45 protein-coding genes and 3 pseudogenes (1 of these 48 only partly in view) are annotated in these 57,113 nt (G+C 72.6%); 24 read left to right on the top strand and 24 right to left on the bottom strand.

The annotated features are described in order from the left end of the window. Nucleotides 1-50 precede the first annotated feature (50 nt). On the top strand, nucleotides 51-1,445 hold the full coding sequence (locus ACLVWQ_RS16655) for a PLP-dependent aminotransferase family protein (protein ID WP_414109519.1): 1,395 nt from the start codon (nucleotides 51-53) through the stop codon (nucleotides 1,443-1,445). On the opposite strand, the gene ACLVWQ_RS16660 is transcribed toward ACLVWQ_RS16655, so the two are convergent. Together ACLVWQ_RS16660 and ACLVWQ_RS16665 are read right to left on the bottom strand one after the other, a co-directional pair. Continuing rightward, entirely contained in the window at nucleotides 1,360-2,265 is a 906-nt protein-coding gene (locus ACLVWQ_RS16660; RefSeq protein ID WP_414109520.1) for a hypothetical protein, read from the bottom strand. The two genes, ACLVWQ_RS16655 and ACLVWQ_RS16660, sit on opposite strands and share 86 nt — an antisense overlap. Before the next feature lie 136 nt (nucleotides 2,266-2,401). Beyond that, on the bottom strand, nucleotides 2,402-2,800 hold the full coding sequence (locus ACLVWQ_RS16665) for a hypothetical protein (protein ID WP_414109521.1): 399 nt from the start codon (nucleotides 2,798-2,800) through the stop codon (nucleotides 2,402-2,404). A gap of 348 nt (nucleotides 2,801-3,148) precedes the next feature. On the opposite strand from ACLVWQ_RS16665, the gene ACLVWQ_RS16670 reads away from it, so the two are divergent. After that, entirely contained in the window at nucleotides 3,149-4,300 is a 1,152-nt protein-coding gene (locus ACLVWQ_RS16670) for a PP2C family protein-serine/threonine phosphatase (protein ID WP_414109522.1), read from the top strand. A 101-nt stretch (nucleotides 4,301-4,401) separates the two neighbouring features. Next, nucleotides 4,402-5,628 (top strand): hypothetical protein, encoded by a 1,227-nt coding sequence (locus tag ACLVWQ_RS16675; RefSeq protein WP_414109691.1) that lies wholly within the window; start codon nucleotides 4,402-4,404, stop codon nucleotides 5,626-5,628. Nucleotides 5,629-5,654: 26 nt separating this feature from the next. On the opposite strand, the gene ACLVWQ_RS16680 is transcribed toward ACLVWQ_RS16675, so the two are convergent. After that, a complete protein-coding gene (locus ACLVWQ_RS16680) occupies nucleotides 5,655-6,929 on the bottom strand; it encodes an amidohydrolase (protein ID WP_414109523.1) in 1,275 nt (424 codons plus the stop codon). 122 nt (nucleotides 6,930-7,051) lie between these two features. On the opposite strand from ACLVWQ_RS16680, the gene ACLVWQ_RS16685 reads away from it, so the two are divergent. Further along, nucleotides 7,052-7,912 (top strand): mechanosensitive ion channel family protein, encoded by an 861-nt coding sequence (locus tag ACLVWQ_RS16685; RefSeq protein ID WP_414109524.1) that lies wholly within the window; start codon nucleotides 7,052-7,054, stop codon nucleotides 7,910-7,912. Between the two features lie 99 nt (nucleotides 7,913-8,011). Here the strand turns inward: ACLVWQ_RS16685 and ACLVWQ_RS16690 are convergent, their stop codons facing one another. Then, nucleotides 8,012-8,329 carry a DUF6401 family natural product biosynthesis protein gene (locus ACLVWQ_RS16690; RefSeq protein WP_414109525.1) on the bottom strand — a complete coding sequence of 106 codons (318 nt, stop codon included), beginning with the start codon at nucleotides 8,327-8,329 and terminating at the stop codon, nucleotides 8,012-8,014. 57 nt (nucleotides 8,330-8,386) lie between these two features. Then, entirely contained in the window at nucleotides 8,387-9,730 is a 1,344-nt protein-coding gene (locus ACLVWQ_RS16695; RefSeq protein WP_414109526.1) for a helix-turn-helix domain-containing protein, read from the bottom strand. 737 nt (nucleotides 9,731-10,467) lie between these two features. On the opposite strand from ACLVWQ_RS16695, the gene ACLVWQ_RS16700 reads away from it, so the two are divergent. Beyond that, nucleotides 10,468-12,576 (top strand): TerD family protein, encoded by a 2,109-nt coding sequence (locus tag ACLVWQ_RS16700; protein ID WP_414109692.1) that lies wholly within the window; start codon nucleotides 10,468-10,470, stop codon nucleotides 12,574-12,576. A gap of 31 nt (nucleotides 12,577-12,607) precedes the next feature. Here ACLVWQ_RS16700 and ACLVWQ_RS16705 read toward each other — a convergent pair whose 3' ends face one another. The 3 genes from ACLVWQ_RS16705 to ACLVWQ_RS16715 all read right to left on the bottom strand — a co-directional run bounded on the left by ACLVWQ_RS16705 (nucleotide 12,608) and on the right by ACLVWQ_RS16715 (nucleotide 17,483). Beyond that, on the bottom strand, nucleotides 12,608-14,464 hold the full coding sequence (locus tag ACLVWQ_RS16705; RefSeq protein ID WP_414109527.1) for a SpoIIE family protein phosphatase: 1,857 nt from the start codon (nucleotides 14,462-14,464) through the stop codon (nucleotides 12,608-12,610). Between the two features lie 74 nt (nucleotides 14,465-14,538). Next, entirely contained in the window at nucleotides 14,539-16,329 is a 1,791-nt protein-coding gene (locus ACLVWQ_RS16710; RefSeq protein ID WP_414109528.1) for a transglycosylase domain-containing protein, read from the bottom strand. Beyond that, entirely contained in the window at nucleotides 16,326-17,483 is a 1,158-nt protein-coding gene (locus ACLVWQ_RS16715; RefSeq protein WP_414109529.1) for a sigma factor-like helix-turn-helix DNA-binding protein, read from the bottom strand. The genes ACLVWQ_RS16710 and ACLVWQ_RS16715 overlap by 4 nt, the downstream gene beginning before the upstream one ends. 174 nt (nucleotides 17,484-17,657) lie before the next feature. On the opposite strand from ACLVWQ_RS16715, the gene ACLVWQ_RS16720 reads away from it, so the two are divergent. Further along, the gene (locus ACLVWQ_RS16720) at nucleotides 17,658-18,167 is read left to right on the top strand and encodes a SigE family RNA polymerase sigma factor (RefSeq protein WP_414109530.1); all 510 of its coding nucleotides are present in this window, start codon (nucleotides 17,658-17,660) and stop codon (nucleotides 18,165-18,167) included. Continuing rightward, nucleotides 18,157-18,987, top strand: coding sequence for a L,D-transpeptidase (locus ACLVWQ_RS16725; protein WP_414109531.1), 831 nt, complete (start codon nucleotides 18,157-18,159; stop codon nucleotides 18,985-18,987). The genes ACLVWQ_RS16720 and ACLVWQ_RS16725 overlap by 11 nt, the downstream gene beginning before the upstream one ends. Before the next feature lie 211 nt (nucleotides 18,988-19,198). On the opposite strand, the gene ACLVWQ_RS16730 is transcribed toward ACLVWQ_RS16725, so the two are convergent. Both ACLVWQ_RS16730 and ACLVWQ_RS16735 read right to left on the bottom strand, forming a co-directional pair. Further along, nucleotides 19,199-19,621, bottom strand: coding sequence for a luciferase family protein (locus tag ACLVWQ_RS16730; RefSeq protein WP_414109533.1), 423 nt, complete (start codon nucleotides 19,619-19,621; stop codon nucleotides 19,199-19,201). Between the two features lie 124 nt (nucleotides 19,622-19,745). After that, nucleotides 19,746-20,642 (bottom strand): alpha/beta fold hydrolase, encoded by an 897-nt coding sequence (locus tag ACLVWQ_RS16735; RefSeq protein ID WP_414109534.1) that lies wholly within the window; start codon nucleotides 20,640-20,642, stop codon nucleotides 19,746-19,748. A 121-nt stretch (nucleotides 20,643-20,763) separates the two neighbouring features. Here ACLVWQ_RS16735 and ACLVWQ_RS16740 point away from each other — a divergent pair, with 121 nt between their 5' ends. Beyond that, complete coding sequence (locus ACLVWQ_RS16740; protein WP_414109693.1) at nucleotides 20,764-23,076, top strand: BTAD domain-containing putative transcriptional regulator; 2,313 nt, start codon at nucleotides 20,764-20,766, stop codon at nucleotides 23,074-23,076. A gap of 1 nt (nucleotide 23,077) precedes the next feature. On the opposite strand, the gene ACLVWQ_RS16745 is transcribed toward ACLVWQ_RS16740, so the two are convergent. Further along, entirely contained in the window at nucleotides 23,078-24,034 is a 957-nt protein-coding gene (locus tag ACLVWQ_RS16745; protein ID WP_414109536.1) for a hypothetical protein, read from the bottom strand. Between the two features lie 148 nt (nucleotides 24,035-24,182). On the opposite strand from ACLVWQ_RS16745, the gene ACLVWQ_RS16750 reads away from it, so the two are divergent. From ACLVWQ_RS16750 to ACLVWQ_RS16760, 3 genes are all read left to right on the top strand, one after another. Beyond that, nucleotides 24,183-26,039 carry a glycoside hydrolase family 15 protein gene (locus ACLVWQ_RS16750; RefSeq protein WP_414109537.1) on the top strand — a complete coding sequence of 619 codons (1,857 nt, stop codon included), beginning with the start codon at nucleotides 24,183-24,185 and terminating at the stop codon, nucleotides 26,037-26,039. 41 nt (nucleotides 26,040-26,080) lie between these two features. After that, nucleotides 26,081-27,076 carry an FkbM family methyltransferase gene (locus ACLVWQ_RS16755; protein WP_414109539.1) on the top strand — a complete coding sequence of 332 codons (996 nt, stop codon included), beginning with the start codon at nucleotides 26,081-26,083 and terminating at the stop codon, nucleotides 27,074-27,076. A gap of 214 nt (nucleotides 27,077-27,290) precedes the next feature. Beyond that, entirely contained in the window at nucleotides 27,291-28,796 is a 1,506-nt protein-coding gene (locus tag ACLVWQ_RS16760) for a serine/threonine-protein kinase (protein ID WP_414109694.1), read from the top strand. Between the two features lie 52 nt (nucleotides 28,797-28,848). On the opposite strand, the gene ACLVWQ_RS16765 is transcribed toward ACLVWQ_RS16760, so the two are convergent. Further along, a complete protein-coding gene (locus tag ACLVWQ_RS16765) occupies nucleotides 28,849-29,901 on the bottom strand; it encodes a PucR family transcriptional regulator (protein ID WP_414109695.1) in 1,053 nt (350 codons plus the stop codon). 518 nt (nucleotides 29,902-30,419) lie between these two features. Between ACLVWQ_RS16765 and ACLVWQ_RS16770 the strand changes: the two genes are divergently transcribed. The 5 genes and pseudogenes from ACLVWQ_RS16770 to ACLVWQ_RS16790 all read left to right on the top strand — a co-directional run. After that, nucleotides 30,420-30,935: a hypothetical protein gene (locus ACLVWQ_RS16770; protein ID WP_414109541.1), complete on the top strand. Its 516-nt coding sequence runs from the start codon at nucleotides 30,420-30,422 to the stop codon at nucleotides 30,933-30,935. 36 nt (nucleotides 30,936-30,971) lie between these two features. After that, the gene (locus tag ACLVWQ_RS16775) at nucleotides 30,972-32,411 is read left to right on the top strand and encodes a flotillin family protein (protein WP_414109542.1); all 1,440 of its coding nucleotides are present in this window, start codon (nucleotides 30,972-30,974) and stop codon (nucleotides 32,409-32,411) included. 206 nt (nucleotides 32,412-32,617) lie between these two features. Beyond that, nucleotides 32,618-33,103: a cation:proton antiporter regulatory subunit gene (locus tag ACLVWQ_RS16780; RefSeq protein ID WP_414109543.1), complete on the top strand. Its 486-nt coding sequence runs from the start codon at nucleotides 32,618-32,620 to the stop codon at nucleotides 33,101-33,103. Between the two features lie 3 nt (nucleotides 33,104-33,106). Then, on the top strand, nucleotides 33,107-34,363 hold the full coding sequence (locus ACLVWQ_RS16785; protein ID WP_414109544.1) for a cation:proton antiporter: 1,257 nt from the start codon (nucleotides 33,107-33,109) through the stop codon (nucleotides 34,361-34,363). Nucleotides 34,364-34,789: 426 nt separating this feature from the next. Then, nucleotides 34,790-35,189: pseudogene (locus tag ACLVWQ_RS16790) on the top strand (aldo/keto reductase); the annotation flags it as partial. Here ACLVWQ_RS16790 and ACLVWQ_RS16795 read toward each other — a convergent pair. The 3 genes from ACLVWQ_RS16795 to ACLVWQ_RS16805 form a co-directional block, all read right to left on the bottom strand. Then, a complete protein-coding gene (locus ACLVWQ_RS16795; protein WP_414109545.1) occupies nucleotides 35,177-36,034 on the bottom strand; it encodes a hypothetical protein in 858 nt (285 codons plus the stop codon). The pseudogene ACLVWQ_RS16790 and the gene ACLVWQ_RS16795 sit on opposite strands and share 13 nt — an antisense overlap. 258 nt (nucleotides 36,035-36,292) lie before the next feature. After that, complete coding sequence (locus ACLVWQ_RS16800; protein WP_414109546.1) at nucleotides 36,293-36,490, bottom strand: twin-arginine translocase TatA/TatE family subunit; 198 nt, start codon at nucleotides 36,488-36,490, stop codon at nucleotides 36,293-36,295. A 59-nt stretch (nucleotides 36,491-36,549) separates the two neighbouring features. Further along, the gene (locus ACLVWQ_RS16805; RefSeq protein ID WP_414109547.1) at nucleotides 36,550-37,125 is read right to left on the bottom strand and encodes a TerD family protein; all 576 of its coding nucleotides are present in this window, start codon (nucleotides 37,123-37,125) and stop codon (nucleotides 36,550-36,552) included. Nucleotides 37,126-37,204: 79 nt separating this feature from the next. On the opposite strand from ACLVWQ_RS16805, the gene ACLVWQ_RS16810 reads away from it, so the two are divergent. Beyond that, nucleotides 37,205-37,594, top strand: coding sequence for a BlaI/MecI/CopY family transcriptional regulator (locus ACLVWQ_RS16810; protein WP_414109548.1), 390 nt, complete (start codon nucleotides 37,205-37,207; stop codon nucleotides 37,592-37,594). 5 nt (nucleotides 37,595-37,599) lie between these two features. Continuing rightward, entirely contained in the window at nucleotides 37,600-38,604 is a 1,005-nt protein-coding gene (locus tag ACLVWQ_RS16815; protein ID WP_414109550.1) for a M48 family metalloprotease, read from the top strand. A gap of 28 nt (nucleotides 38,605-38,632) precedes the next feature. Here the strand turns inward: ACLVWQ_RS16815 and ACLVWQ_RS16820 are convergent. Then, nucleotides 38,633-39,478, bottom strand: a pseudogene (locus tag ACLVWQ_RS16820) (sporulation protein); the annotation flags it as partial. A gap of 315 nt (nucleotides 39,479-39,793) precedes the next feature. Here ACLVWQ_RS16820 and ACLVWQ_RS16825 point away from each other — a divergent pair. Both ACLVWQ_RS16825 and ACLVWQ_RS16830 read left to right on the top strand, forming a co-directional pair. Continuing rightward, a complete protein-coding gene (locus ACLVWQ_RS16825) occupies nucleotides 39,794-41,191 on the top strand; it encodes a hemolysin family protein (protein WP_414109551.1) in 1,398 nt (465 codons plus the stop codon). After that, on the top strand, nucleotides 41,188-42,219 hold the full coding sequence (locus ACLVWQ_RS16830) for a hemolysin family protein (protein ID WP_414109552.1): 1,032 nt from the start codon (nucleotides 41,188-41,190) through the stop codon (nucleotides 42,217-42,219). Before ACLVWQ_RS16825 ends, ACLVWQ_RS16830 begins: the two co-directional genes overlap by 4 nt. An 82-nt stretch (nucleotides 42,220-42,301) precedes the next feature. Here the strand turns inward: ACLVWQ_RS16830 and ACLVWQ_RS16835 are convergent, their stop codons facing one another. The 6 genes and pseudogenes from ACLVWQ_RS16835 to ACLVWQ_RS16860 form a co-directional block, all read right to left on the bottom strand. After that, on the bottom strand, nucleotides 42,302-42,889 hold the full coding sequence (locus ACLVWQ_RS16835) for a GNAT family N-acetyltransferase (RefSeq protein WP_414109553.1): 588 nt from the start codon (nucleotides 42,887-42,889) through the stop codon (nucleotides 42,302-42,304). A 745-nt stretch (nucleotides 42,890-43,634) separates the two neighbouring features. Further along, complete coding sequence (locus tag ACLVWQ_RS16840; protein WP_414109554.1) at nucleotides 43,635-44,519, bottom strand: hypothetical protein; 885 nt, start codon at nucleotides 44,517-44,519, stop codon at nucleotides 43,635-43,637. 179 nt (nucleotides 44,520-44,698) lie between these two features. Then, nucleotides 44,699-45,091, bottom strand: a complete 393-nt coding sequence (locus ACLVWQ_RS16845; RefSeq protein ID WP_414109555.1) for a MerR family transcriptional regulator — start codon at nucleotides 45,089-45,091, stop codon at nucleotides 44,699-44,701. A gap of 610 nt (nucleotides 45,092-45,701) precedes the next feature. After that, nucleotides 45,702-46,004, bottom strand: a pseudogene (locus ACLVWQ_RS16850) (SCO5918 family protein); the annotation flags it as partial. A 223-nt stretch (nucleotides 46,005-46,227) separates the two neighbouring features. Further along, the gene (locus tag ACLVWQ_RS16855) at nucleotides 46,228-47,796 is read right to left on the bottom strand and encodes a DEAD/DEAH box helicase (protein ID WP_414109556.1); all 1,569 of its coding nucleotides are present in this window, start codon (nucleotides 47,794-47,796) and stop codon (nucleotides 46,228-46,230) included. A 382-nt stretch (nucleotides 47,797-48,178) separates the two neighbouring features. Then, nucleotides 48,179-48,382 carry a cold-shock protein gene (locus ACLVWQ_RS16860; RefSeq protein WP_107017975.1) on the bottom strand — a complete coding sequence of 68 codons (204 nt, stop codon included), beginning with the start codon at nucleotides 48,380-48,382 and terminating at the stop codon, nucleotides 48,179-48,181. Between the two features lie 871 nt (nucleotides 48,383-49,253). On the opposite strand from ACLVWQ_RS16860, the gene ACLVWQ_RS16865 reads away from it, so the two are divergent. Beyond that, nucleotides 49,254-49,862: a hypothetical protein gene (locus tag ACLVWQ_RS16865; protein WP_414109558.1), complete on the top strand. Its 609-nt coding sequence runs from the start codon at nucleotides 49,254-49,256 to the stop codon at nucleotides 49,860-49,862. Nucleotides 49,863-50,111: 249 nt separating this feature from the next. On the opposite strand, the gene ACLVWQ_RS16870 is transcribed toward ACLVWQ_RS16865, so the two are convergent. Continuing rightward, nucleotides 50,112-51,437 (bottom strand): lipase family protein, encoded by a 1,326-nt coding sequence (locus ACLVWQ_RS16870; protein ID WP_414109560.1) that lies wholly within the window; start codon nucleotides 51,435-51,437, stop codon nucleotides 50,112-50,114. 461 nt (nucleotides 51,438-51,898) lie between these two features. Between ACLVWQ_RS16870 and ACLVWQ_RS16875 the strand changes: the two genes are divergently transcribed. The 3 genes from ACLVWQ_RS16875 (at nucleotide 51,899) to ACLVWQ_RS16885 (ending at nucleotide 56,375) form a co-directional block, all read left to right on the top strand. Beyond that, nucleotides 51,899-54,178, top strand: a complete 2,280-nt coding sequence (locus ACLVWQ_RS16875; RefSeq protein WP_414109561.1) for an MMPL family transporter — start codon at nucleotides 51,899-51,901, stop codon at nucleotides 54,176-54,178. 119 nt (nucleotides 54,179-54,297) lie between these two features. Then, nucleotides 54,298-55,698: a sensor histidine kinase gene (locus tag ACLVWQ_RS16880; RefSeq protein WP_414109562.1), complete on the top strand. Its 1,401-nt coding sequence runs from the start codon at nucleotides 54,298-54,300 to the stop codon at nucleotides 55,696-55,698. Continuing rightward, the gene (locus ACLVWQ_RS16885) at nucleotides 55,695-56,375 is read left to right on the top strand and encodes a response regulator transcription factor (RefSeq protein ID WP_414109564.1); all 681 of its coding nucleotides are present in this window, start codon (nucleotides 55,695-55,697) and stop codon (nucleotides 56,373-56,375) included. The genes ACLVWQ_RS16880 and ACLVWQ_RS16885 overlap by 4 nt, the downstream gene beginning before the upstream one ends. Nucleotides 56,376-56,462: 87 nt before the next feature. Here the strand turns inward: ACLVWQ_RS16885 and ACLVWQ_RS16890 are convergent, their stop codons facing one another. Further along, nucleotides 56,463-57,113, bottom strand: the 3' portion of a protein-coding gene (locus ACLVWQ_RS16890) for a DUF4394 domain-containing protein (RefSeq protein WP_414109566.1). 180 nt of this gene lie beyond the right edge of the window; the window shows 651 of its 831 coding nt (coding positions 181-831); its start codon lies beyond the right edge, outside the window; the stop codon is at nucleotides 56,463-56,465.

The following is a 57,113-nucleotide window of genomic DNA, read 5'->3' on the forward strand; positions in this document are numbered from 1 at the left end:
GATCTTTGCTCTCGGTGCAATGTGGACCGGGGCGGGAAGGGGTGCGACGGGTGGGACGGGTGGACGCGGAGGACTATCGGCGGATCGCCGACCGGCTGGCCGAGGAGATCTACTCGGGGCGGCTGAAGGCCGGCGAACGGCTCCCTCCGCAACGGGTGTTCGCCCGGCGGCGGCACATCGCCGGGTCCACGGCCGGGCGCGTGTACGGGGAACTGGTCCGGCGCGGGCTCGTCGTCGGCGAGGTCGGACGAGGCACCTTCGTACGGGCCGCGCCGGTCCCGTCGGGCCGGGCCCTCGCCGAGGCCACGCACGACACGCACGGCACGCACGACAGGTCCGGCACTCCTGTCGCGGGCTCCCGCGCAGCCGTCAACCTGGAGCTCAACTACCCCACCGTGGCAGGGCAGTCGGAGCTGCTCGCGCTCGGACTCGCGCCGCTGCTGCGGCCCGACGTGCTGGGCGAGGTCACCGGGACCGTCCCGGCCACCGGCACCGCCGCCGCCCGCGAGGCCGTCGCCGGGCTGCTGGCCGGTTCGGGCTGGCGGCCGGACCCCGGGCAGCTCCTCTTCGCGGGGAACGCGCGCCAGGCCATCGCGGGCGTCCTCGCCTCGCTCGTACGGCCCGGCGGGCGGGTCGGCGTGGAGGAACTGACGTACCCGCTGGTCAAGGAGATCGCCGCGCGGATCGGTGTGCCGCTCGTGCCGCTCGCCATGGACGAGCAGGGGCTGCGCCCCGACGCCGTCGCCGCCGCCCACCGCGCCACCCCGCTCCGCGCCCTGTACGTCCAGCCGACGCTGCACAACCCCACCTCGGTGACGGCCGGAGACGCGCGCAAGCGTGAACTGGCCGCCGTGGTGCGGGACCTGGACCTGCCCGTGGTGGAGGACCGCATCTGGTCCTTCCTCCACGAACTCCACGAGGGAGGCGTGCCGTTCGCCGCCTACGCACCGGAGCGGGTCCACGTCGTCGACGGCCTGTCGAAGCGCGTCGCGCCCGGTCTGACCGTCGGCTTCGTCGTCGTGCCCGAGGGGCGGGCGGAGCCGGTGGCCGCGGCGCTGCGGTCGGGCGGGTGGACGGCGGGGCGGTTCGCGCTGGAGGCGGGCACCCGGTGGATCCAGGACGGGACCGTGGAGCGGCTCGTCGGACAGAAGCGGGCGGACGCGGCCCGCCGGCAGCGCGTCGTCGCGGAACTGCTCGACACGTTCGCGGTACGGGCCGATCCGTACGCGTACTACGCCTGGTGGGAGCTGCCCCCGCCCTGGCGCGCCGACACCTTCACGGCGGCCGCCGCCGCGCGCGGTATCGCGGTCACCCCGGGGCCGGCCTTCGCCGTGGGACCGCGGGGCGCGCCGGACGCGGTCAGGCTCGGGCTCGCGTCGGTTCCGGTACCGGTGCTGGGGCAGGCGCTGCGGACCCTGCGCGACGTCGTACGCGATGGTCCGTGACCCAGGTCGCCGCGGCCACCGTGAGCCCGAGGGCGAGGATGCACCAGGTGGCCGTGCGCAGCGTCGAGGTGAGGGCGTCGTAGACCGCGCCGGCCGCCGCGCGGGAGACGTGCGCGGGGAGCCCCGAGAGGGTCAGGGCGCGTCCGGCGACCGTGGCGAGGGCCAGGAGGGCGGCGCCCAGGGCCATGCCGAGCGCGGTGGCGGTGACGGCACGGCGGCGGCGTACGGCCAGCAGGATGCCGCCGACGGCCAGGGCGAGGGCCGCCAGGGGCAGCCAGAAGCCCGCGATCTCCAGTGCGTGGAAGCCCGTGCGCAGGGTGCTCAGCTCCTCGGGCCGCAGGACCGTGACCTCGGTGTGCTCGACGGGGATCCGGGCGGACATCGGCATGCGGTCGTCGGACAGCTGGGCCTTGAGCCGGGCGGTGACCGGCGCGAGATCGAGGGTGACGGCGCCCTCGCTGTCGCTGCGCAGGGCCCGCAGGACGGCGTCGTGGGCGGCCCGGTTCGCGGTGTTCCAGGCCATCCGGAAGGCCTCCGTACCGGTGAAGGACCGCACCGCCCGGTGGACGTACGCGCGGACCTCGCCCTCCAGCGGCCCGACCTCGATCTCGCTCATGACCCCGTCGGTGACCGTGTCCGCGATCGCGTCCTGCACGTCGGGTCCGGCGGCGAGCGGTGCCATCGTGTCGACGTACCGCCCGGTGTCGCCGATCTCGTACTTCGCCCACGCCGAGAGGCCGGCCGGCGGCACGAGGGCGCAGGCGAGCACGATCAGCAGCGCCGAGAGGGCTTTCCGCAGCGCCGGGAGGTCTTTGCGCACCCCTCAAGGAAGAACCCCGGCAGGGTCCTTCGCCATCGGGGCACGGCCGGGGTGACTGCATCCGGACGCGGATTGCGTTCTTCCGGGGGATCCGCCCGCGGTCTGCTCATCAGGCCGTGCACCGCCGAGGCGACGGTCAGTTCTCGCGGGTGTAGTAGCGGTAGAACACGGCTGCGAGGACGCTTGCGGCGATCACGAGGGAGAGGCCCGCGGTTTTCAGGACGCCGGCGTCGGTGAGGCTGTACAGGAAGCCGAACGAGATGCCGGCGAAGGCGGCCCAGGTGGCGGCGCGGAGCTCTCGGGGGAGGCGGGGGGCGAGGATGTGGATGGCGTACGCGGCGGCGGCGAACGCGAGGGCCGAGATGATGCCGAGGAGGACGTTCCAGGTGGTGATGGGGCCTGCGTGGCGGTCTATGGCGGAGGTCCAGAGGCCGTAGACGATGCCTCCGAGGGTGGCGGTGGCGGTGGCTGCGGCCGTGGCTGTCGCCGGGGTCGTGCGGTGTCCGGTGTGTGGCCTGTGCGATGCGGCTGACATGGGTGCTGGTGCCATGTGGGCCATGACGGCACTCCTTCCTTCTCTTCCTCGCCCCCCACCTTCCAGAGCACACCTGACCACGACATACGGCAAGCCGTGACGGGTCGCGTGCGGGTGCGTGGGGGCTGGTCGCGCAGTTCCTCGCGCCCCTGAAAAGCACCGGGGCTGAGCTGTGGTGGGTCGTGTGCGGGTGGGTGGGGGTTGGGCGCGCAGTTCCTCGCGCCTCTGAAAGCGCCGGGGCTGTGGGCTGTGGTCTTAAGGGGCGCGGGGAACTGCGCGCTCAGCCACCGAGGGGCCGCGCGTACGGTCCGGCGTGCGGGGGGCGGGTGGGCGTGCTTCGCTGGGCGGATGAGCAGTCGTGCCCAGCGTCAGCAACTGCTCCGCGTACGCGGCCGCAGCGTCGCCTGGGTACCCCCGCTGATCCTGCTCGTCGCGATCGCCGTCATCGACAGCAACACCTCGGGCGAGTTCCGGATCATCTCCTGGATCGTCCTCGTCCCCGGCATCGCCGCGGCCATCTGCCAAGTCACCGGCACAGCCGTCCTCGCCGTGCTCGCCCTGCTCACCTACATAGAGGTCGACGCCGCCTGGCCGCACCAGACCCAGACCGGGCTGCCCGACTTCATCCTCGTCGCCGTGGGCGGTGCCCTGGCCACCACGGCGTGCGCCGTACGGGTGCGGGAGGAACGCCGGATGCTGCACATGCGGGACGTCGCCGACACCACCCGCCGTACCGTGCTGCGCCCGATGCCCACCCCCTGGGCCGGCCTCGACCACGCGGCCGTCTACCTCGCCGCCGACAGCGAGGCCCGCGTCGGCGGCGACTTCTACGACATCCAGCCCGGCCCGCACGGCACCCGCGTCCTCCTCGGCGACGTCCAGGGCAAGGGCCTGCCTGCCGTCGACGCCGCCGCCGCGCTGCTCGGCACGTTCCGCGAGTCCGCGTACCACGAGGCCTCCCTGGCCGTCGTCGCCGAACGCCTCGAAGTACGCATGCGCCGCCAGCGGCAGTACGTGACCGACCTGGGCGGCGAACCGGCGCGCGGCGCACGCGGTGTGGAGCGCTTCGCGACCGCGGTCCTCGTCGCGTTCCCGCCGCCCGGTGCCCCCGGCGGTCACATCGAGGTCGTCAACTTCGGGCACGAACCCCCCTTGGTGGCCGGCCCGGCCGGGGTGCGCGCCCTGCCGCCCGGCGACGGCCTGCCGCTCGGCCTGAGCGGGCTCGCCGGGCCCGGTCCGGGCGTCCCACCGGTCCGCCGGGTCGACTTCGCCGCCGGCGAGACCCTGCTCCTCGTCACGGACGGCGTGACCGAGGCCCGGAACGCCGAGGGCGTCTTCTTCCCGCTCCACGAACGCGTCGCCCTCGCCGTCTCCACCGACCCCGCCCTCGCGCACCCCCGCCACCTCGTCGAACTGGTCAGGGAGGGCACCCTCCGCCACAGCACGGGCCACCTGGTGGACGACACCACGATCTTCGCGGTCCGGCTGTCCCGGCCATGAACAAACCGGGACCACTCGCCCTTTGATGCCGCCACCTCAACAGCCTTTGCACCCGCACCGGTTACGGTGCTGCCGTGGTGATCGAAGGGGAGGGGACGGCGATGCACGGAACCGTACTGCTGATCGCAGCGTCGCCGACAGGCAGAGGCTGCCTGGTGGACGCCGCGTCCGTGCTCCCGGTGCTCGCCGCGGTGGCACCCTCCGTGCTGTCCGGCGCGGACACCGCGAACGTCGTCGAACTCGCCGACCCTCTGGAACCGCAGGCGGTCCTGACCCGGCTGCGGGCCGCCGCGACGGCCCCCGGCCCGCTCACGGTCTTCCTCACCGGGCAGCTCCGGCTGGACCGCCGCCAGCGGCTTCCGCACCTCGCGCTCGCCCGGACGACCCCCGCGACCGTCCGTTACACCGGCTTCCCGTGGCACTGGGTCCGCGAGGAACTGCGTCTGCGCGCCCCGGGCAGCACGACGCTGTTCGTCGACCTGCACACCGACGCGGAGACCTGGCAGCTGCTGGCCGCCAAGCCGCTCGTCGCGGGGGCGGGCGTCGCGCTGTTCGGGCGGGTGGCACCGCCGCCCCCGCGTCGCTCGGTGGCGTCACCCACGTACATGAAGTCGCTCGCCACGATCCTGCGCAGCGGCCACCGCCCGCCGCTCGCGCACCTCCATCAGCAGGCGCTGACCCGTGCGTACGCCGAGGACCCGGACTCCGCCCGCCGGGACCTCGTACTCGGGACCGTGTCCGTGTCCGTACCGGCGCCCATGCCTGTGACCGTGCCCGGCTTCGTGCCCGCTCCCGTGACCATGCCCGCTCCCATGCCCGTGCCTGTGCCTGTGCCCGTGCCCGCGCAGGCCGGCCCGCTCGCCCCGCCCCCGCCGCCCTCGGCGCCGCCGTCCGTCCCGCCCTCCGATCCCCATGCCGAGATCACCGCCGCCGTCCAGAACGGCCGTCACACCGAGGCCGCCGCGCTGGCCGAGCTGTGGGAGCGTACGGCGCTGCGGACGCACGGGCCCGGGGCCGACGAGGTCGTGCACTGGATGGAGGTACGGGCCGACCTGGCCATGTTCGCGGGGGACGCCGAGCTGAGCTGCCGGGTCTGGCTGGCGGTGGCCGACGCACGGCTGAGCGCGGGGCAGTCCCCGGACGCGCCCGGTGTGGAGGCGGCCGTCGACCGGGCGCACCACCAGTGGGGGCGTATCGGCGACTCGGCGCGCGCGAGGGAGCTGGGAGCCGCGCTGGCCGACCTGCGCCTGCGGGTCCCGGGGCGCCGGCAGGGCGCGCTGGACGACGTCCGGCGGAACCTGAGCCGGCTCCGGACGCAGGTCACCTGAGCCTGACCGCCTGACCGCCTGGCCGGCTACCGGGCGAACATCTCCAGCGCCCCCGACACCAGCGTCCGCACCCCGGGGCCGACCGTCGCCAGGTCGGGTGCGAAGCGCGGGCTGTGGTTGCTGGGCACGGCGGCGAGCTGTTCCAGGAGGTCGTCCCCTGCGGTGGCCGCCGCCGCGTCCCACACCTCGGCGGGCGTGCTCGTCACGAACCAGTACGCGTAGGGCAGCCCGCCCTCGGCGAGGAACGGGAAGTCCTCACTGCCCATGACGGGCCCGAAGTCGAGGACCGCGCCCGCGCCGAAGAGCTCGCGGTGCGCGGCCGCCACCCGTTCGTCGGTCGCGGCGTCGTTCACGGTCACCGGGAAACTCCCGCCGACCGTCACGGTGGGCTCGCGCGGGCAGCCCGCCGCCGCGCACTCGCCGGCGGTGATACGCCGGATCGCGGCGAGCATCCGCTCCCGCACCTCGGCGGACTGGGTGCGCAGGTTGAGGGAGATGCGCGCCTCGGACGGGATGATGTTGTGCCGGGTGCCCGCCTCGATGCGCCCCACGGTCAGCACCGCGGACTCGCGGGCCGCGATCTCGCGCGAGACGACGCTCTGCAGACGCGTCACGACGTACGCGGCCGTCACCACCGGGTCCACGGTCGCCTCGGGCCGCGAACCGTGGCCGCCCACCCCGTGCACGACGATGTCGACGTCCGTGGAGGCCGACATGATCAGGCCGGGCGTGTGCGCGTACAGACCGGCCGGTCCCGGGGCCGCGTGCTGGGCGAGCAGGACGTCCGGGCGCGGGAAACGCTCGTACAGGCCGTCCCGCACCATCGCGGCGGCGCCCTCACCGGTCTCCTCGGCGGGCTGCCCGACCACCAGGAGCGTGCCGGACCAGGCGTCCCGCCCGGCGGCGAGCGCGTCGGCGGCGCCGGTCAGCCAGGTGATGTGCAGGTCGTGCCCGCAGGCGTGCATGACACCGGGGTGCTCGGAGGCGTACGGCAGTCCGGTCTCCTCGGCGACCGGCAGCGCGTCCATGTCGCCGCGCAGCAGGACGGTCGGCCCGTCGCCGTTGCGCAGCACCCCGACGACCCCGGGGCCGCCGGTGCCGCCGACGCCCTCGGCGGTCTCGTACCCGGCGGCACGCAGGCGCCCGGCGAGCACGCCGGCCGTGCGGTGCTCACGCGCCGACAGCTCGGGGTGCCGGTGGAGGTCCCGGTAGAGCTCCTCCAGGGCGGGCAGCGGGAGGTCGGCGGTGAGGTCCAGCGTGGTGCGCGCCGCGGACGCGGACGGGGCTGCGGAAGAGGTCACGAGGGCAGCGTAAGCGGCGTTCGTCACTCGGATGGGGGTGCTCAGCACGGTCGTGGCCCGGTGGCACTGCTATCCACGAGGGAGGGGGACGCCACCCATCGACCCATCGAAGGAAGTGCCGCATGGTCAGCACCCTCGCCGTCAACTTCACCCAGGGGCTAGACGACGCCTGGTCGAAGATCGCGACGTTCGTCCCCAAACTCATCGGATTCCTCGTGGTCCTGGTGATCGGGTGGATCATCGCGAAGATGATCGCCAAGGTCCTGGACCGGGTCCTGCGCAAGGCCGGCTCCGAGCGCCTCTCGGAACGTGCGGGCACGGAGAAACTGCTGCGCGAATCCTCGTACGACATGACGGGGATCCTCTGCAAGATCGTGTACGCGGCGCTGATGCTGATCATCATCCAGCTCGCGCTGGGCGTCTTCGGCGCCAACCCCGTCAGCGAGATGATCAACGGGATCGTGGCCTGGCTGCCGCGCGGCATCGTCGCCGTGGTCCTCGTGGTGATCGCGATGGCCATCGCCAACGTGGTCCGCTCCATCGTCGCCAGCGCACTGTCCTCCCTCTCGTACGGGAAGACGGTGGCCACGATGGTGTGGGGCGCGATCCTGGTGCTGGGCGTGATCGCGGCGCTCGGCCAGGCCGGTATCGCGACGTCGGTCACGCAGCCGCTGCTGTACGCGGCGCTCGCGTCCGTGGCGGGCATCATGATCGTCGGTGTGGGCGGCGGCATGATCGGTCCGATGCGGGAGCGCTGGGAGCGTTGGCTGACGGCCGCCGAGCGTGAGTCGGTGAACGCGAAGGGGAGCATGTCGGCGTACCAGTCGGGCCGCGGGGACGCTCTGCGTGGGCAGCCGGCGCGGGAGCGGACCGACCGGGGGTCCGTGTCCGGCTCCGGCTCCGGGTCCGGCTCCGCGACCAGGCCTGGGTTCGGGTCCGGTTCTGGGTCGGGTTCTGGTCCGGGGGTGACGAGGGACATGTGACGTCCGCGGGTCGGTGGGGGCTGGGCGCGCAGTTCCCCCGCGCCCCTCGGTGGCGGGGCTGCGCCCCGGCCACGGCCCCTGCCGGGTCGCGCGTCAGGGTCAGTCAGATGCCCGCTGCGGTGGGATCAGGCCGTGCAGGTTCACCAGCCAGGTGATCGCTGTCAGGCGGCAGACCGCGTAGTCGTGGCCCACCGGCTCCCGCCAGTCCGTCTCCGCGAGGCCGTCGAGGAAGCCCAGGGCGTAGTCGGTGAGGATCTCGCGGTCGGGCGGTACCGGGACCAGACCGGGGGCGGACGCCGCCAACCGGTCGCGCAGCTCCGCCACGTGCTGGTCCACCGCCGCCGTGAACGCCGGCTCGAACGCGAACTCCGCGAAGCGCGGCGCGTACGTGCGGGTGATCTCGGCCAGGGGCGACATCCCTCCACGGTAGAGGTGGCGCGGTGAAGGGGGGAGCCGTTCCGGGGATGGTTTCCGTCACAGGGGCGGGTGCGCCGGGGCCGGGCCCAGGGTCGTCGTGCCGGGCGCGGTGCGGTGTCCGAGCCCCGTGCGGTACGCGTCGAGCGCCGCGTCGATCCGGCCCGTACGCCGCAGCAGGTCGCCCAGGAGGCGGCACAGGTCGGCCAGGTCGCCCGCCGCGCCCGCCCGTTCGAGCAGGCTGAGCGCGCGGACGTAGTGCTCCTCGGCCGTCTCGGTGTCCCGGGTGGACTCCGCGATGATGCCGAGCAGCCGGTGCGCGCCCGCGGAGTGCACGGCCCCGCGCTCCGAGCTGAGGTCGCCCAGCACGCCGTGCAGCAGCGTCGCCGCCTCCTCCGACTTCCCGCGCCGGTGCAGCACGTCCGCCAGCTCCACCGCGACCTGGCTGGTGTAGAGCGCGGCGCGCTGGGCGGAGTGCATGGCCTGCGCCTCGCGCAACTCGCTCTCGGCGCGCTCCAGGTCGCCGTTCTGGGCGTACAGATATCCGCGCATCCAGTGGCAGTTGGCCAGCTCGGTACGGATCTGGAGCTGCCGGTACAGCTCCGCCGCCTTCCCCAGGGACGCGTCGGCCTCGGCCATCCGCCCCTCGGCGATCATCGTGCGGGCGACGGAGCGGTGCATACGGGCCAGCAGCGCGGGGTCGCCGACCTGCGGGGCCAGCGCGAGCGCGAACTCCGCGGCCTGCGCCGCCCGCGCGTGCGCCCCCATGTCCATGTACGGGGCGATCACCGCCGCGTAGAGCAGGAGCAGGGCGTCGGGGTCGTGCAGCCCGCCCTTGTTCAGCTCGTCGATGGTGGATTCCAGCAGGTAGCAGGCGTACCGGAGTTCGCCCGCGAGGTAGTGCGAGACCGCCCGGCCGCGCAGGGCGGGGACCCGGACCGGCAGTGGGGCGTCCGCCAGCCGTTTCTCCGACTGCTCGAAGCGCTGCCGGGCCGTCGCCAGGTCCCCGGTGTCCAGGGCGCACTCGCCGAGGCCCAGCAGGGCGGCCGCGCACTCGGCGTTCAGACCGTGGGACTCCGCCTCCGCGAGCAGCGCGGTGTACTGCTCGGCGGCGATCTCCGCCTCGCCGGTCGCCAGGGTGCGCTGGGCGTCGGTGAGCCGCAGCCGCAGGTCGGTGGCCAGGCGGGCGGGCCGCCCCGTGGCCAGTTCCTCGTAGGCGACCCCGAGCCGCTCGGCGATGTGCCGCAGCGCCTCCTCGGAGGGCCGTACGCGTCCTGCCTCCAGCGTGGAGACGTACGCGGGCGTGTAGGCGGGTTCCGCCAGTTGTTTCTGTGTCAGCCCGCGTTCCGTACGCAGTTGCTGCACTCTGCGCCCGATGATCCCCGGGTCGTCGCGCTCGGCCATGGCGTAAGCATGCCAGTAAGCCGACTTACTGCCGTCCCCTATTCAACTTCCGCTGGGAACGGGCCGGTTCGGCCACCGGGGCCGGGCGTCGAACGGCTCAATGCGGCCCTTGCCCCGGAGTCGAACACGCCCTAGGTTAAGCGGCGCATTAAGCGCACGATGAAGCAGGTTTAATACGCTGGCCTACGTTGACGATGCGAGGTTGTCGCCGTGTTCCGACGCATTGCCGCGCGCTACCTACCGGCTCGTTTCATCGCGGCGCTGGCCGCTGCCGTCGTCGCGTTCTCCGCGCTGGTGAGCGCGGCGAACGCCGGACCCCACTGAGGGCTCCGCCCCCCTGAGCGCGCCCCACCCGGGCCTGGACCGGTCTTCGGCCGCGGGCCCGGTGGAGGCTTGTCGCGCAGTTCCCCGCGCCCCTCCGGGTCCCTGATCGTCGCCGGGCCCGCACCGGCCGCCGCGCGCGCCTTCCTGCCTCCGTTCCTTCCCGGTGGATCCGGCCATGGTCGGCGGTCCGCCCCCTCGTCACCTGCTGCGCCGCCGACGCGCGGGCCTCGTGCGAGAAGCGGTAGGAGTGCCTCCTCCTCGGGCAAGTAGGTCAATCGGTGCCGATGTACCCGATTCCGGGGCTACAGTTCCCTCCTGGCGCGTAAGGGTGTGGGGCGCGTCACATTTCTCGACGAACGGCCGCCGGGACAACTCCTGGGCGGCGGTGCATCTTGGGGGGCCTCGTGCACGAGATGGTCAAGGGCGCCAATGTCGGACTGACGGCGCTGAGCGAAGACGTGGGCTCGGTGATGGTGAGCCTGGGCTGGAGCAGTCCGACGGGGGAGGGCGACGCGGATGTGTCCGTCCTTCTCCTGGCGTCGGACGGCAAGGTCCGCAGTGACAGGGACTTCTACTTCTACAACAACCCCGTGGCGGCCGACGGTTCCGTGCAACTGCTGGGCAAGGCGCCCACGGCGGACGGCCACGAGGACCGCATCACCTTCGATCTGACCGCGATCCCGGCGGACGTGGACCAGATCATCGTGGCGGCGAGCCGCTACAACGGAGCCAGATTCGGCGACCTGGACGACGTCCGGGTGACCCTGGCCGACGGCTCGGGCGAAGGACTGCTGCGGTTCTCCATCGAGGACGCCGGGGCGGTCGGCGCCCTGCTCTTCGGCGAGCTCTACCGGCGGGCCGGCGACTGGAAGTTCCGTGCCATCGGGCAGGGATACGAGTCCGGACTCGCCGGTCTGGCCCAGGACTACGGCGTCGACGTCGACGACGACGCGGAGGCCGCCGAGGAAGCCGAAGCCGAAGCCGCGTCGCAGGAGGCCGGGCCGCGGCCGCCGGCCGAGTCCGTGGTGGTCGCGGTGGCCGTGGAGGCGGAGACAGGGGCAGAGACAGCGGTGGCGCCCTCGGCGGAGGAACGGGCGGAGCCTGACTCCCTCCCGGTCCCCGTGCCCGCGCAGGCTGTCGCCGAGCCCGTGGCGGGCGAGCCTGTCGAGGCCGTCGCCGTCGCTGTCGCCGTGGCCAAGGCGGTTCCCCGGCCCCGTACGGCCAAGAAGAAGGTCACGCTGCCCAAGGTGGCCAAGAAGTCGCTCGCGGAGAACGACTCCTGGCGGGCGGCCCGGCTCTTCCCGGTCTCCGCTCTCAAGAGCGACCGGGACCGGGAGACCCGCGCGACGTCCGTCCTGCTGTCCGTGATGGCGCAGGTACCGGAGTTCGGCCGGCGGCTCACCGCGGGGTTCGGGGCGCCCGCCGGGCGCATGGAGACGTTCACGGAGGTCTCGCTGCCGAACGGCGACTCCCCGCGGCGGCCGGACGGGGTGATCCGGGTGGAGCGCGCGGGCAAGCTGTGGACCGCGCTGGTCGAGACCAAGACCAACGGCAACTCCCTCAAGCCGGACCAGGTGCAGGCGTACGCCGACATAGCCGCCCGGCGGGGCTACGAGGCCGTGATCACCCTGTCCAACGACGTGGAGCTGGACGGCAGCCCGCTGGTCGACGTGAAGTCGGACGGGCGGCGCAAGCACAAGGTGGCGCTGCGGCACCTGTCGTGGGCCGACGTGGCCCACCAGGCCCAGATGCTGATCCGCCACGAAGGCGTCGGCAACGCGGCGCACGCCTGGCTGCTCCAGGAACTCCTGCACTACCTCCAGCACGACAACTCCGGTTGCCACGGATTCCAGAACATGGGCCCCGCCTGGGTGCCCGTACGCAACGCCATCGACGACGAGACCCTCACCCAGGGCGATCCACGGGCCGTGGAAGTGGTCGAGAACTGGGAGAGACTCGTCCGGCAGGTGTGTCTGCGCCTGGGCGGTGAACTCGGGCAGCAGGTGCTCCCCGTGCAACGGGCGAAACGCGGCACCGATCCCCGTGTCCGCCGCGCCGCCCTCGCCGAACAGCTCTGCCTGGCGGGCCGGCTGGACTCCGAGCTCCGTATCGAGGGCACGCCGGGCATCCTCGCGCTCTCCGCCGACCTGCGCACCGGCAAGCTGCGCACGTCCATCGAGATCGCCGCCCCGGAGCAGGGCTACCCGCTCACCCTGGCCAAGCGGCTCATCCGGCAGCTGTCCGACGCGCCCGCCGACCTGCACGTCGAGACCCTGCTGGTGGGTCAGGCGGGCGGACCCCGGGGCACGCTGGAGCGACTGCGTCCGGAACCCGGTGACCTCCTCCCCAGGAACAACGCCGAGATCGCCGGCTTCCGGCTGTCCCTCTTCCGGGGCATGGGCAGCACACGGGGCAACGCCGAGTCCGGGTTCATCCGCAGTGTCGGCGAGGCCGTGGACCGTTTCCACGACCATGTGGTCACCCGGCTGGACCGGCGCCCGGCCGCGGCGGCCCGGCGCTGATCTCGGGCCTCGGTGTGGTGCCGCGCCCCGGTCAGCCCGTCGGGGAGTTCGGGTCGCGGAGCCAGCCCGGGGGGAGCCAGGCCAGGTGGTCCGTGTGGGGGCTGGGGGGTTTGGTGCGGGCCAGGAGGATGGCCACGTCGTCCTCCGAGGTGGACGGGTCCAGGTGGGTGGTGACCGTGTCGAGGAGGTCGGGGAGCGGGGCCGTCGGGTCGAGGGGGAGGCCGGCCAGGGTGCTCAGGCCCGTGTCGATGTCCCGGTCGCGGCGTTCGATCAGGCCGTCGGTGCACAGGAGCAGGACCGAGCCCGGCGGGACGGGGACCGTGGTGGAGGAGAAGGAGCCGAGGCCCACGCCCAGCGGCGGTGAGACGGGCAGGTCGAGCAGGGTCCGGTTGCCGTCGGGGGTGACGAGCAGCGGGGGGACGTGACCGGCGCTGGAGAAGGTGGCGCATTCCCTGCGCGGGTCCAGGAGGGCCAGCAGGCAGGTCGCCACCCGGTCCAGTTCCAGCGCGAGCACGGTGCGTTCGGCCTGGAGGAGGACGAAGTCCGGGGTGCTGCTCTGGATGGCCAGGGTGCGCAGGACCGAGCGGTACTCGCTCATCGCCGAGGCCGCGCGGGTCCCGTGGCCCATGACGTCCCCCACCACCAGCAGGGTGCGGCCGTGGGGCAGCGCGAGCGTGTCGAACCAGTCGCCGCCCACCTCCGCCCCCGAGCCCGCCGGCAGATAGCGGCCCAGGGTCTCCACCCCGGGGCCCGTCACCGTGGGCGAGGTCAGGAAGGCCCGCTGCATCTCCAGGGCCGTCTCGTGCTCGCGGGTGTAGCGGACCGCGTGGGCGATGCCCGTGGCGGCCCGGTCGGTGAGGTCGCCGAGCAGTTCCGCGTCCTCCTCGGTCAGCCGGGGGGAGTCACCGGCCCCGAACACCACCACCGCGCCCACCAGTTCGTCGCGGACCGCGAGCGGCAGGTAGATCCCGGAGTGCGCGCCCATCCGGCGGAAGTGCGCCTTGCGCTCGGGCGGCAGCGAGAACTGGAGCATGGCCTCGTCGTCGGAGTGGCCGAGGACCAGCGGGCGCCGGTCGGCCAGCACCCGGGCCATGGGGGTCCCGGCCCGGTACACGATGGACTCGCCCAGGCGGCCCAGCGGCGAGGACACCTCCGCCAGCTCCGGGGTGGTGGCCAGCGCGATACGGCGCATACGCAGCGGATACCGCTCGGAGGGCACCCGGAGCGTGCCCTCCGGGTCCCCCACGTCCACCGCCGCGTAGTCCGCGAAGCGCGGCACGAGCAGGTCCGCCAGCGCCTGACAGGCCTGGTTCAGGTCGAGCGTCGCGCCGGTGGAGCGGTTCGCCTCGTCGAGCAGCGCCATCCGGTTGCGGGCCCGGACGAGTTCCTCGCGGCCGCGCAGCGCGTCGGTGACCTCCAGGAGGACCCCCGCCACCCCGAGCACCTCGCCCGACGGCCCGGACAGCCGGTGATAGGCGCCCAGCCACCACCGGTTGTCACCGCCCGGTCCCCGGTCCCCGGTGCGGCCGTGCGGGGACCGGCCGCCCACCGTCACGATCTGCGGCTCCCCCGTACGCAGCACCTTCTTCAGCAGCTGCTCCGAGGACTCCAGGTCCGGCAGCAGGTCCTGCATCCGGCGGCCCAGGTGGTCGGCGACCGGGAAGCCGTTGAGCACGCCGAGCGCGTCGTTGAGGTAGAGGTAGCGCAGCTCGCGGTCGAGGACGGCGATCCCGGCGGGGCAGTCGTCGAGGAACCGGCGGGTCAGCGTCAGCTCCTTGAGCAGCCGCTCCGCGGACTCCCCGACGTTCTCGGCGCGGTGCACGGCGTCCGCGAGCGCCGCCAGTTCCGCCTGGGGCAGCATGATGGGCTGGACCTGGTCACCGGGCACCTGTCCACGGCACCACGGCACCGCCCCGCCCACCAACGGACTGGACCGTCCGGGTGAGCGGACGGCCCCGGCGGTCACCGGCGCGCGGGCTCCGCCGCCTCGGGGACCGGCGCCCCCGGCGAGCCGGCCAGCCGCCACACGTCGTCCGCCTCCAGCGCGGCGTAGGCGTCGGGCTCCTGGGACCCGGTGAGCCCCGCGACCCGGGCGGGCTTCCCGTCGTGTTCGGCGAACAGGGCGAGGGTCAGGGCGAGCCGGGGCGAGTACACGCTCTGCCAGACCGTCCGGGTGCCGGGACCACTGCCCGCGCCCGCCGCGTGGCCGCCCACCAGCGGGGGCGAGGCATCGGCCCTCGCCTTGGCCGGCGCGGTGCCACGCTCCCAGGCGAGCGGCGTGTTCAGCGCCCCGCTCATCGCCGCCGCGTCCCTCCTGTGCATCGCCGACCGCGTGCTGGGCCGCGTGGAGTGGACCGTGCGGCCCGCCCGGGTGATCTTCGCGACGGTGTACGGGGTCGCGTACGTGCCGCCGGCGGCCACGGTGGCGTACGCCGCGTTCAGCTTCAGCGGGGTGGGCGCCGTCTCGCCGGTGAGGCCGCCCAGCGGGCCGTCGCGCCGCAGCACCTTGAGGAACGGGTCGAGGACCGTGCCCGCCTCGACCGCCCCGTCGACGGCGTCGTTGAACGGCTGGTGCGCGTAGTCCGATCCGCCGTACAGCACCCGGACCGCGCCGTCCCCGGGCACGGTCGCGACGACGGCGGTGTGCAGCCGGGGGTTCTTCGCACCGCCCTTCCCGCCCTTCTTGCCCTTACCGCCCTCCGTACCCTCCGTGTTCTTCGTACCCTTCGTGTTCTTCACGTCCTTGACGGCCGCGGGCGTCCGATCGCGCACCAGCTCCGCCGTCTCGTCCTGGAGGCCCAGGTCGAAGGTGGTGTGCACCGTGTAGCCGCCGCGCGCCAGCTGGTCCTCCGTGATGCCGAGCCGGTCGGCGGCCTCGGCGGACGCCGTGTCGATCAGGTACTGGCGCTGGCCGTCCGTGTCGCCCGGCGGATAGAAGCGGAAGGCGGGGAAGCGGGCGGCGCTCCGCTCCGGGCCGCTGATCGCGCCCGAGTCCGCCATCGCGTCGAGCACCCACACCCAGCGGCGCTCCAGCGTCCCCGTCACCTTCGCGTCCGCGCCCGCCCGCTCGTAGTACGAGGGCAGGTTGACGATCGCCGCGAGGGCCGCGCCCTGGGAGACCGTCAGGTCCCGGGCGCCGACGCCGAAGTAGTTCCGCGCGGCCGACTCGACGCCGGCGGCGCCCCGGCCGAAGTACACGGTGTTGAGGTAGCCCTCCAGGATGTCGTCCTTGGACCTCGTGCGGTCCAGCTTCACGGAGATCAGCGCCTCGTGCGCCTTGCGCTCCAGGGACTGCTCGGGGGTCAGCAGGGCGTTCTTCACGTACTGCTGCGTGATCGTGGAACCGCCCTGGCGGTCGCCGCCCGTCACGGTGGCGAGCGCGGCCCGCAGGATGGCGGAGGGGGCGACCCCCGAGTCCGTACGGAAGGAGCGGTTCTCCGCGGCGATCACGGCGTCCTGGACGTGCCGCGGTACCTGCCGGAGGGGAATGTCCTGGCGGTCGACAGGACCGCGCCGGCCCAGGTAGTCGCCCTCGGCGTCCACGAAGACCGTGCTCTGGCTGACGGTCTCCGGATGCGGGTCGGGGATGGCGGTCATCCGGTACGCGACGACGAGCGCGGCGCACGCCGACACGAACAGCGCCAGCAGGGCCACCAGGGCGCGCCGCATCCGACGGCCACGGGTGCGGCGCCGCCGGACGCGGATCCGCCACAGGCGGGCGCCGACGCGGCGGAGCAGGGCGCGGGCGGTCATGAAGGGCCCTCCGTCCGGGCGAGGAGCTTGCCTGCGGAGTCGTACGCCGTCACGGTGAGGTCCCTCAATGCCTGGGCGCGGCCGGTGAGTTGGGTGTCCACGTACCAAGCCGACCAGCCGGGGGAGCCCGCCAGGGTGAGCACGCGTGCGGTGAATGTGCCGTCGGGCGTGCCGAGTTCGACGCGGGTCGCCTCACTCGTGCCCCGGTGGACACCGGAGAGGAAGATCCGTTTCCCGGAGGTGAGGTCCGCGTGGAGGGTGAGGCCGGCACCTTTCTCGGCCTCGTCCTCCTCGGTCCCGTCCTCCCCGGTCCCGCCTTCGTCGCGGAAGAGGTTCGGCTGGCCCGGAGCCGACCAGTGCGTGCCGTCCTTGGTGAGCCAGAACTGCACACCGGAGGCCGCGGCGACCCGCTCCCCGGGCGTGACGACGCGAACCGCCGTCCTGGCCACGGGAGTCGGGTCCGCGCCGGATCCGGAGTCCGTGCCGCGTACGGCCCCCACGACCAGGGGCACGAGGACCAGCGCCCCCACCGAGGTGACCAGGGCCGCGGTGCGCCGGCGCTGTCCGCGGCGGATGCGGCCCGCCGCCTCGACGGCGGCGACGGGCACGGGTCCGGGCACCGGCGGGCTCCCGTCGTGCGGGCCCTCGCGGTACGCGGGATGGGCGCGCAGCGCCTTCTCGGCCCGGCGCCAGACCGCTTTGACCGACCCCGGCGCGGAGTCGAGGAGCGCGGCGGTCTCCCGGTGGGTCAGACCGTCCCAGTGCCGCAGCACGGCCACGGCCCGCCGCCGGGGCGTGAGCGAGGCCAGCACCTCGGTGACCGGGTCGAGCGGATCGGCGACGTACGGCTGGGGCGCGTGCCCGCGTCCACGCCGGTGCCCCGCTCCCGTTCCCCTTCCCGCTGCGGCTTCCGGGCCCGGTCCGGGGCGGACGACGGCGAGCAGGCGCGGCCGCCGTCGCAGAAAGTCCCGCACCAGAGCCCGGCGGACGTAGAACTCCGCGTCGTCGCCCGGCAGTCGGCGCCGGGCGTACACCTCCGCGAGCGCCGCTCTCGCGCGTCTGTCCGCGTCGGCGGAGTTCCCCGTGAGCAGCCGGGCCGTACGCGTGAGCCGGGGCCAGTACTCCCCGGCGCGGGCGGTGAAGTCGTCGTCCATGGTCAGTCGAGCGCGACGGTGCGCGCCACTCCCTCCGGCTCAGCCCTGCACGGTGCTTGTGCTTCGATGTACGCGACCTACGTGACGTACGGGACCTGTACGCACGACAGAGGCGGACGGGTTGCACGGGACGTGCGGGGATCCGCGAACAGTGGCGGGGGGTGTGGCGCAGGCATGACCGAGGACGAGTTCGACGGGTTCTACGCCGCCGCGTTCCCCCGGCTCACCGGGCAGCTCTACGCGTTCACCGGGGACCACGGCGAGGCGCAGGACGTCGTCCAGGAGGCGTTCGTCCGCGCCTGGGACCGGCGGCGGGAGTTCCTCGCCGAGGGGGCGCCCGAGGCGTGGATCCGTACGGTCGCGATGCGGCTCGCGGTGAGCCGCTGGCGGCGGGCCCGGCGGTGGCTGGAACTGGTACGCCGCAATCCGCCGCCCGAGCACACACCGGGTCCCGGGCCCGAACGGGCCGCGCTGGTGGCCGCGTTGCGGGAACTGCCCGAGGCGCAGCGCATGGCCGTCGTTCTGCACCATCTGTGCGACTTGAGTGTCGAACAGGTAGCCTCCGAAACCGGGGCGCCCGTGGGGACGGTCAAGGCCCGGCTGTCCCGTGGCAGGGCGGCGCTGGCGCGGCGGCTCGGCGAGGCCGACGAACTGGGTGAGAGGGAGGACGACCGTGTCCGATGAGCTCACGCCCGGCCGGTCGGAACTGGCCAGTGGACTGCGGGAGTTGGCCCAGGCCCACGAGAGCCCCGTGACCGTCCCGGGCACGGAGATCCGCCGTCGTGCCGTACGCCGCCGCCGACGGCGCCGCACGGCCTCGCTCGCCACGGTGAGCACGGCGGGTGCGGGGGCCCTGGCCCTGGTCCTGACCTTGGCGTTCACCGGCGGTGAGGGCTCCCGGCCGACGCCGCCCGCCGCCGGTTACGGCGCGCGCACACCCTCGGTGTCCGCCGTGCCCTCGCCGAAGCCCGTCGCCGCCACGGTGGACCTCGGCCGGCGTGAACTGGTCGCCGAGGGACGCCGGGTGCCGATCTCCTCCGGCACGATCAAGTCACCGACGCCGACGGGGCTGATGACGGTCATCGCCAAGTACAAGGCGGCCACGGTGCCCGGGGAGTCGGCAGGCTGGAGCGAGTACGACGTCAAGGCGACCTGGGTGATGCGCCTGCGCGGCCCGGACCACCGTACGAACTACCTGCTCGCCCTCAACTGGGACGAGAAGGCGCCCGGCAACTACGACATCACCGGTGGCGCGATCGGGCTGCGGAGGGTGGACGCGATGTGGTTGTACGAGGCGCTCAGGCCGGGCGCGGTGGTGCGGGTGGTGGGGAGGACCCCGACCCTGCCCGGCGAGACCGCCACGCCGTCACGGACGCCGCCGGGGGACCCGACGGCGAGGCCGGAGACCACGGCGGGCAGGCCGCCCGAGTCGGCGGTGGGCGCGGTGCCGGACGCGGCGACGGAAGCCGCCGAGAGGACCGCGGGCAGCGATACGAGGCGCTGAGTTCCGGTTCGCGGGGCCAAGTCCTGGGGTGGGTTTTACTGCGCGTTAGTTGCAGGAGCGGGGCCACGGCGTGAGGGTGGGGGAAGTTCCACCGGAGGGCGGGGCCCGTACGGCGGCGTCCTCCCGATGACCACCCCCTCCTCCTGGCGTGCCTCCTCGATTCGGGAGGAGCGGGTGTGGTTCTCGGTGGAGTCGTCCCAGGGGTGTCGTCTCAGTGGTGCGGCATGAGCCGGTCCACCACGCGGCGGGCCGCACCCGGACGTGGCCCGGGGACCACCGCCGGCCGCTCCCAGTCGCAGGGTGGCGTCGGACGCCGGAGCGGGACCGCGCCCTGCTCCTTCAGCGCGACGCTCACCAGCCCCAGCAGGAGCTGGACATCGGCGTCGCAGTCGAGGAGCACGGTGATCCAGGAGGCGCCGGGGCGGACCCTGATCGCGCTGGCGTGCAGGAGTTGGGGGAGCAGCCGTTCGACCGCAGTGGGTGTGAGGTAGAGGTCGGCGGAGTCGTCGGAGTGGAAGTGGACGATCTCGTGTCCCGCCGAAGCGAAGGCATGCCCTACGGCGCACCGGGGCGGGCCACTTACCAGGTTCGGCCAGGTCTCCAGAAGAGCCATGGCGCGAGGGGCCGCGGTCATAACCCCATCCTCGCGCACGCTTCACCTGAAGGACCACCCCCAGCAACCTCCGACTACTCGTACGGCATGCCTGGTCACTCGTTTTTCTCGACGGCGGGGCGCGTCCGGCCCGGAGGGGAGGGGGCTACGCCGGTCGGCGTCGCATCAGCTCCCGTATCGCCTCGGTGATCACCTCGGGGGCCTCCTCCGCCATGAAGTGGCCGCACGAGACGGTGCCGTGGCGCAGATCGTCCGCCCACGCGGACCACAGCGCGGCGGCGTCGAAGCCGAGCGCGGAGCCCCAGTCCTGCTGGAGGACGGTCACCGGCATCGACAGCCGGTGGCCGGCCGCGCGGTCGGCCCGGTCGTGCGTGGCGTCGATGCCCGCGGAGGCGCGGTAGTCGGCGACGATGGACGGGACGGCCGCGCGGGACGCCGCGAGGTAGGCGGCGCGGACGTCCGGCGGCACGGCGGCCGGGTCGCGGGTCCAGACGTCGAGGAAGTGGCCGAAGAACGCGTCGGGGCTCGCGCCGATCAACTGCTCCGGCAGGCCCGGCGGTTGGGCCATCAGATAGAGGTGGAAGCCGACGGCCGCCGAGGTGCCGTGCATGACCTCCCACATGTCGAGGGTCGGCAGGACGTCCAGCGAGGCGAGGTGGGTGACCGTCTCCGGGTGGTCCAGGCCGGCCCGGATCGCGACGAGGGCGCCCCGGTCGTGGCCGGCCAGCGCGAAGCGGTCGTGGCCGAGCGCCTTGACGAGGGCGACGACGTCGGCGGCCATCGTGCGCTTCGAGTACGCCGAACCGTCGGGGTCGGCCGGTTTGTCGCTGGCTCCGTAGCCGCGGAGGTCCGGGCAGATGACGGTGTGCCCGGTCGCGAGCGCGGGGGCGACATGGCGCCACATGAGGTGGGTCTGCGGGAAGCCGTGGAGGAGGACGACGGGGGTGCCGGTGCCGCCGACGGCGACGTTCAGTGTGATGCCGTCGTCGGTGACCGGAATGCGGTGCTGGGCGAAGCCGCGGATGGTGGGAGCGGAGGGCATGAGGGCCTTTCGGTGGTTCGTTCCCGCGCCCCTTCCGGGGCGCTGGTGTTAGACCTTCTGAGAGTGCGGGGCTCGAATCAGCGGGGGATCAGTGACGGGCGGAGTGGACGGAGTGGGCGGCGTGGAGCGGGTGGTGTTCGGGGTGCTCGGGCCGGTGGTCGCCCTTGCCCCGGACGGGCGTGAGCCGGCGGAGCTGGCTCTGAAGGGGCCTCGGCACCGGGCCGTGCTCGCCCGGCTGATCGTGGCCCGCCGCCGGGTCGTGCCCGTCGCCCGGCTGGTCGAGGACCTGTGGACGGATCCGCCGGCCGGTGCGGTGGGCGCCGTCCAGACCTTCGTGGCCGCCCTGCGACGCGCCCTGGAACCGGACCGGCCGCCCCGCGCACCGGCCCGGCTGCTGGTCACCGTCGGCCCCGGATACGCCCTGCGCGCCGCGCCGGACGAGGTGGACGCCTGGCGCTTCGAGACGGCACTCTCCGCCGCGGCGGAGCTGCCCGCCCCGGAGGCCCTCGCGACCCTGGAGGAGGCCCTGGAGTGGTGGCGGGGCCCCGCCTACGCCGAGTTCGCGGGCGAGGACTGGTCCCGGGCCGAGCGCGGCCGGCTGGCCGAACTGCGCCTCCAGGCCGTGGAACGGCGGGCCGAGACCCTGCTGGCCCTGGGCCGCCCCGCCGACGCGGTGCCCGACCTGGACGCCCACCTCACCGACCACCCCTGGCGCGAGGACGCCTGGCGCCTGCTGGCCCTGGCCCTCTACCGCCACCACCGCCAGGGCGACGCCCTGGCGGTACTGCGCAGAGCCCGTACGACCCTGACCGGCCAGCTGGGCCTGGACCCGGGCCCCCGCCTGCGCCACCTGGAATCAGCCATCCTGACCCAGTCCCCGACCTTGCAACTGCCCCCGCAAGAAGCACCCCGCAAGGCCCGCGACGACCACCACGCTCACCCGGGACCGACCCATGAGGCCCGCGACGACCACCACGCTCACCCCGGACCGACCCGTGAGGGGCGCGGGGAACGGCGCGCTCAGCCCGGACCGACCCTTGAGGGGCGCGGGGAACTGCGCGCTCAGCCCGGACCGGCCGTCACCTCTGACGCGACCCGGACCCCCACCCACCTGGAGGGGCGCGGGGAACTGCGCGACCAGCCCCCACGGCCCGCAGCCGACCACGGGCCGGTGGACGACGCACCCCCCACCACCGCCCACCTGTGGACGACGGCCGCCGCGGCCTACGACCGCACCGTCGCCGCAGGCGCCCGAACCCGCCTCCACTCCACCGTCGGCCTCCTCCGCAACCTCGCGGTCACCGGCGGCGCCGGCCTGGCGGAGGCCCGCCGGCACCGCACGGCGGCCATCACCGCGGCGGAGGAGTTCGGCGACCCGGAACTGACCGCCCGCGTGATCGGCGCGTACGACGTCCCGGCGATCTGGACCCGCTCGGACGACCCCACGGCGGCAGCCGACATCGTGGCCACCGCGGAACGCACACTCACCGCCCTGCCGACAGCCACAGCCACGGCCACAGGCACCGGCACCGGCACCGGCCCGCACGACACGGCCCGCTGCCGCCTGCTGACCACCATCGCCCTGGAGACCCGCGGCGCCGACTGCCCACCCGGACCACGGGCCGACCGAGGAACACAGGCCGCCCGCGAGGCCGAGGCGCTCGCCCGCCGCCTCGACGACCCCGCCCTGCTGGCCTTCGCCCTCAACGGCACGTTCATGCAGTCGTTCACCAGCGCCGGCCTCGCCCCACGCCGGGACGAGACCGGCGCCGAACTCGTCGAACTGGCCGCCCGCCACGGCCTGGTGACCTACGAGGTGCTCGGCCGTCTCATCCGCCTCCAGGCCCGCTCGGCGCTCGGCGACCTCACGGGGGCGGACCTCCACGCGGCCGCCGCCGACCGCCTCGCCGACCGCCATGAACTCCCCCTGGTGGGCGTCTTCACCGAGTGGTACGGAGCCATGCGGCTCAGCGCGACCGGCCGCCCCGCCCGCGCCGAGACCGCCTACCGGGCCGCCGCCGCCCGCCTGGACGGCGCGGGCATGCCCGGCCTGGAACGCGGCCTCCTCCCGCTCGCGCTGCTGTGCCTGCGCGTCGCCCACGGACTCCCGTCGGACCCGGACCCGGACCAGGGCCAGGGCCCCCGGGCGGACTGGGGCCCCTACCGCCCCTGGGCCGAGCCGTTCCTGCAGCTCGCCGCGGGCCGCCGTACCCGGGCCCGTACCGCCCTGCGCGCCCTCCCGGAACCACCGCACGACCTCCTCTACGAGGCCTGCTGCGCCCTGGAGGCCGAGGCGGCCCGGCGCCTCGGCGACCGCACCGCGCTGGAGCGGGCCCGCGAACGCCTGCGCCCGGCCGCCGCCGAACTCGCGGGCGCGGGCAGCGGACTGCTCACCCTGGGCCCGGTCGAGCGGTACCTCACCGACGAGCGCTGACTCAGTTCTCCTCGGCGGAAGCGGAGGCCGAAGCCGAAGCGGAGGCCGCGGCGGAGGGCGACACGGACGCCGATGCCGAGGACGAGACCGAAGGCGACGCCGACGCCGACTTCGACGCGGAGGCCGAAGCCGAAGGCGTCCGGCCCGCCAGCACGTCCTGGAGGTGCCGCGTGCCGGCCTCGGCCGCCCGCCGCGTGTCCTTGTCGTCGATGCCGTCGAGACCGCCGTGGGTGAAGGAGAGGGCACTGTCGCCGACCCGTACGGCGGCGTAGTCCAGGGTGAGGACGGCGGGCCAGCCGCCGCTGTCGCCGCTCACGGTCACCCGCAGGCCCTCGCGCGCCTCACCCAGGGCGGGCAGCGGCGCGGCGGCGGTCTTGACCGTGAACTGCCCGCCCCTGGCGTCCGTGGCCGTGAACTGCCCGCAGGTCGTCGGCACCGCCTTCAGCCAGGTCAGCGAGGCGTCCAGCGTCGACCGGTCGTACGCCCCGACCTGGTACCGCAGCTGCGCCTCGTCGTCGGTGTCGTCGAAGCTCGTCGTCGCACGGGCCCCGGCGGGCTCGCCCAGGAGGTCCTCGGCGTACAGGCCGTCGAGCAGCCGCTGGCAGCCGTCGACGTCCGCCTTCCCCTTGAGGAGCGTGTCCCGCCAGGTCGCCGTGCCCTCGGTCCGCTTCCAGTCGTCGCCCAGGTCCGCGGGGGTGAGCAGCGCCGACTCGGCCTGCGCCTCGGTGAGCGTGGGAGCGACGGTGACCGAGGGGGACGACGACGGGGCCCGCGCGGCCAGCGCGGACGCGGAGGCCGCCGCGTCCCCCGCCGCCCCGGTGTCGTCGCCCGAGCACCCGGCCGTCGTGAACAGCGCCGCCGCCACCAGGGCGGGGGCGAGGACGAGGACGGGAGTGGGGGCGGTACGGCGGGTGCGGGGGGAACGCCGGGGACGGCGGCGGGACGGACGGTTCAGCACGGAATGCCTCCTACGGCTCCCGACGGCGGATGATCTCCCTCCCACGGCACCACCGAGCGGCACCTCCCACCAGCGCACCGGGCCGACCGGGTGAGCCCGTGTACGCCGCCGGGATGCCTGCGCCCCCTCCCGCGGCCAGACTGTCCCCATGCCGGGACGGATCGAGGACTACGCCCTCGTCGGGGACCTGCTGACCGCCGCCCTCGTCGGCCGCGACGGCAGCCTCGACTGGCTGTGCCTGCCGCGCTTCGACTCCCCCGCCTGCTTCGCCGCGCTGCTCGGCGACGAGAACAACGGCCGGTGGCGGATCGCCCCGGTGGCGGCCGACGAGGACCTGCCGTCCCGGGACCTGACCTCCCAGGACCTGACCTCCCGGGCCCCGACGTCCCGGCGCCGCTACCGCGGGGACTCCCTCGTCCTGGAGACCGAGTGGGAGACCGCCACCGGCCGGGCCACCGTCGTCGACTTCATGCCGCGCCGCGACGGCGCCCCCTGTGTCGTACGCGTCGTCGAGGGCGTGTCCGGCGCGGTCGACTTCCGCATGGACCTGCGGCTGCGCTTCGAGTACGGGAGCGTGGTGCCCTGGATGCACCGCGCGGACGGGCAGCTGACGGGGACCGCGGGCCCCGAGGCGGTGTGGCTGTCCACGCCCGTCCCGCTCACCGCGCACGGCGAGGCCCACACCGCCGACTTCACCGTCACCGCAGGCGAACGCGTCCCCTCCGTGCTGACCTGGGGACCCTCCCACCTGCCCGCGCCCGACCCGGTGGACCCCTTCGAGGCGCTGCGCCGCACGGAGGAGTACTGGCGGAACTGGCTGGCGCCCTTCTCGTACGACGGCACCTACCGCGAAGCGGTCGTACGGTCCCTCATCACGCTCAAGGCCCTCACCTACGAGCCGACCGGCGGCATCGTCGCCGCGCCCACCACCTCCCTGCCCGAACAGCCCGGCGGGGTACGCAACTGGGACTACCGGTACTGCTGGCTGCGGGACGCCGGTATGACGCTGGAGGCGCTGCTGCGCAGCGGGTTCACCGCCGAGGCGGACGCCTGGCGCGGCTGGCTGGAGCGGGCGGTGGCCGGCCGGCCGCAGGACATCCAGATCATGTACGGCATCGGCGGCGAGCGCCGGCTGACCGAGTGGACGGCCGACTGGCTCCCCGGGTACGAGGGTTCGCGCCCCGTGCGGATCGGCAACGGCGCCGCGGTGCAGCAACAGCTCGACGTACCCGGTGAGTTGATGGACACCCTGGCCCTGACGCTGAGTTCGGGTCTGCGGCCGCAGCGGCATCTCGTCGCGCTCCAGCGGGCCGTGCTCGACCATCTGGAGAAGGTGTGGTCCCGGCCCGACCAGGGCCTGTGGGAGATGCGCGGCGAGCCCCGCCACCACGTCCACTCCAAGGTCATGTGCTGGGTCGCCTTCGACCGTGCGGTCCGGATGGCCGAGGAGCACGGGCGCCCCGGGCCCGTCGGCCACTGGCGCGAGATCCGCGACCGTATCCACCGGGAGGTGTGCGAGCGGGGCTTCGACGCGGCGCGCGGCACGTTCACGCAGTACTACGGCTCGCGCGCCCTCGACGCCGCGCTGCTGCTCATCCCGCGCACCGGCTTCCTGCCGCCGGACGACGTACGGGTGACCGGTACGGTCGCCGCCGTCGAGCGTGAGCTGGCGGACGGCGACGGGCTGGTCCGCCGCTACTCCACGAACACCGCGGCGGGCGAGAGCGCCGACGGCCTCACCGGCGGCGAGGGCGCCTTCCTGGCCTGTTCCTTCTGGCTCGCGGACGCGCTGCGGCTGACCGGCCGCGAGGAGGAGGCCCGGAGCCTGTTCGAACGGCTGCTGCTCCTGCGCAACGACGTCGGTCTGCTGGCCGAGGAGTACGACCCGGTCGCCCGGCGGCTGCTGGGCAACTTCCCCCAGGCGTTCACGCACGTGCCCCTCATCAGAGCGGCCTACGAACTCGACGGCCACGCGACGGGTCGCACGCGAAGACTTGTTCTGTGAAGTGGCGGTGAAATCGAGGCGTCTTCTGCCAGGCTGACCGGATGCAGACCCTTTACAGAAGACTGCTCGGACTCCTTCCCCGAATAGGCGTGAAGGTGGTCGATCTCGGCCCCGGTACGGCCCTGGTGTTCCGGCGGGGCGAGCGGACCGTCGTGCCCGTGGGGCGTGGTGCCGAGCTGGTGACCCGCGGCAAGGGGCGGTACACGGTCACGGACGCCGGCGCCGACACCTGGGTGGTGGCGCGCGGGGCCGTCGAGCGGACGACGACGAGTGTGCCCTTCGGCGACACCGGTGCGCGGCTGCTCCTCGACAAGGCGGTACCGGCGGACGCCGAGCGGGAGTTCCAGCTCGCCGCCGCCCACTATCTGTGCACGCAGCACGTGGCCGCGCTCCTCGAACTGAACCGGGTGAACTGCGTGTTCGACGTCGGGGCCAACAGCGGGCAGTACGGGAAGGGCCTGCGGCGCTTCGGCTACACGGGACGCATCGTGTCGTTCGAGCCGGTCTCCGCCACCTTCGAGAAGCTGCGGAAGTCCGCCGAGAACGACCCCGACTGGCATGTCTACAACTTCGCGCTCGGGCGCGAGGAGGGCGTGCAGTCCATCTTCGTGGACTGGAAGTCCATGAACTCCCTGCTGCCGCCCAGCGAGTACGGCAAGGAGCGCTACCGGCGGTTCGCCAAGGGGAACACCGAGGAGATCGAGATCCGCCGGCTCGACGACGTGATGCAGAAGGCGCTGGAGGGCATCGACGACCCCCGGCCGTATCTGAAGATGGACACGCAGGGTTTCGACCTGGAGGTGTTCGCCGGGGCGGGGACGCGGATCTCGGAGTTCGTCGGCATGCAGTCCGAGGTCGCGGCGCTCCAGCTGTACGAGGGGAGCCCGGCGATGGGTGAGGCCGTCGCCGCGTACGAGGCCGCCGGGTTCGGGGTCACCGGGATGTATCCGGTCACCCGGGAGCCGGCCACCGGGCGGGTCGTGGAGTTCGACTGTGTGATGGTGCGGCCCGGGTCGAGAGGTTCGGGTGCGGCCTGAGCCGAGCCCGGCCGAGTGTGTTCCTGGGGTGGGCGTCGGTGGGGAGTGTGTGTCGGTAGGCTGAGCCCTGCTGCGGATCTCCCCCACCCGTGCTTCTGCATCGCATGAAGTGCCGTTCGCGGTCGTCGTGTTGGCCTTCTGCTGTGTTGAGGATGATTCGCTGGTGCTCGTCGCGGAGCGGTATCGGTTGCAGGCGTCCATCGGCCGAGGCGGGATGGGCGAGGTGTGGCAGGCCACCGACGAGGTGCTCGGCCGTGCCGTGGCCGTCAAACTGCTGCTGGGTGGCGACGAGGCGGACAGCGCGGCGGCCGCACGGTTCCGTCTTGAGGCTCAGACGGCGGCCAGGCTGAGTCATCCGTACGTCGTCGCCGTCTTCGACTTCGGCGCCTGGGACGACCGCTTCTATCTGGTCATGGAGCTGGTCGAGGGCCGCAGTCTCGCCCAGGAGCTGACCGCGTCCGGCACCCTCGGCGCGGAACGGGTGGCCACCATCGCCGCCCAGGCCGCCGCCGGGCTCGCCGCCGCGCACCGCGAGGGGATCGTGCACCGGGACATCAAGCCCGGCAACCTCATGGCGGACGCCCAGGGCACCGTGAAGATCGGTGACTTCGGCATCGCCCGGTTCGTCGACGACCCGTCGTCCGCGCTCACCACGGCCGGCCAGATCGTCGGCACCAGTCTGTATCTGGCTCCCGAACGCGCCCTGGGCCGCCCGGCGTCCGCCGCGTCCGACGTGTACTCCCTGGGCTGTGTGCTCTACCAGCTCCTCACCGGCAGACCGCCGTTCCAGGCCGAGAACGCGACGGTCACCCTGCACCAGCACATCGACATGGCTCCGGTGCCGCCCCGGGAGCGCGGTGCCCAGCTGCCGCCCGCCTTCGAGAACTACCTCCTCGGCCTCCTCGCCAAGCAGCCCGAGGACCGGCCCACGGCGCAGGCGGTGGCGGACTGGTTCGGCACGGGGGCCTGGCAGGGCCGGCCCGAACCGCTGCCGGTGGCCGCACCGTCGCCGCCCCGGACCCAGACCCGGGCCCAGCCGTCCTACGCGTCCGCGCCACCGCAGCCCGGGTCGAGCGACGGGGCCCCGACGACGTACCGGCTGCCGCCGACCGCCGGGCAGCAGACCGGGCGCTCCGCCCGCGCGGCCCGCGCCGAACCCGCGGCCCACTCGGCCCATTCGGCCGGCTCGGGCCACTCGGGGCAGTCGACGCGTTCCTCGCACTCCGCCCGTGCCACCCGCTCCGCGCCCTCGCGCCGGGGCCGCCCGGCCGGCGGCGGTGGCGCCCGCGCCGGAGTCGGCACCGCGGTCCGCAGACGGCCCCGGGTGTTCGGCATCCTCGCCGGTGCCGTGCTCTTCGTGGTGGCCGTGCTCGTGGGCATGTCGATGTTCTCGCCGGACGACACGGGGACGGAGGACGGGTCGGGCGACCCGACGTCCTCCACCGGTTCGACCACGGGATCGTCCGGCGGGGCGGACCCCGGACAGCCCGCCGCGGGGACGGAGGACCAGCAGTCCGGGACCACACCCGACGGTGCCGGTACGGAGCCCACCGCGTCCTCGCCGGTCACGGAGGAGGACCCGGGCCCCGCGGGGGACGGCAGCAAGCCGGGGAAGCCGGACAAGACCGCGAAGGAACAGAAGGACCGGCCGGGCGAGGAAGCCGGCGACGGGGCCGGTGCCGGTGACGAAGAGGACGACGGGGACGACGACGAGGAGTGACGCGGGGCGATGACGACGAGGAGTGGCGAGGGGCGCTGAGGAGCAGCGCCCCTCAGAAGTCCTTCTCCGGCCAGTCCAGCAGCCGTGCCCCGATGACCGCGGTCTGCAGCGTGTACCGGTGCACCGGGTCCGCCGGGTTCGCCCCCGTCAGCTTGTGGATGCGCTCAAGACGGTAGGTGAGCGCGCGCACGCTCAGCGACAGGCGCCGGGCGGCCTCCGCGGCGACACAGCCCGAGTCGAAGTACGCGGTGAGGGTGTCCAGGAGCGGTTCGGCGCCGCCGCGGGCCGTGCGCAGGGGGCCGAGCGCGGTGACCACCAGATCGGCCATGGCCTGCCGGTCCCGGGTGAGGACCGGGTAGACGAGCAGGTCCGCCGAGCGCAGCACGGGTGTGTCGAACTCCAGGCGCTCGGCCAGGTCGAGGGCGTTCAGGGCCTCCTCGTAGGACTGGACGACCCCGCCGGGTCCCGGCTGGGAGCGGCCGATGGCGACCTGCCCGCCGTCGGTGGCCGCGTACGCCTGCTTGGCGAAGAAGGAGAGCACGTCGTCCTGGTCGCCCGGGGCGATGCAGACGAGCCGTCCGTCCTTGGTGGTGACGAGGATGCTGCGGTCGCCGAACCTGGCGATCAGCGCCTGCTCCACCTCGCGGGGCACCGTGTCCCCCTCGTCGTATCCGGCCCTGCCCCGCGCCACGGCGACGGCGTGCGCGTGCGAGAGGCGCAGCCCGAAGCGTTCGGCGCGTTCGGCGAGCAGGCCCAGGTCGCTGCGGCCGTGCAGCAGGTCGTCGATGAACTCCCGGCGCGCGGCCTCCTCCTGGCGTACGGCGAGCAGTTGCGCCCGCTCGTAGCCCTCGGCGAAGGCGTCGACGGCCTGTTCGACGGCGGCGAGGGTGCTCTCGCCCGCCGTGACGGGCCAGTGCACGCGGGCGGCGGTGAGGTGCGCGCCGACCAGGGCGCGCAGCCCGTACCCCGCTTCGGCGGCCCGCTTGCCCAGGGTGCGCCGGGAGTCCAGCTCGTCACGGGTCAGCCGGCGGCCGGTGGCGGAGGCCTCCGCGAGGATGTGGGCGTACCCGTCCAGGTACTCCTCGGGTACGTCCTGTGCCGCCATGTGCTCCCCCGGTTCGTCGATGAGCCGACGACGCCTTTTTAGCGCATGGGGGAGGGCGGCGGTACGACGAGGGTCGGGTTCGCTGCCGGGATACGGAAGATGCATGGAGGACGTCGGTGCTCCTCGGCACGGCGGGAGGCTCCCGGTGGCCGGGAGCCGGCGGCGGGAACGAGGGCAGGCGCGGAGGGCGGGGGACGGGGTCCCGGCACCGGTTGTCCGGTGCCGGGACCCCGTCCGTCCCCCGTGTCCCCCGTGGTGCGTCCCCCGTGGGTTCCCCCGTTTTCCGCTCGGCCATGGTGCTCCGGGAGGGCGGCCGGCCGCACTGCCGGGTCCCGGCAGTGTTCGCGCGCTCTTGATGCCGGGCGTGGGTACGGGCCGACGTGAGCGGCGCCGCGCGTGCGGATACGGCATCAAGAACGCGTTAAGACTGCCGGGTTCCAGCAATATGTACATGTGTACGAACCTGGCACAATGGGGGTAGATCGAGGTGACCGGCGTGTACGGGGGAGGCGGACCGCATGACTCTGTTTCTGGGTCTCGGCATCGCGGGGATCGTGTTGCTGCTTCTGACGCTGGTCTTCGACGGCGTGCTGGAAGGGCTCTTCGGCGGTGCGAGCTTCCTCGACGGCCTGTTCGACGGGCTGCTCTCGCTGCCGGTCGTCGCCGGGTTCGTGTCCATGCTCGGCTTCGGCGGGGCGCTCGTGCTCGGTACGACCGGGCTCGGGGCCGGGCCCGCCACCGCGGTCGGTGTCGTCGCCGGAGCCGCGGCGGGCTGGCTGACCTGGCGGCTCAGCCGGGCCCTGATGCGTGACGATCCGGACGCCACACCACGGGGCACCGACCTCGTCGGCAGCTCGGGCTCCGTCGTCACCCCGATCCCGGCCGACGGCTACGGCGAGGTGCTCGTGTATCTCGCGGGTCAGCCGCTGAAACTCGCGGCCAGGAGTCCGCAGGCCGTGGCCAGGGGCGCCGAGATCTGGGTCGAGGAATCCCTGTCACCGACGTCGGTGGCGGTCCGCCCGGTCCAGCGCTGACGGTCGTACAGAGAAAGAAAGAAGGGGGAATCCAGCATGAGTCCAGTGCTCGTCGCGGTCGTGGGAGTCGTCGTACTCCTCGTCCTGCTCGCACTCGTCGTCGTGACCCGTTACAAGGTGGCCGGGCCCAGCCAGGCCTTCATCGTCACCGGGCGGCGCGGCAAGAAGTCCACCGACCCGGACACCGGGCGGGTGATGACCGACAACAGCGGCCAGAAGGTCGTGGTCGGCGGCGGTGTCTTCGTCGTGCCGTTCGTCCAGCAGAAGTTCACCCTCGACCTGTCCAGCCGGCACATCCCGATCTCGGTGCGCGGTGCGGTCACGCTGCGCGGCGTCAAGGCGAACCTCGAAGGCGTCGCCATCGTCAAGGTCGGCGGCACCGAGGACTCCATCCGCGCCGCCGCCCAGCGGTTCCTGATGCAGCAGAACGGCATCGTCGGCTTCACCCAGGAAGTGCTCTCCGGCGCGTTGCGCTCCATCGTGGGCCGGATGTCGGTGGAGGACATCATCCGGGACCGTGCCGCGTTCGCCGGGCAGGTCGCGGAGGAGGCCGAGGCGAGTCTGTCCGGGCAGGGCCTGGTGCTCGACGCCTTCCAGATCCAGGACATCACCACCGAGGGCTCGTACCTGGAGGACCTCGGCCGTCCCGAGGCCGCCCGTGCCAAGCAGGAGGCCGACATCGCGGAGGCGGTGGCCCGGCGCGCCGCCGAGCAGGCCCGGCTGAAGGCCGAGGAGGAGATCGCGATCGCCCAGCGGACGTTCGCGCTCAAGACGGCGGAGATCAAGGCCGAGACGGACGAGGCGGCGGCCCGCGCGGCGGCGGCCGGTCCGCTGGCCCAGGCGGCGCGCAGCCAGGAGGTGCTCGCCGAGCAGGAGAAGGTCGCGCAGCGGCAGGCCGCGCTGACCGACCGCGAGCTGGACACCAAGGTCCGCAAGCCCGCCGACGCGGCGCGCTACCAGGCCGAGCAGGAGGCGGAGGCCCGCCGGGTCTCGCTGGTCAAGCAGGCCGAGGCCGACGCGCAGCGCTCCAGGCTGACCGGTGAGGGCGAGAAGGCGCACCGTGCCGCGCTCGCCGACGCCGTACGCCTTGAGGGTGAGGCCGAGGCCGCCGCGATCGGCGCGAAGGGCGCCGCCGAGGCCGAGGCGATGAGCAAGAAGGCCGACGCGTTCTCGCAGTACGGCGACGCGGCGGTGCTCCAGATGCTCGTCGAGGTGCTGCCGCAGGTCGTCGCCAAGGCGTCCGAGCCGCTCAGCGCGATCGACAAGATGACGGTGATCTCGACGGACGGGGCGAGCCAGCTGTCCCGCACGGTCGCGGACAACGTGGCGCAGGGTGTCGAGCTGCTCAACTCCACGACGGGGGTCGACCTGGCGGCGCTGCTCCGCGGCATCACGGCACCGAAGCCGGCCCCGGCCCCGGTCCCGGCCCCGGTCCCGGCCGAGACCGCCAACGGCAAGGTCGACGTGACGGACTGACGAGCGGACGAGCAGACGGACCGACGAGTTGACGGACCGGTGTTCGCGGAGTTCCCCGCGCCGTTCTCAGGGGCGCGGGGAACTCCGCGCTCAGCCACGGACGGGTCCGCGCCGGAGCGCGAAAGTAAAGCCTCGGAAAAACTCTTACGCCACTCCCTCGGTAGGGTGAACGCACACTGAGATCGACATCGGACAGGGGACCAGTCATGGGCACTCCACGCCTGAGCAGTACGCCGTTGCCGGGAATCGGGGTGCGGTACGACCTGACGACCCGCGAGCAGCGCCGCATCTCGGTGGTCGCGCACCGGGACGGCGGCCGCACGCTGAGCGCGTACCGCAAGGACGACCCGGACGCCTGCGCCCTGTCCGTCCGGCTCTCCGCAGGAGAGTCCGCGGCGCTGATCGACGCCCTGATGCCCGCCCACCACAGCCCCAACCTGCTCTCCACCACCGAGCTGGGCCTGGTGGCCGAACGCATCGAGCTGTCGTCGGTCTCGTACTGGAACGGACGGCTGCTGGGCGAGACCCGTATGCGTACCGAGACCGGTGTGTCGATCGTCGCCGTGCTGCGCCGGGCCGAGGCCATCCCGTCACCGCCGCCGGACTTCCGGCTGGCGGGCGGGGACACCCTGATCGTGATCGGCACCCGCGAGGGCGTGGAGTCGGCCGCGACCATACTCGGAAGGGAGTGACACGTGCATTCATCCGCGGTCTTCTTGATCGAGTTCGGCGCGATCATCCTCGGTCTGGGGCTGCTCGGCCGGTTCGCCGGCCGCTTCCAGTTCTCCCCGATTCCTCTGTATCTGCTCGCCGGGCTGGCTTTCGGCGAGGGCGGGCTGCTGCCGCTGGGCACCAGTGAGGAGTTCGTCGCGATCGGCGCCGAGATCGGCGTCATCCTGCTGCTGCTGATGCTGGGCCTGGAGTACACGGCGACCGACCTGGTCTCCAACCTCAAGACCCAGTACCCGGCGGGCCTGGTGGACGCGGCGCTGAACGCGGTTCCCGGCGCGGCGATGGCGTTGCTGCTCGGGTGGGGGCCGGTGGCGGCCGTCGTCCTGGCCGGAGTGACCTGGATCTCGTCGTCCGGTGTCATCGCGAAGGTCCTCGGCGACCTGGGCCGGCTCGGCAACCGTGAGACGCCGGTGATCCTGAGCATCCTGGTCCTCGAAGACCTCTCCATGGCGGTCTACCTGCCGATCATCACCGCGCTGCTGGCCGGTGCCGGGATCGCGGCGGGCAGTGCCACGCTCGCCATCGCGCTGGGTGTCGCCGGGCTCGTCCTGGTCGTCGCGGTGCGCTACGGGCGGCACATCTCGCGCTTCGTCTCCAGCGACGACCCGGAGAAGCTCCTGCTGGTGGTGCTGGGTCTGACCCTGCTGGTCGCCGGTGTGGCCCAGCAGCTCCAGGTGTCGGCCGCGGTGGGCGCGTTCCTCGTCGGTATCGCGTTGTCGGGGGAGGTGGCCGAGGGGGCGCACGGGTTGCTGTCGCCGCTGCGGGATCTGTTCGCCGCCGTGTTCTTCGTCTTCTTCGGACTGCACACCGACCCGGAGACGATTCCGCCGGTGCTGCTGCCCGCGCTGGCGCTGGCCGTCGTCACCGCCGGCACGAAGATCGCCACGGGGTACTGGGCCGCCAAGCGGGCGGGGATCTCGTCGAAGGGGCGGTGGCGGGCCGGCGGCACGTTGGTGGCTCGCGGGGAGTTCTCGATCGTCATCGCGGGGCTGGCGGTCACGTCGGGCATCGAGCCGCGGCTCGGGCCGTTGGCGACCGCGTACGTGTTGATCCTGGTGATCATCGGTCCGCTGACCGCGCGGTATGCGGAGCCGGTGGCGTCGTGGGTGACGGGGCGCAGGGGTGGCTCCGCGCCCCGGGACACGGAGCTGGACCCGGAGTCGGAGTCCCCCCAGAACAGGGACCTGGTCCCGAGCCCGGACGCTCCCGCGGACAAGTGATCCGGGACGGTTCGCAGGGTGCGGGCCGGCGGTGGCCGGTCGCGCGGTTCCTCGCGCCCCTGGGGTGGGTGGGGCTCGTGGTGGTGTTTCGGGTGACCGCTGTCTGTGGCTGGTCGCGCAGTTCCCCGCGCCCCTTGGGGTGGCGGGGCTCACGGTGGCGTCTCGGCTGACCGCCGTCTGTGGCTGAGCGCGCGGTTCCTCGCGCCCCTGGGGTGGGTGGGGGCGTGGCGGTTTGCCGGGTGCGGGTCGGTAGGGGCTGGTCGCGCGGTTCCTCGCGCTCCTTGCGGTGGGCGGGGCTCACGGTGGCGTCTCGGCTGACCGCCGTCTGTGGCTGAGCGCGCGGTTCCTCGCGCCGCTGCGTGTGCCCGCAGATCGTCAGCTTCCCCGATGACTTTGTTCATCACGTAGCTGAAGGCAAGGCCCTGCTTGGTCGGGCCGGCCGTACTGAGGCCGTCAGTCCTCATGACCCGTGCCGGCCTGCTGGTCGGAGCCAGAACGCTGGATGCCGCGGATGCCCTCACCAAGGCATGGGACCTGGGCGGCGGTGAGGTGTGGGGGATGAGCCCCTTCGGGGGCGGTACCAGCGACCCGGTGTGGGCCCGGATCGACCCGCGTCTTTCTCCGGGACGGCGGGCGGCTCTCCCGCATGCAGGCGGCCTTCAGAGCCGCGTATCACCTCCCGCGGGTCGACTTAGTCGCCGTGGGCACCGATGAACCCGCCCATCTGGGCGAACTCGTCGGCGCCCTGGCCGGTGAAGTCGAGGAGCGAACCATCGAGGAGTACCGGAGTCTCCTTCGGGACCGCTTGTGCGATCAGCCTGCCTGAAGTTCCTTGACGACCTGTTCGGCCATGCGCCGGGCGGGTTCCAGCCGAGGGTCCTCCGGGTGCGCGTACGGCCCGAGGATCTTCGAGCAGGCGAACAACGTCATCAACTTGCCGTCCCGGCTCTCGAAGTCGGACCGGCGCTCGTGCCGTACACGATCGGCCAGAGCCGGGACAGCAAGGGAACTCGCCCACAACGAGGCGGAGTCCAGCCCCAGGGGCGCGTTGCCCCAGTCCTCCCAGTCGAAGAGACTGAACGCCGGAGCGGTCAGGTTGGCCCAGTTCAGATCCGCGTGGGCCGGCACCCACCGCTCGACGGCCGTGTCGAAACCGTCGGAGAAGGCACCGCGGATGGACTCGGTGACGAGGGACTGGGTGATGGTGTCGGTGTCCGGTGTGGCGACCCGCCTCGTGCGCTGGGCCGCCAGCGCGTCCAGCGAGGCGTTCAACGCCACCCACCAGTCGTCCGGTAGTTGCGGGGCTTCGCTCAGGATGGCGTTTCCGACGGGAGCCCCTGGCAGGAGCTCGGTCTCGTCGGCCCGCCACGTCACCGGCCCGTCCGCGGCCCGCCAGACCACACACCCGTGCCATTCGGGCCGGGCGATGCCGTCCAGACGCGCGGCACTCTCAGTGCCGTTCCACCCCTGGTCGGGGATCTTGTCGAGCAGGCGCCGCTCGATCCGCACCCAGGTTTCGCGGTCGGTTCTGGCCCCCACGGACCGGCGTTTGCGCACCATTGTGTCCGGGAGCAGCCGCACTTGCAGAGACCGCTCGACGTGATCAAGAACCTCGTCAACCTGCTGCACCCGTAGATCAACAGCCTGATCCGTGGAGACCGCGCGCGCCATGGACGCGACCGTAGCAGTAGTGCGGTGAGAGGTATCCGGTGTCGTCAGCAGCGTGGCTGCCCCCGGAGCTCCGCCAGGATGCGCATCGGGCCCTCGAACGCGTCCCGCCAACGGGTGGGTTCTCTGCTGCGACCTGCGGCCACCGTCTCTTCGTCAGTCAACACACCTCACGATGATCAACGGTGGCCGCACCCAGGTCCGAACCGGCCCTCCGGCAGCAGGACCACGATCTACGCCCGGAGCCGGGAGCGACAGGCCCTAGCGGCCCGGGTCCACCGTCTCCCCCGGGATCACCCGCGGCGCCGGCGTGTCCTCATCCGTCGTGGCCGCCTTCTTCTCGGCCTTGAGTATCCGCGCCGACTTCCCCGCGGAACGAGCCAGATCCGGCCCCTTCTTCACAGCCAGGACGACGATGACGACGACAAGGATGACGGCGAGTTCGCTCAGTCCGAACATGTTGATCCTGTCTTCCGAGGGGTCCGAGAGATCCGAGGGGTCCGAGTGGTCCGGGTAGGTCAGACACCGACGCCGAAGTCGGACGCGATGCCGGCCAGGCCGGACGCGTACCCCTGGCCCACCGCGCGGAACTTCCACTCCGCGCCGTTGCGGTACAGCTCCCCGAACACCATCGCCGTCTCGGTGGCGGCGTCCTCCGACAGGTCGTAGCGTGCGATCTCCGCGCCGCCCGCCTGGTTCACGACCCGGATGAACGCGCCCCTGACCTGCCCGAAGCTCTGCCCGCGGGCCTCGGCGTCATGGATGGACACGGGGAAGACGATCTTCGCGACCTCGGCCGGCACCGAGGCGAGGTCGACCTTGACGGACTCGTCGTCGCCCTCGCCCTCACCGGTGAGGTTGTCGCCGGTGTGCTCGACCGAGCCGTCGGGGCTCTTGAGGTTGTTGTAGAAGATGAAGTGCTGGTCGGAGAGGACCTTGCCGGACGCGTCGACCAGCAGGGCGGACGCGTCGAGGTCGTAGTCGGTGCCGGTCGTGGTCCGTACGTCCCAGCCGAGGCCCACCAGCACGGCGGTCAGACCGGGCGCCTCCTTGCTGAGCGAGACATTGCCGCCTTTGGCCAGGGAAACTCCCACTGCGAACTCCTTGTTCGTACGGACGTACATCGTGGTAAAAAATCTACAGCACTGTAGAAAATAAGGAAGGAGACAGGACGTGACGGACCAGCGGCAGCGTCCCCCGCGCCGGGGACAGGGTGAGCTGGAGGCGCAGGTCCTGTCCGCCCTGCGCGCGGCTGCGGGCCCCGCGACCGCGGGCTGGGTGCAGGAGCACCTCGGCGGCGACCTCGCCTACACGACGGTGATCACGATCCTGACCCGGCTGCGGGCCAAGGGCGCGGTGACCCGGGAGCGCCAGGGCCGCTCCTTCGCCTGGACCCCCGCCTCGGACGAGGCCGGCCTCGCCGCGCGCCGGATGCGCAAGGTGCTGGACGGCGAGCGGGACCGGGAGGCCGTGCTCGCGAGCTTCGTGACCTCCCTGGAGCCGAACGACGAACGTCTGCTGCGTGAACTGCTGGGCCACCCCGAGCCGGAGAGGGAAGACTGAGACCCATGGGGGTGTTCGTCTTCTTGCCGCTGATCCTGCCGTTGACGGCGTGGCCGGTCGCCCGGCTGGCCGAGCAGCACCTCCACCCGCGTACCGCCACCCGGCTGCTGACCGGCGTGGCCGTGGTCATGGCGGTGTGCAGCACGGTGTGCCTCGGGCTGCTGATGGTCGTCGGCACCGCTCAGCTGCCCGGCAACCCGCTGCCCGACGGCTGGTCGGACCCCGAGGTGCGCGCGGCGGTCCCGTACGACGAGGTGGCGGGCAAGGCGGCCATTCCCGCCCTCCTCGCCGTGGCGTGGTCCTGCGGCAGGTCGCTGTGGCGGCACCGCAGGACGCGCCGCCGCGCGCACCGGGCGCTGGCGGGGGTGCGCGGCACGGAGGTGGCCGTGCTGCCGGACGAGACGCCGTACGCGTACGCGCTGCCGGGCCCGACCCGGACCCGGAGCCGGACCCGGACCCGAGACGGCGATGGCGGCCGGGGAGGCCAGGGTGGCAGGGGCGGCCGGGTCGTGGTCACCACCGCGCTGCTCTCCCGGCTGCGGTCCGCCGAGCGCCGGGCCCTGTTCGCCCATGAGCGGGCGCATCTGACGGGCGGGCACCACCGGTTCCTGCTGGCCGTACGGCTGGCGGCGCGTGCCAACCCGTTCCTGCGCCCGCTGCGCACCGCGGTGTCCTACACGACGGAACGCTGGGCCGACGAGGACGCCGCCCGTACCATCGGCGACCGCCGCGCCGTGGCCGTCGCGATCGGCAGGGCGGCCCTGGTCTCCCGGGGCGCACCGGCCCCGACGCTCGCGGGCTTCGCGGGCTTCGCGGCCCCCGGCCCGGTGCCGCGCCGCGTCGCCGCCCTCCTCGGCCCGGCGCCGGCCGTCCGCAGCTGGCCGTCCGTGTTCACCGCGGTGGGCCTGGCGGCCTGGACGGCGGCGGCGGGCGCGGCCGTCTCCGCGATGTCCTCCGCGAACTCCGCGGTCACGATGATCCTCATCCTCCACGCGGCGACGCCCCTGTGACGAGGGCGCGCCCCGGGCGGGATCAAGCCCCCTGGCGCCGGTCGTGGCCGTACGCCGCGTCCGGGTCGTACGCGTCCCGGTGCTCGACCAGCTGCCGGACCCAGCCGTCGACCACGGTGTTCCAGTCCTGGTGTCCGACCCCCTCGTGGGCGACGGTGAACCGGGCGAGCGCGTCGTCCCCGGAGGAGAGGACGCCGCCGCGCTTGTCCGCCTCCAGGACCACCTCCGTACCGGCGGGGGCGGCGAGGAAGGTCAGCTCGATCTCGTCGACCGCGTGGGCGTATCCGGCCGACGGGGTGAGGTCGAGCTCCTGGCGGAAGGGGAGTTGCTGGGCGGTGCCGCCGATCCGGCCCGGTTCCAGGTCCGCGGACCTGAAGCCGAAGCCCAGTTGCCCGAAGGCCGCCAGGATCGCCTCCTGCACGGGCCGGGGCGTCACGTCCAGCCGGTCCAGGTCGCCCCTGCCCTGCGCGCCGGCCGCCGACAGCTCCGTACGCAGGCCGAGGACGATGTCCAGCTTCCGCCCGTACAGCTCGGTGACGGGGGTCTCCCAGGGGAGCGTGACAGCGAACGGAACGGTCCGCTCCTCGCCCGCGGCGAGACGGAACCCGTCGCCGCCGACGGCGAACCGGTCGAAGACGACCACGTCCGCGCTCTCGCCTCCGTCGCCTCTCTCGTGCTCCCCCTCAGGGTGTTCGACCTCGACGCCCGCGACCAGTTCCAGCGTGATCCGGTCGATGTCGAAGTCCCCGTCACCGCCCTTGAGCCGGACCTCGCCGGACAGCGCGCCGCCGGGCAGGACGGGGGCCGGGCTCAGGACCGTGTGCACCGTGGGGCCGCCCACGCCGAGTGATCCGAGCAGCCGTTTGAACACCATCGAGGGGTCCACTCCTTCATGTGCGGGTGGGTTCGTCGCCACGTACCTTTTCTACGTACCTGTAGAACATTAAGGGCCCCCGGTTTCCCCGGCGGCCACCCGCTTCTCCCTCGTCACCGCCCGCCATGCCGGCGGGAACGTGACCTGCGCCACTCGACCCCGGACATCTCTGGACAGCGCACTTTGCTATTCCTTTACACTGGGCGAGATCTGACGACGACCAAGGAGCAGCGGTTCCACCATGGGTGAACCTCCCAGTACCGACCGTGCCGTTCCCGGCCCGAGACGCATGCGTGCGGGAGCGGGGGTGGCACGGTGACCGAGATCCTGCTGCTTCTGCTCGCCCTGTCGCTCACGCTCGCCTGCGCCGTCTTCGTGGCGGCCGAGTTCTCACTGACCACCGTCGAGCGCGGTGATCTGGAGCGGGCCGCCGAGGCGGGCGAGCGGGGTGCGGACAGCGCGCTGAAGGCCGTACGGAAGTTGACGTTCCAGCTGTCCGGCGCCCAGCTCGGCATCACCGTCACCTCCCTGGTGATCGGCATGCTCGCCGAACCGTCGCTCGCCGTGCTCCTGGAAGGGCCCCTCAAGGCGGTGGGCCTGGGCGGCGCGGCCTCGACGGTCGCGACGATCCTGGGCGTGGTCCTGTCCACCGTCGTCCTGATGGTGGTCGGCGAGCTCGTGCCGAAGAACTGGGCGATCTCACGCCCCCTGGCCGTCGCCAAGGTGGTCGCGGGTCCGCAGCGCGGCTTCACGGCGGCGTTCGGCCCGTTCATCCGGCACCTCAACAACACAGCGAACCGGTTCGTACGCCGCTTCGGCCTGGAGCCCGCCGAGGAACTGGCCTCCGCGCGCGGCCCCGAGGAACTCGTCGCCCTCGCCCAGCACTCGGCCGCGCAGGGCGCCCTGGAGCCCGACTCCGCCGAACTGTTCGTCCGTACGCTGCACCTGGGCGACCTGACCGCGGAGAACGTGATGACACCGCGCGTCGACGTGCGCGCCCTTGAGGCGCACGCCACGGCCACCGACGCCGCCGACCTCGCGCACGCGACCGGTCTGTCCCGCTTCCCGGTCTACCGCGACAGCCTGGACGAGGTCGTCGGCACGGTCCACATCCGTGACGTACTCGCCCTGGAACCCGCCGAGCGGGCCGTGACACCCGTCACCGAGCTGGCCACCGCCGCGCTCCTGGTGCCCGACAGCCTGCCCGCCGACCGGCTCCTCGAACGCATGCGGTCGGCCCGCACGATGGCCGTCGTCATCGACGAGTACGGCGGCACGGCAGGCGTGGCCACGGTGGAGGACATCGTCGAGGAGGTCGTCGGCGAGGTCCGCGACGAGCACGACCCCGTCGAGGTCCCCGACCTGCTGCCCGCCCCCGCCGCGGCGGACGGCCGCGCGGTCTGGGAGGCGGACGGCGGCGTACGGCTCGACGAGCTGGCCGGGATCGGCCTGCGCGCCCCGGACGGCCCGTACGAGACCGTCGCGGGCCTGGTCGCCACCCGGCTCGCCCGCATCCCGGCCGTGGGCGACGTCCTCGACCTGGACGGCTGGCGGCTGGACGTCCTCGACGTGGCGCACCACCGGGCCGACCGCGTCCGCGTCACCGGCCCGGCGGACCCCCCGAGCGACCAGCCGGCCGACCGGTCTGCCGACCAGTCGGGTGTCGAACCGGCCCAGGAGCCGGCTGCCCAGAGCGTGCGGGAGTCCCGATGAGTACGTCCACCACCGTCCAGCTCTTCATCGGCGCCCTGACCCTGCTGACCAACGCGTTCTTCGTCGGCGCGGAGTTCGCCCTGATCTCCGTGCGCCGGAGCCAGATCGAGCCGCTGGCCCAGGCGGGCAACAAACGGGCCAGGATGACCCTGTGGGGCCTGCGGCACATCTCGGCGATGATGGCGACCGCCCAACTCGGCATCACCGTCTCGTCGTTGGTGCTGGGCGCGGTCGCCGAACCGGCCATCGCGCACCTGCTGGAGCCCGCCTTCGAGGCGGCGCACATCCCGCACGGCCTGGTGCACCCGATCGCCTTCGTGATCGCGCTCACCGTGGCGACGTATCTGCACATGCTGATCGGCGAGATGGTCCCGAAGAACATCGCGCTCGCCGCGCCCGCGCAGACCGCGCTGATCCTGGGCCCGGCCCTGGTGGCCCTCACCCGGGCCCTCAAGCCGTTCGTCTTCGGGATCAACGCCTTCGCCAACACCCTGCTGAGACTGCTGCACGTCGAGGCCAAGGACGAGGTGGAGTCGGCCTTCACGGACGACCAGCTCGCCCGGATGGTCGTCGACTCCAGCCAGGCCGGACTCCTCACGGCGGCCGACGGCGAACGGCTGCGCGACGCCCTGGAGCTGGGCACCCGCCCGGTCGGCGAGATCCTCGTGCCCGCCCAGCGGATGCGTACCGTCGACGACACCGTGACCCCCGCGCGGCTGGAGCGCGCGGCGGCCGAGGCCGGCTTCTCCCGGCTCCCGGTGACGGGCGCGGACGGCACGCTGCTGGGCTACCTGCACATCAAGGACACCCTCGGTGTGACCGACCGCGACCGCCCGTTCCCGAGGGAGGCGCTGCACCCGGTGACCCGGGTCCGGATCGACACGCCGCTCGACGACACGCTCACCGCGCTGCGGGCCGCGGACAGTCACCTCGCGGCGGTCACCGGCGAGGCGGGCAAGGTCCTCGGCTTCGTCACCATGGAGGACGTCCTGTCGGAGCTGGTCGGACCGTCCCCCGCGGGCGTCTGACCGGCAGGACCCGAGCGTCGGGGTCCGGCCACCGCGGGTCGGTGGCCGAGGGGGGGGCAGCGGGGCGGTGACCGCGGGTCGGTCACCGCTGCGGCCTGCGGAGCCATACCTCCTGGGGCACCTGGCCGGGGCCGTCGGTGGAGACACCGGACCTCGACCAGCCCCAGGCCCGGAAGGTCTCCGCCGCCGCGCTCCGCGGACCGCTGTCGCCTCCGTCCTCTGCGTCGCCGGACCGGCCCGTGGCCGCCGACGTGGCCGCGACGATCAGGTTGGCTTCGAGCCGGATCAACAGCCGCTCGACCAGGCGCGTGGCGACTCCCTGACGGCGATGGGCCGGCAGCACCATCAGCTCCGCGAGCAGGAAGGTACGGCCCGAGGCGGTGAGTTCCTCGACGTCCGCGGGCAACTCCCCCTGGAAGCGCGACCACCACTCCCCGGTACGCGGCACCTGGAACCCGTACGCGCAGCCGACCGTCCCCGCAGTGTCGGCGACCACCATGTCGAACCCGGTGTGCTGCACATGCTGCTCCAGGCGGGTCAGGAAGCCCTGCCGGTCCCGGTGTTCGGCCCCCGCCGCACTTCGGTACGCGCTGACGTACACGTCGGCGACGGCGTCCCGCTGCTGCTCCGCCTGCCAGCGGGACAGCCTGCGCAAATACACCTCTGCCATACGGGCCTCCCCCCGGCCGCGGGACGGACATCCCCGGACTCGGCATCATCACAGCAGGAGCCGCCGCGGTAAACGGTGCCTCGGCACTTGTCGATGATGCTCCGTCACATATGACGGCCTCTCAAGTATGGCCGGGTGAAGGAGGAAAGGGGAGACGCGAGGGGGTGAGGGGGGCCGTGAACCGGACGCGTTCGCCGTAGTGCGATTGCGGACGCCGTCACCCGAGGGTCGGCACCCTCGGGGGCTGTGCACGGACGCCGGTCTCCCTTACGCTTTGAAACACATTGACGAGCAAAGGCTCATCGGGCTCGTCAACGGTGTCGAGGCCGCGACGGTGGCCTCCCTACGCGCCCCCGGCCCCCGGGTGCACCAGCTCCTGACTCCGGGCGCCAGGACGAGGCGATCGCGACCACCGAGACATTCTCTCCTCCCGCCGCTCTGTCGCGTGCGGGTCCTTGTTCCACATGTCCCTTGCGGAGCCGCCGGCGGTGCACTCCCGCGTGCCGCCGCGAGCGGGCAGGGGATCTCCTGCCCTGGACCGCCGCCGGGGGGCGGCGTTCGAAGGGCGTTGCGGTCGCCGCCGGTGGGCACGACACCGGCGGCGACCGTCATACCGGCGGCCGGGACGGCCGTCGCACCGGATGTCGGGCCCGCGCCCACGGGTGTGACGCCGGGTGACCGTCCTGGTGCAACCACCGGGCCCGGGAGCCACCACCGGGCCCGGCGGGTCACGCGTCGGCTCGTCTCAGCTGATGCACACCACGCCGAGCAGACAGAGCCCCGAGGGCGAAGTCGCGTCCGGCGGGGTCGACGGGGTGGTGCCCGTCTCGGGGGCGGAGCCGTCCGAGCCACCGGTGTCGCTGGACCCGTCCGAACCGCTGTCGCCGGTGCTGTCACCGGCGGCGGGCGCCGACGGCGCGGGCGAGGCGTCGCCCGCCGTGTCGCCGGACGGCGAGGACGACGAAGACGACGAAGAGGACGAGGTGTTCCGCGACTGCGGGTCGGACGCCGCTGCCGTACCCGACGCGGGACGGGTGTCCGGCCGGGTGCCCTGCGGTGTGACGGCGGTCGGCGCGGGAGCTGCCCGCCGGTCGGACCGGTCGCTCGCGGGCGACTGCGTGGCAGGGGAGGACGGGGCGGCCGAGGACCGCTGGTCGTCCGGCCCTGTCGACGACGGGTCCGAGGGCCCCGAGGCCTCCTCCGTGGAGCCCAGGCCCGCGGCCTCCGGCGCGGTGGCCGCCTCCGCCCGGTCGGCCGAGAGCCGGTCAAGGGCGGTGAAGGTCAGGCCGCCTCCGACGAGCGCGACGGCGGTCGCGACCACGGCCCGGCGCTGGTTCTTCTTCCAGCGGGCGAGCTGGCGACGGCGTGCGGCCCGTCCCTGCGGTGCCGGGGTCGCACCCTCGAAGCCGTTGAGGGGGTCGGACTCCGGCTCGGGCCCCGGTGTCTCACCCGCGTCCCTCGGGCGGAGGGCGGCCGCCGGCTCCCATATCGACATCGAAGCGGTGGCCGGAGCGAGGTCGGGTGCTATGTCGGGGGCGTAGGCACCGCACCCGGGGCACACCAGGGCACCGTTGAGATGCCGACGACACGAGGAGCAGTAGTCCATCAGCGTCTTCCTGAAAATTGACATGGGTACGTGAGGGTCGAGGGGCAGTCACGCTAACGAGACTTTCGTGAGGCCGGGTGCAGCCCTTGTGACGCTCCTGCGCGGATTCCTCGGGGGCTCACGCGCAATGCAGTGCGCATCAGGACATCGCGGCCCGTGTCCGCCCACGTACCTGGTTCATGCCGGTTCGCCCGGTGGTCCGCTCAGGAGGAACCCGTACCCGTACCTGTGCCCGTAACCGAACCGGAGCCGTCCGCCGCCTGGTTCGCGGATGTGGACGCGGCTGCGGCGCGGCGGTACTCGGCGTTGATGCGCTGTGCTTCCTCCAGCTGGTCCTCGAGGATGACGATGCGGCAGGCGGCCTCGACCGGAGTGCCCCGGTCGACCAGCTCGCGGGCGCGAGCGGCGATCCGGAGCTGATAGCGGGAGTAGCGCCGGTGCCCGCCCTCGGAGCGCAGCGGAGTGATGAGCCGGGCTTCGCCGATGGCCCGGAGGAATCCCGGAGTGGTGCCGAGCATCTCGGCGGCCCGGCCCATCGTGTACGCGGGATAGTCGTCGTCTTCCAGACGATCGCTCAGCGGACTGTCTGCTGTCATGTCACCTCGTTCTGCAACGCGTCGAGGGGCCCTGGTGCCGTACGGCACCAGGGCCCCGAAGGAAATTGAACACCATCTGCCGGCGTCACCGTCGCGCCGACCTGCTCTTTCCGCGGCCCGGCCCGGCAGAGGGCGGGGCGTGCGGGGATCGCTGTAGTGCGACCGGGGACCACCTTCCTGTCCGGGTCCTTGCGGCACCCGGTCCGAACCCTCTCGGGCCGGGCGATCCTGATGGCGTCTGCTCCCTCCGCTCGACTCTGTCTCGACCTTGTCTGCAGGAGAAACCCTAGCTACCGACCAAGCCAATGTCTACTCTGGCAAACATAGATTTTAATCGACATGGGTTCCATATATCTTGGCGTAGAAACGAGGAAGGGCCCTGCCGACGCGCGTCGGCAGGGCCCTTCTCGCTGTACTGGTGGGTCGGTCTTCGTCCTACGGGTCAGCTCGCGGCGACCGCGTCCGCTTCCGCGGTGGCGGCGGGCACTGCCACGTCGGACACGGATGCGGGCGCGGGTGCGGGCGCAGGTACGGGGGCCGGCGCGGGTACGGGGGCCGGCACGGCCTCGGCCACGGGCGCGGCCACGGGCGCGGCCACGGGCTCCGGCTCGGGGTCGCCGAGCATCGCCGACGCGCTCTGCAGCGGGGTGAGGACGCGCGGCGGGGCGGGCGCGGGCTCCTGGTTGCTGCGGCAGGTGAAACCGAGCCGGGTCATGGCCCGGGTGACCTCTCCGCCGGTGAAGTCGCGGCGGTCCTGCCGGGTGATGACCTCGCCGACCTGCTTGACGGGGTAGTGCCGACGACCGATGAGCACGGACTCACCCGTGATGGCCTCGGGCTTGACGCCCTTCATCGAGTCCAGCACCCCGCCCTTGGTGAGGTCGAACGGGAACCGGGCGATGACACAGCGCATGATGCCTCACAGTCACAGAGAGGGGAGAAGGGGAGCCGGGCCGGGCCGACTCGGGGGAGTGGGGAAGGTCGGCCGGACAGGGAGAGAACTCTCAGTCCGGACCGTACTAGCCGGGGACGGCGAACGGTGCGGCGGGCCTGACGCGAGCGGACCCGACGCGACCGGACCCGATACGGCCGGCCGGCCCCGGTCGGAGCCGACGGCCGCACCGGGCCCGCCAGTCCTAGGCGGCAGCGTCGAAGCCGGACGAGCGCGGGGCCGTACGTCGGGTCACGTCTCCGCCGGAACCCGAACCGGAGCCGGTGGCGGACCGGGTCCGGCTGCCACGCCCGCGCCGGCCGCGGGACGCCGCGGAGGGTGCGGAGGAGGAGCCGCGCCGGGGGCGTTCCGAGGCGGGCGTGGTGATGGTGACCGGGATGCCCGAGGGGGCCTGGGCGCCGGTGATGCGGTTCAGCTCCGCCTCGCCCGAGCGGACCTGGGTGGTCTCCGGGGTGATGCCGGCGGTCGCCATCAGGCGGCTCATCTCGCGGCGCTGGTTGGGGGTGACCAGCGTGACGACCCGGCCGGACTCACCGGCGCGGGCCGTACGGCCGCCGCGGTGCAGGTAGTCCTTGTGGTCGGTGGGCGGGTCGACGTTCACGACCAGGTCGAGGTTGTCGACGTGGATCCCGCGGGCCGCGACGTTGGTCGCCACCAGCACCGTCACATGCCCGGACTTGAAGCGGGACAGGGTCCGGGTGCGCTGCGGCTGGGACTTGCCGCCGTGCAGGGCCGCGGCCCGTACACCGCTGTTCAGCAGGTGCTCGGTGAGGCGGTCCACCGCGTGCTTGGTGTCCAGGAACATGAGGACGCGGCCTTCGCGGGCCGCGATCTCGGTGGTCGTGCGCTGCTTGTCCGCGCCGTGCACGTGCAGGACGTGGTGCTCCATGGTGGTCACCGCGCCGGCCGACGGGTCGACGGAGTGGACGACCGGGTCGGTCAGGTAGCGGCGGACCAGCAGATCGACGTTGCGGTCGAGGGTGGCCGAGAACAGCATCCGCTGGCCGCCGGGGCGTACCAGGTCGAGCAGTTCGGTGACCTGCGGCATGAAGCCCATGTCGGTCATCTGGTCGGCCTCGTCGAGGACGGTGATGGCGACCTGGTTCAGGCGGCAGTCACCACGGTCGATGAGGTCCTTGAGCCGGCCGGGTGTCGCGACGACGACCTCGGCGCCGGCGCGCAGCGCACCGGCCTGCTTGCCGATGGACATGCCGCCGACGACGGTGGTCAGCCGCAGCCGCAGGGAGCGGGCGTACGGCGTGAGCGCGTCGGTGACCTGCTGGGCCAGCTCGCGGGTGGGTACGAGGACGAGGGCCAGCGGCTGCCTCGGCTCGGCGCGCAGGCCCGCCGTACGGGCGAGCAGCGCGAGGCCGAAGGCGAGGGTCTTGCCGGATCCCGTGCGGCCGCGGCCGAGTACGTCACGGCCCGCGAGGGAGTTCGGCAGGGTCGCGGCCTGGATCGGGAACGGTACGGTCACGCCCTCGTGGCTGAGCGCGGCCAGCAGCTGCTCCGGCATCTCCAGTTCGGCGAACGCCTCGACGGCGGGCAGGGCCGGGGTGACGGTCTTCGGCAGGGCGAACTCGCCCTGGGGGCCGCTCTGTCGGCGTCCGTAGCTGTTGTCGGAACGGCGCGGGCCACCGGAGCGGCCGTTGCCGCCGCCGTAGCCGCCGTTGCCGCTGCCGCCACCGCGTCCGGCGTTCGGACTACCGGTGCGGGTACGGGAGTAGCGGTCGTTCGTGCGCGTGCGGTTCACGTGGAACCTTCCTTGACATGGCGCGTATCAAGGAATTCCCGCGGAAGACAGACAGCGCAGAGAATTGCAAGAACGAGCCGAAGAAATTGAGGAGCCGATCGGTTGGTAAATCGAATCGGCGGGGAATGGTCGCGGGGTCGGTCTCGCCGGAACGCGTCGCGCGTATTCCTCGTACGGAAGGTACGGGGAGTACGAGGTGTGCGAGGTGTACGGGTCGGTCGGTCCATCGGTCCGTGTGGGAAGGCTCCGAAGGATGTTCATCCGGAGGGCGGACGGAGGACCCCGACAAGTGTGGCGAGAAGCGGGTCGCGAATCCCCTGAAATGCAGCGAGCTGGGGCCCGCACCCCAAGGTGCGGGCCCCAGCTGCGAAGTGCGTACCGACTAGGCGGGAACGATGTTCTCGGCCGTCGGGCCCTTCTGGCCCTGCGCGATGTCGAACGTGACCTTCTGGCCCTCGTTCAGCTCACGGAAGCCCTGGGCCGCAATGTTCGAGTAGTGAGCGAAGACGTCGGCGCCGCCGCCGTCCTGCTCGATGAAGCCGAAGCCCTTTTCAGCGTTGAACCACTTCACGGTACCGGAAGCCATGTTTATCTCCTTCGGGGCGGTGCGTCGGGGCGCACACTGTGTGCGCTCCGTGTCGCCGTGATGATCACCCCACCGGAAATAAAACCGGAGCCATAAAGGATCCCCACCGAATGAACCGGCGGGAACACCTGTCAAGATTTTCGGGAACCACAACATGCAACTGAGATCGAGACTAGCACGCTGACATCGGCGGTGCGTGGTGAATGATTCCGCCCGACCCGCCGAGTAAGTAATATTCATCGCACGTCAAGCCCAATCCTCACGTGGCGGGCACAGATATTGACGAGCCCGGGGCACATGGTTTCTGCCGGGCCGGCCCGCTCGCCGGTGAGGCCGGTGCCCGCGTGGGCGGTCCTGGGGCCGATCTTCCCGGTCCGGAGCGGCGTACGAGTCCTGGACGGCCGGGCGCGGGTGCCGGCGACGGACTGTTGTGACCGTGCGCACCTTTGTGACCGTGCGCACCTTCGGCCGGCGGATCTCCCCGGCGGCCGTGACCGGTCGCGCGGTCCGCACCCCGCAGCGACTTCCCGTTCGACCGCCGACCGCGAGGTCTGCCGGTCCGCGAGTCGGGCTCTGCGCTCCCCCGAAGTCCCGGAGGAGATATGGGTGATATCCACCATAAACTCTCTCTTAGGTCCTCCACGCTACCCAACGCACCGAAATGCAACCGCCAGTTGATCCCCAACGCCATCACGAGGGACACTATCTGCCGCATGCGTGTTCCCGGCCGAGTTGCACTCGTCGGGTGTCCTCCCGTGCAGGTCAGCGGAGTCGTCGGAGGCCATTTACCCAGGCATTACTGGGCAGTTGACCTTATGGTTTCGTGGTAGCGTATTTGTCCGAAGGGGCAGTGCAACCTGAAAGGGAAATCGTGAACACGGAGAAGATCGCCGCTCGCCGCCTCTCGCTGGAAGAGGTGACGAAGCTCGGCGTGAAGGACAGGCTCTTCGTTTCCGCCGACACAGCGGAACTCAAGATTCCCGACTGCTATGTCTCTGCTTTTCTGACGAAGTCCGGTGAGGATTTCGAGGGCGGTTCGGTCACGGCGAGAACCGTATTCCAGGAAGAGATTTCCTGCCTTCCTGACGACGAGAACGAAGCCGGAATCTACGTGGCCGACGAAAAGGGCTCGGTGACCATCGAGGTCCTCCAGTCCGCCGGTGTCGTGCTGGACGTGGCACTGTTCGTCCCCGGTGGGGACAAGGGGGCCCTCACGGCCCTTTACGCCGCGGCCCGGCAGGCGTTCGGCGCCGACATCGTGCAGATCTGGCGCCAGGGCCTCAAAGAGGTCCCCGACCTGAAGGTCGACATCTTCGAGGAGCAGGTTCCCCGGGGACGCAAGGGCGGCGACACCCCCAAGCGTGACCGTCGAGCGATCGACACCTACCCCACCCGCGCGGACTTCATCGAGTTCTCCGCGGGATGGAAGCCGGTCGTCGAGATCCACAAGCCGGTTGTCGACGACACCCCGACCATCTGAGGACAGCCGCAGGCCACCGTCCTCCGCGGGCGCGCCTGCGATACGGGGGGAGCGGGCCGTGCCGGTGCGTCGCGGCCCGTCGCGTAGGGCTCCTGCGAAGAAGTTGAACTCCTCCCGTCCTGCGGCCGTACACCCGGAAGGCGACGGGCCCGACGTACCGGCACGGCCCCGACCCACGGGAAAGCAGTCGCACGAAGCACGGCCCCGAGTCACAGCGAACCGTGGCTCGGGGCCGTGCGTGCGAGGCGGTCAGGGCTGGATCGGCATGCTCGCGCAGTTGGACGTGGCCGGCTTGCCCGCCAGACGGTCCGTCAGCCAGTCGATGGCCGATCCCTGGTCGGTCAGCAGCGGGGCCGCGTGGTTGAGCAGCGCGCTGCCGACGTTCGGCAGGACGACCGGCTTGTACGTGACGTCGGCCCCCTTCCCGCACCAGTCGACGGCGAGGGTTCGCGCCTGCCCGTGCGGGACCAGGTTGTCGCTCACGCCCGTCGCCAGCCGCACGGGCCCCGACGGCTTCAGCTTGCCGATGCGCTGGCCGTCCAGGAACGTCTTGAGTTCCGGTGTGGCGGCGATGATGTCACCGAGGGAGCGGCCGTCGTTCGTCCACTTGGTGCTCTTGGAGTAGCCGTAGCCGAAGAGGGCGTCACCGATGCACATGGTCGACAGATCGGTGAGGGCCGCCTTTCCGGCCGCGTTCAGATGCGCCTCGGCGATCGGCTTCAGGGCGGGGTCGGACTGGAGGAAGCCGTTGAGCGACCAGCCCAGCGCACCCGCCAACTCGCTTCCGTCGATGGCCTTGTTGACCGCGGTCAGGTCCGCCGGCGGCGCGCCCGCGTACGTTCCGGCGAGGGTGACGTCGGGGGCGTACGAGGACTGGAGCTCGGCGGCCGAGGCCGTCGCTCCGCCGCCCTGGCTGTAGCCGAACAGCCCGACCGGGGAGCTTGCGGTGACCGAGGCCCCGCCGAGCGCGCGGGCCGCGCGGACGGCGTCCAGGACCGCGTGCCCTTCGTCGACCCGGTCGACATAGGTGTGCAGCCGGTCGGTCGCGCCAAGTCCCGCGTAGTCGGTGACGACCACGGCGGTGCCCTTGGCGAGGAGCCGGTAGATCGCGATGTCCTCGTACCCGACGGACACCGTCTCGCCGTTGAACGACAGCGGGTGTTCGAGGCCCATGGACGCGGCGCACTGGTCGCCCTGGCCCAGGGTGCCCGGTGCCACCGCGACCAGCGGCCGCGGTCCGTCGCCCTTCCAGCCGGCCGTCGGCTCGATGTACGCCCCGGTGACGGCGACCGGCTTGCCGTTCGAGTCGGTGGACTTGTACATCAGCCGGGTCGCGGTGCCGGGCAGCGGCCCGTGGAGGCTGGGCAGGCTCAGGGCCAGCGGCAGCGGCTCGCTGCGGACGAGCGACCCGTCGGCGGCGGGCAGCGTACTCGGCGGGTTGTAGAACGCGGGAATGGTGACGCCCCGGGACACGACCTCGTCCGACGCCGTGGCGGCGGTGGCCGTGAGTGCCTGGGCGCCGAGGCAGGCGACGGCGGTGACCGCCGCGGCCAGGATCTTTCTGCGTACGGGCATGGCAAACCTCCTGTGGAGCGGCCGGCAGAGAGGTGCACAGGTGTGGCGGTCGGCACGGAGCGGCGGACGCGTCCCACGGGCCTGCGATCCCGTGCCGTTGGTGTAGTGATGCGCTGTGAAGTGGTTCGCCTGGAACTTACCTGTGAGTAAGTTACTCGCGGTAGCAGTCGTCAGGTTACGGTTCGGTAACTTGACCGACTGTCTAATAGCGGACCGTCGACCGACGGACCCGAGGCGGACCCGAAGCCGGCCCCAGGGCCCGAGTCAGGGGCGGCGTCAGGGGCGAGGGCAGACCAGAGGTTGACACGCGGCCCGGGTCCGTCGTCCCCGAGAGGGACCCGGCCCCCTGTTTCTACTGCGTACCGAGTACCGAAATGTGTCGGCAGCCGCACGACGACAGAGCGGGTCTCCACCCGACAGCCTTGAGGGACATTCGGCACCAGATGTGGAGACCCTCAGCCGTGGCTACTTTCCTCTATCGATTGGGCCGTCTGGCCTTCCGGCGTCGCTGGTACGTCGCCCTGGTGTGGGCGGCCGTCCTGGCCGCGGTCGGTCTGGGCGCGCTGAAGGCCCCGGCGGGCGCGGACGACGAGTTCTCCATGCCGGGCATCGAGTCCCAGAAGGCGTTCGACCTGATGGAACAGCGCTTCCCGGGGGCGTCCGCCGACGGCGCGACCGCCCGGGTCGTCTTCGTCGCGCCGGGCGGTGAGAAGGTCACCGCCGCCGACAACAGGGAGGCCGTCGAGAAGGCGGTCTCCGAGCTGTCCGACGGCTCGCAGGTCGCCAGTGCCGCCGACCCCTTCACGTCGAAGGCGGTCAGCAAGGACGGCACGACGGCGTACGCGACCGTCACCTACAAGGTGGAGGCCACGGACCTCACCGACGCGAGCAGGAGCCAGCTGGATACGGTCCTCGAAGAGGCCCAGGACTCCGGGCTGACCGTCGAGGCCGGCGGAACCGCGATGGAGACCGAGGGCGGTCCGGGCGGCGTCGCCGAACTGGTCGGCATCGCGATCGCCGCCGTCGTCCTGCTGGTCACCTTCGGCTCCCTCACCGCGGCCGGGCTGCCCCTGCTGACCGCCGTCATCGGCGTCGGCGTGAGCATGGCCACGATCCTCACCCTGGCCAGCACCTTCGGCCTCTCCGCGACCACGGGCACCCTGGCGATGATGCTGGGGCTCGCGGTCGGCATCGACTACGCCCTGTTCGTGGTCTCGCGCTACCGCGAGGAGCGCGCCAAGGGCCGTACGCCCGACGAGGCGGCCGGGCTCGCGGCGGGCACCGCTGGCAGCGCGGTCGTCTTCGCGGGACTCACCGTCGTCATCGCCCTCGCCGGACTCGCGGTGGTCGGCATCCCGATGCTCACCAAGATGGGCTTCGCCGCGGCGGGCGCGGTCGTCGTGGCCGTACTCATCGCGCTGACACTCGTCCCGGCGCTCCTCGGCTTCTGGCCGAACGCCGTACTGACCCGGCGGGCCCGCAAGGGCGTCCGGGCGGGCAAGGGCGCCAAAAGCAGCCAGACCACCGGGAGCAGCGAGAACACCCACGACGACAGGACCGGCGGCCGCAGGAGCGAGAAGGACAACGCCGGCACCCGCTGGGCGCGCTTCGTACTGCGCCGCCCCGTACCCGTACTCCTCCTCGGCGTGGTGGGCCTCGGTGCCCTCGCGGTGCCGGTGACGGGCCTTCAGCTGGGCATGCCCGGTGACGAGGCGAAGTCGACCGCCACCACGGAACGCCGGGCCTACGACGCGCTCGCCGAGGGCTTCGGCCCCGGTTTCAACGGTCCGCTGACCGTCGTCGTGGACGCCCAGGGCGACTCCGACGCGAAGGGCGCCGTGGACACGATCTCCAAGGAGATAGGCGCCACCAAGGGCGTCGTGTCCGTGACCCCGGCCCGGTTCAACGAGGCAGGTGACACCGCGGTCTTCTCGGTCGTGCCCTCCACCGCGCCGACCGACGAGAAGACCAAGAACCTGGTGGAGACCATCAGGGGCGAGCGGTCCGGGGTCGAGACGGAGACCGGCGCCACCTTCGAGGTCACCGGCACCACCGCGATGAACATCGACGTCTCGGACAAGGTCCAGAGCGCGCTGGTGCCGTATCTGATCATCGTGGTCGGACTGGCGATCGTGCTCCTGATGGTGGTCTTCCGCTCCCTGCTCGTCCCGCTGAAGGCGGCCCTCGGCTTCCTCCTGTCGCTGCTGGCCTCCCTCGGCATGGTCGTCCTGGTCTTCCAGCAGGGCCACGGCGCCGACCTCCTGGGCCTGGAGCAGACCGGCCCGGTGATGAGCCTGATGCCGATCTTCCTGGTGGGCATCGTCTTCGGCCTGGCCATGGACTACGAGGTCTTCCTGGTCTCCCGGATGCGTGAGGCGTACGTCCACGGGGAGTCGCCGCACGAGGCGGTCACCAGCGGGTTCCGGCACAGCGCCCGGGTGGTCGTGGCCGCCGCGCTGATCATGATCGCGGTCTTCGCCGGGTTCATCAGCGAGAGCGAGGCCATGATCAAGATGATCGGCTTCGGGCTGGCCACCGCCGTCCTCTTCGACGCCTTCGTCGTCCGGATGGCGATCGTGCCCGCCGTCCTCGCCCTGCTCGGCCACAAGGCCTGGTGGCTGCCGGGCTGGCTGGACCGGCTGCTGCCCCGCGTCGACGTGGAGGGCGAGGCGCTCAGCCGACGGCCCGAGGCGGACCCGGCGCCGTCCGAGACGGCCGAACTGGAGGTCGCGCGCACCTGAGAAGGCTTTCCTCCCTCCCCCCTCAGGGGCCGCCCGTGTCGAAGGACACGGGCGGCCCCGTCGGCCGTTCGCACCCGGAAGCGTCCACGATGGACACAGCCCACCCCCCGGAGAGCCCGATGTCCAGCAGCCTGGAGCGCTACACCGACCGCTTCGAGCAGTACGCGGACCGCCACCCCCGCGTCATCGACGTGGCGCTGGCCGGGGCGCTGATGGGCGCCGCGACCCTCGGCAGCCTGCTCACCCTGCCCGGCTACGAACCACCGGACCACCACGATGCGGGGACCGTCCTGATGGGCGTGTCCTGCCTGGCCCTGCTGCAGTACCGCAAGTGGCCGCGCACCACCGTCGTCGTGATCGCGGTCTGTACGGTGATCGCGATCAAGCTGGGGTACCTGGTCACCCCCCTGCTGCTGGCCCCCGTCATGGCGGCGCTCTACTGGCTGGCCGTCCTCAGCGACCGGAAGACCACGCGCGTCTACGGGTTCACCGTCATGGCGGCGCTGACGGCCGGCACGGGGGTGTCCGGTGCGATGGACACGTTCCCGCTGCTGCTCAGAACGATCGGGCCCGTCTTCTGGCTGCTGCTGCCGATCGTCGCCGGCAACATGACCCGGCTGCGGCGCGCCTATCTGAAGGCGGTGCAGGCCCGCGCCGAGCACGCCGAGCGCACCCGGGAGGAGGAGGCGCGGCTGCGTGTCGCCGAGGAGCGCATGCGCATCGCCCGCGAGCTGCACGACGTCGTCGCCCATCACCTGGCCCTGGCGAACGCCCAGGCCGGCACCGCGGCCCATCTCGCGCTCACCGACCCGCGGCAGACGAAGAAGATCCTCACCGACATGACCGGGACCACGTCGGCCGCGCTGCGCGAGCTGAAGGCGACGCTGGGGCTGATGCGCCAGAGCGACGGTCCCGGTGCCTCGTCGCTGGAGCCGTCCCCCGGTCTCGACCGCCTGCCCGACCTGGTGGCGGCGTGCGCGTCCGCGGGCGTCGCGGTCGTGGTGACCACGGAGGGGGAACCGCGGCCGCTCTCGCCCGGGGTGGACCTGACGGCGTTCCGGATCGTGCAGGAGGCGCTGACCAACGTGGCCAAGCACGCGGCGGCGGAGACCGCGCATGTGCGGCTCGCCTACGTCAGCTCGCGGCTGCTGATCACGGTCACCAACGACGGCCCCGCGGCGGGCGCCGCCGCGGGCGCCTCCGCCGTCGAGCAGGGCCGGGGCCAGGTACAGGGGCAGGCGCAGGAGCAGGGCTTCGGAGTCATGGGCATGCGCGAACGTGCCCAGTCCATGGGCGGGGAACTGCGGGCCGGCCCCCGCCCGGAAGGCGGCTTCGAGGTCGCCACGGCACTGCCCCTCCAACCGTTCTCCGCCGACTCTCCCAAGTCCCCCGGCTCACCCGCCTCACCCGGCTCCCCCGGATCACCTGACTCCCCCGTCTCCAGGGACCCTTCCGACTTCCCCCACCCCCCGAACCACCCCCCGAACCACTCGGACCCGGCAGAAGGAGAAACGCCATGAGCACCAGGGTGCTGCTCGCCGACGACCAGGCCCTGCTGCGGGCCACCTTCCGGATCCTGATCGACTCCTGCGACGACATGACGGTGGTCGGGGAGGCCTCCGACGGCGGGGAGGCGCTGGACCTGACCCGCGCCCACCACCCCGACATCGTCCTCATGGACATCCGTATGCCGGGTGTGGACGGCCTCGCCGCGACCACCGCCATCTGCGCCGACCCGGAGCTGTCCGCCACCCGCGTCCTCATCCTGACCACCTTCGAGACCGAGGACTACGTGGCGCAGGCGCTGCGCGCGGGTGCCAGCGGCTTTCTGGGCAAGGACGTCACGGCGGACACCCTGCTGGACGGCCTGAGAACCGTGGCCTCGGGCGACGCCCTGCTGTCACCCGGCGCCACCCGCACCCTCATCACACGCTTCCTCACGTCCCCCGCGCCGGGAAGTCACCTGGCACCCCCGGAACGCCTGGCCGAACTCACGGTGCGCGAACGCGAGGTGATGGCCCTGGCGGCGGAGGGCAAGTCCAACCTGGAGATCGCCGAGGACCTCACGGTGAGCCCGCTGACCGTGCGTACGCACATCCACCGCGCCATGACGAAACTGGGCGCCCGGGACCGCGCCCAGCTGGTCGTGATCGCCTACCAGACGGGCCTGGTGCAGGCGGGGCCGCCCGGTTCGTGAGGGCATGCTCCGGGCTCGCCGCGGCCCGGGGCCCGAGTCGGCCGGGGCGTACGGACCGCGGCGAGTCCGTGAGCTGCCGCGCGGTGCTCAGCTCCCGGTGAGGGAGATGGCCAGGTCCGTGATGTTCAGGGGGAACTGGCCGATGGCCGTCGGCTCACCGGTGAGGACGTTGACGCCGTACAGCGACGGCGTGGAGGCGCCGTACGGGGTGAGCGAGGCGAAGGCGTCGTTCGAGACCGTCTTGCCGTTGCTCAGGGTGCTGTAGATGTCCAGGCCCGCGTCGATGCCCGTGTCGAAGCCGAGGAGGCCGGTCGGGACGAGGTTGCCCTCGTTCGGGGGCGACTGGATGACGACCTGGTCGTTGAGCGTGTCGACGTCGAACAGGGTCGTTCCGGTGGATCCGACCAGGTCGTTGTTCGTGTAGCCGGCGGCGGTCACGCCCAGGGTCGCCGTGCTGGACGGCGGGTAGTTGAGCATGGTGTCCGCGACCGTGGTGTGGTCGTTCAGGTTGTGGCGCAGGTTCTGGCCGTTGTTGCTGATCACCCGCAGCCGGTCGGCCGCCGGGTTGAAGTCGATGTCGAAGACCGTGCCGTAGAGCGCGATCTGGAGCTGGGAGACCTTGGTGACGATCACGTCGCCGGTGCCCGTCGGCGTCTTGATCGTGTAGAGGCCGCCCTTGTCGCCCAGGCCGTACATGAGGCCGTTCTGCACCCGGAAGTCGATCGCGAGCAGCTTGGT

The sequence above is a fragment of the Streptomyces sp. CWNU-52B genome (assembly GCF_047444975.1).
In the GTDB taxonomy this organism is placed as follows: Bacteria; Actinomycetota; Actinomycetes; order Streptomycetales; family Streptomycetaceae; genus Streptomyces.

Coding starts and splice junctions, on each gene's coding strand:
- ACLVWQ_RS16760 (WP_414109694.1), top strand. CDS start 27,291: ATGGGCGAGGTGTGGCAGGCCACCGACGAGGTGCTCGGCCGTGCCGTG.
- ACLVWQ_RS16730 (WP_414109533.1), bottom strand. CDS start 19,621: ATGACCGCGGCCCCTCGCGCCATGGCTCTTCTGGAGACCTGGCCGAAC.
- ACLVWQ_RS16665 (WP_414109521.1), bottom strand. CDS start 2,800: ATGTCAGCCGCATCGCACAGGCCACACACCGGACACCGCACGACCCCG.
- ACLVWQ_RS16770 (WP_414109541.1), top strand. CDS start 30,420: ATGACTCTGTTTCTGGGTCTCGGCATCGCGGGGATCGTGTTGCTGCTT.
- ACLVWQ_RS16800 (WP_414109546.1), bottom strand. CDS start 36,490: ATGTTCGGACTGAGCGAACTCGCCGTCATCCTTGTCGTCGTCATCGTC.
- ACLVWQ_RS16845 (WP_414109555.1), bottom strand. CDS start 45,091: ATGACAGCAGACAGTCCGCTGAGCGATCGTCTGGAAGACGACGACTAT.
- ACLVWQ_RS16685 (WP_414109524.1), top strand. CDS start 7,052: ATGGTCAGCACCCTCGCCGTCAACTTCACCCAGGGGCTAGACGACGCC.
- ACLVWQ_RS16830 (WP_414109552.1), top strand. CDS start 41,188: ATGAGTACGTCCACCACCGTCCAGCTCTTCATCGGCGCCCTGACCCTG.
- ACLVWQ_RS16700 (WP_414109692.1), top strand. CDS start 10,468: ATGGTCAAGGGCGCCAATGTCGGACTGACGGCGCTGAGCGAAGACGTG.
- ACLVWQ_RS16690 (WP_414109525.1), bottom strand. CDS start 8,329: ATGTCGCCCCTGGCCGAGATCACCCGCACGTACGCGCCGCGCTTCGCG.
- ACLVWQ_RS16840 (WP_414109554.1), bottom strand. CDS start 44,519: ATGTCAATTTTCAGGAAGACGCTGATGGACTACTGCTCCTCGTGTCGT.
- ACLVWQ_RS16780 (WP_414109543.1), top strand. CDS start 32,618: ATGGGCACTCCACGCCTGAGCAGTACGCCGTTGCCGGGAATCGGGGTG.
- ACLVWQ_RS16675 (WP_414109691.1), top strand. CDS start 4,402: ATGCACGGAACCGTACTGCTGATCGCAGCGTCGCCGACAGGCAGAGGC.
- ACLVWQ_RS16755 (WP_414109539.1), top strand. CDS start 26,081: ATGCAGACCCTTTACAGAAGACTGCTCGGACTCCTTCCCCGAATAGGC.
- ACLVWQ_RS16765 (WP_414109695.1), bottom strand. CDS start 29,901: ATGGCGGCACAGGACGTACCCGAGGAGTACCTGGACGGGTACGCCCAC.
- ACLVWQ_RS16710 (WP_414109528.1), bottom strand. CDS start 16,329: ATGACCGCCCGCGCCCTGCTCCGCCGCGTCGGCGCCCGCCTGTGGCGG.
- ACLVWQ_RS16715 (WP_414109529.1), bottom strand. CDS start 17,483: ATGGACGACGACTTCACCGCCCGCGCCGGGGAGTACTGGCCCCGGCTC.
- ACLVWQ_RS16670 (WP_414109522.1), top strand. CDS start 3,149: ATGAGCAGTCGTGCCCAGCGTCAGCAACTGCTCCGCGTACGCGGCCGC.
- ACLVWQ_RS16885 (WP_414109564.1), top strand. CDS start 55,695: ATGAGCACCAGGGTGCTGCTCGCCGACGACCAGGCCCTGCTGCGGGCC.
- ACLVWQ_RS16835 (WP_414109553.1), bottom strand. CDS start 42,889: ATGGCAGAGGTGTATTTGCGCAGGCTGTCCCGCTGGCAGGCGGAGCAG.
- ACLVWQ_RS16880 (WP_414109562.1), top strand. CDS start 54,298: ATGTCCAGCAGCCTGGAGCGCTACACCGACCGCTTCGAGCAGTACGCG.
- ACLVWQ_RS16695 (WP_414109526.1), bottom strand. CDS start 9,730: ATGGCCGAGCGCGACGACCCGGGGATCATCGGGCGCAGAGTGCAGCAA.
- ACLVWQ_RS16870 (WP_414109560.1), bottom strand. CDS start 51,437: ATGCCCGTACGCAGAAAGATCCTGGCCGCGGCGGTCACCGCCGTCGCC.
- ACLVWQ_RS16860 (WP_107017975.1), bottom strand. CDS start 48,382: ATGGCTTCCGGTACCGTGAAGTGGTTCAACGCTGAAAAGGGCTTCGGC.
- ACLVWQ_RS16775 (WP_414109542.1), top strand. CDS start 30,972: ATGAGTCCAGTGCTCGTCGCGGTCGTGGGAGTCGTCGTACTCCTCGTC.
- ACLVWQ_RS16795 (WP_414109545.1), bottom strand. CDS start 36,034: ATGGCGCGCGCGGTCTCCACGGATCAGGCTGTTGATCTACGGGTGCAG.
- ACLVWQ_RS16720 (WP_414109530.1), top strand. CDS start 17,658: ATGACCGAGGACGAGTTCGACGGGTTCTACGCCGCCGCGTTCCCCCGG.
- ACLVWQ_RS16815 (WP_414109550.1), top strand. CDS start 37,600: ATGGGGGTGTTCGTCTTCTTGCCGCTGATCCTGCCGTTGACGGCGTGG.
- ACLVWQ_RS16735 (WP_414109534.1), bottom strand. CDS start 20,642: ATGCCCTCCGCTCCCACCATCCGCGGCTTCGCCCAGCACCGCATTCCG.
- ACLVWQ_RS16750 (WP_414109537.1), top strand. CDS start 24,183: ATGCCGGGACGGATCGAGGACTACGCCCTCGTCGGGGACCTGCTGACC.